The organism is Chitinophaga pinensis DSM 2588 (assembly GCF_000024005.1).
Taxonomy (GTDB): domain Bacteria; phylum Bacteroidota; class Bacteroidia; order Chitinophagales; family Chitinophagaceae; genus Chitinophaga; species Chitinophaga pinensis.
Genome location: NC_013132.1, coordinates 6,515,791 through 6,573,461, shown reverse-complemented (window position 1 = coordinate 6,573,461; position 57,671 = coordinate 6,515,791). Strand labels below are relative to the sequence as shown.

At 43.8% G+C, this 57,671-nt stretch carries 10 protein-coding genes (2 of these 10 only partly in view); 7 read left to right on the top strand and 3 right to left on the bottom strand.

The features are described from left to right. The 3 genes from CPIN_RS25765 to CPIN_RS25755 all read right to left on the bottom strand — a co-directional run. On the bottom strand, positions 1–1,572 hold the 5' portion of the coding sequence (locus CPIN_RS25765) for a TonB-dependent receptor (protein WP_012792799.1). The gene continues 885 nt to the left of window position 1, outside the view; the window shows 1,572 of its 2,457 coding nt (coding positions 1–1,572); it begins with the start codon at positions 1,570–1,572; its stop codon lies off the left edge, out of view. A gap of 104 nt (positions 1,573–1,676) precedes the next feature. Next, on the bottom strand, positions 1,677–3,110 hold the full coding sequence (locus CPIN_RS25760; protein WP_012792798.1) for a M56 family metallopeptidase: 1,434 nt from the start codon (positions 3,108–3,110) through the stop codon (positions 1,677–1,679). Between the two features lie 110 nt (positions 3,111–3,220). Then, positions 3,221–3,733: a UpxY family transcription antiterminator gene (locus tag CPIN_RS25755; protein WP_012792797.1), complete on the bottom strand. Its 513-nt coding sequence runs from the start codon at positions 3,731–3,733 to the stop codon at positions 3,221–3,223. A gap of 527 nt (positions 3,734–4,260) precedes the next feature. Here CPIN_RS25755 and CPIN_RS25750 point away from each other — a divergent pair. From CPIN_RS25750 to CPIN_RS25720, 7 genes are all read left to right on the top strand, one after another. Beyond that, positions 4,261–4,965 (top strand): response regulator transcription factor, encoded by a 705-nt coding sequence (locus CPIN_RS25750; protein ID WP_012792795.1) that lies wholly within the window; start codon positions 4,261–4,263, stop codon positions 4,963–4,965. A 232-nt stretch (positions 4,966–5,197) separates the two neighbouring features. After that, entirely contained in the window at positions 5,198–13,459 is an 8,262-nt protein-coding gene (locus CPIN_RS25745; RefSeq protein ID WP_012792794.1) for a non-ribosomal peptide synthetase, read from the top strand. A gap of 1 nt (position 13,460) precedes the next feature. Beyond that, positions 13,461–15,110, top strand: coding sequence for an ATP-binding cassette domain-containing protein (locus tag CPIN_RS25740; RefSeq protein ID WP_012792793.1), 1,650 nt, complete (start codon positions 13,461–13,463; stop codon positions 15,108–15,110). Positions 15,111–15,120: 10 nt separating this feature from the next. Beyond that, on the top strand, positions 15,121–15,849 hold the full coding sequence (locus tag CPIN_RS25735) for a thioesterase II family protein (RefSeq protein WP_012792792.1): 729 nt from the start codon (positions 15,121–15,123) through the stop codon (positions 15,847–15,849). Continuing rightward, the gene (locus CPIN_RS25730) at positions 15,839–17,464 is read left to right on the top strand and encodes an MBL fold metallo-hydrolase (protein ID WP_012792791.1); all 1,626 of its coding nucleotides are present in this window, start codon (positions 15,839–15,841) and stop codon (positions 17,462–17,464) included. Before CPIN_RS25735 ends, CPIN_RS25730 begins: the two co-directional genes overlap by 11 nt. A 57-nt stretch (positions 17,465–17,521) precedes the next feature. After that, the gene (locus tag CPIN_RS25725) at positions 17,522–45,049 is read left to right on the top strand and encodes a non-ribosomal peptide synthase/polyketide synthase (RefSeq protein ID WP_012792790.1); all 27,528 of its coding nucleotides are present in this window, start codon (positions 17,522–17,524) and stop codon (positions 45,047–45,049) included. A gap of 66 nt (positions 45,050–45,115) precedes the next feature. Then, on the top strand, positions 45,116–57,671 hold the 5' portion of the coding sequence (locus CPIN_RS25720; protein ID WP_012792789.1) for a non-ribosomal peptide synthetase. The gene runs 8,951 nt beyond the window's last position; 12,556 of the gene's 21,507 nt are visible here — the first part of the coding sequence; the start codon lies at positions 45,116–45,118; its stop codon lies off the right edge, out of view.

The following is a 57,671-nucleotide window of genomic DNA, read 5'->3' as shown; positions in this document are numbered from 1 at the left end:
TCCCTCTGATATCGTATTTTCAAGCCTTAGTCCCAACTGAAATGAAAACCGTTTAATATCGCGGTACAGGTTGATGTAACCTGCATTTATATTTTCCTTGTAGATAAATTGATTCGAGAGATCGTAATCCAGGACTCTTTGGTCATCTATAATATCAAAATAACTGGCCTGATTGTCGGTAGATACATAGCTTGTTTTTACGCCTGTTTCCGCTTTTATTTTCTTAAAAAGGTTGAAGCTATAATCCGCTTTAGCAGAATATATTTTTATACCAGTTGGGAGTTCTCCTACTGTTTTTTCTTCGCTTTTGAAGATGTGGCCATCAAGGTATAGCCGGTTTTCAAAAGAGAGGTCATTATTGATGTCATAGTGGATATAATCAAGGTCAACAGTCAGTAATTTACCTGTACTGTCAAATTGGTGACTAAAATTGAGGTTGAAATTGGATTTTGTAAACTTAGAAAATTGCGCGTTAGCTGCTTCCACTGTGGAATCCAGTTTCATTGTACTGCTGAGTAGCTGGCTATAGATACTCCGGCGGTCAACGGGCCTTGTATCCAGACCACTCCATGCTACACCAATGGTTGTTTTATCAGATACATAATAATCAAGACGGGTTTGCGCATTATAGGAGACACTTTCATTTTTGAAGCGTGTCGTTTGTTGAAATATGGATGTAAGCTTATTTTCGGCATCAAAATAGTTCCTGTTCAGATCGAGTTTACGGAAGGTATTCTGATTGTTATAGCTGGCGTTCAGCAGGATAGCTATTTTGTTGCTGCGGAAATTGATATTAAGACTTTCATCTGTCCGCCAGTAGATACCCTGACTATAGTTGGCAGCAATATTGCCATTAAAGCCTTTTATTTTCGCACGTTTGGTCAGAATATTAATGACACCGGCGTTTCCACTGGCATCATATCTGGCAGGAGGATTGGTCATAATTTCTATTTTCTCAAGGGTGCCTGCCGGTAAGGATTTGAGATAACTGGCAAGCTGGGAACCTGACAAATAGGTTGGTTTGTTATCTATATATACTACAACACCCGATTTGCCTTTCAAACTTATTTCTCCATTTTCATCCACGACGATACCAGGAGATTTTTGAAGGACTTCCAATGCATTGGTGCCGGTATTTGATACCATCGCCTCGACGTTAACGATCGTTCTGTCAATTTTTTGCTCCAGGAATGGCTTTTGTCCGATAACGGTCAGTTCCTTCAGGTTGCCTCCATCGCCTTTTTGCAGCTTAATGTTAGGCAAGGCGACATCCTGCTGTATTGTATCAATATTTATGGCCGAACTGAGATACCTTTTAAATCCGATATATGTTGCTATCAGCAGGTATCTTCCACTTTTCAGATCTTCAAAAATAAACGTTCCGTTTTCTTTTGTGATACCGGTTTTTTGCAGGGAAGAATCACTGGCATGTAGCAGTGCTAATGAAACACCTGGTAAGGGCATTCCCTGGTCATCCGTGACGGAGCCTGTGAGCCTCATAGCGTTTGCCTGCCCGAGGGCAGTGTTGATCAGAAATATGACAGTAACGATAGTAGCGGATAGTGTCTTCATATTTTGAAGGAAGGAATTTATGTGAAGGGGCATAAGTGCCCCATAGGGTTCCGGTGGCGGAAACCTATAGGGTAATATTATAAAGTGTTTATACGATGCTTATTTTACGGCACACGCTGGTAGCTGAGTACAGTTGTACCAGGTGATTTTATATATTTTTCTTTGAATTTTTCGAAAAGGGTTGTGGGTTGTTTCACATCATTAACCAGGAACTCGGTATTACTTAATTTGTAAGAGAAAAGCTGTGCTTTATCTGTTACGACTTTAGCTTTAACGATATCTGATATAATTTTATGCTGGGTTTCTTCATTCTCTCTGGACAACTTTTCTACATTTTGCCTTGCAGCAGCTGCGGATTGCTCATTCCGCTCTTTTAATTCTTCCATACTAAGTGGAGGAGCGCTTACTAGTGGTGCTGTTGTATCCATGGTTTTTATGTTTTGAGGTGTCGTCCTAATAAGCGACTGCGTGTATGAGGCTGAGGGTTGTTGTTCAGGGGTTGAAAATGCAACAGCGAAGACGCTGATAACAACGAAACAGGAGATTAATGAGATCTTTTCCATAACATTCAAAGTTGTATTGTTATTGTTGAGGATGCGTTTTACTCTTTCCAGCAGTTGATTTTTCCTTCCGGGAAAGGCCATTTCATATGTCATGGATATATTATGATCCTGAAAGGCGACGAGTGCATTGATAAACTTGCCTTTATCCTTGGTAACGGCAATGGCGATATCATCGCAGCAATGCTCCCTTTCCTGACGTATGAGGGCAGAAAGCCATAATATGGCCGGATTAAAAAAGAATATCATTTCTGCAAAGCTCTGCATAAGGTTTACCAGGTAATCCCTACGTTTTATGTGAGCCAGTTCATGTAGTAGAATCGCTTCGATCTGATCTGCCGGTAACTGGGACATCAGCCCGAAGGGAATTAATATAACTGGCTTGAGAAATCCAATTACAGCCGGTGCCTTCACAATTTCTGACTCCAGCAGGAGTACGGCTTTCGTTATCCCTAATTGCCGCCTGAAGGTGTTTATTCTTTGTTTCCAGTAGGAGTCAGGTTGATGCGTTTTACGGTATCTTATTCTTTGCAGGTAGTTCAGTGAGGAGAGCATTATTACAAACTTGCAGCTGAATATAATAAACCATATAGTAACAATCAGTGGGGCGTGTCTGTCAAAATAGGCGATAAATCTTTCACTGAACGGCCGCTGCTCGTACACCTTGTCCTTTTGTATAATAGCAGGAGGGAAAGAAGCATCCTGCTGCACAACTGTGGTTTGGGGAGCTACACCTGAGAGGGCTATGCGGTCATTTGAAAAGGTCCTGTACACTCGCTGGAAGGTAAAGCCGGATACAATTATAAATAGCAGAAAAAGTCCCGACAAGAGGTTGTATCGCAAAGTGGGGATGGTTTTTCTTGTTATAATAATAACAAGGCCGGCGAGTAGGGTTATTACAAGCCCTTCCCAAAGAGAATGTATCAGCGTCCAGCATATTGCTTTCAGCAAAGGTTCAGGAAGAAAAGATAATTGCATAGCGTGAAGTTTATACCGTTTTGAGTTCCGTAATTCTAGTGTTATCACTAAGCTGAAATGAAGGTACGATTTTTTTCGTACGAAAAAAACTATAACTTTTTTTTTGAAAGTCAGGTAAGTTTTTCTCCTAGAGAATCAGCAGTATAGGAGCAAAGGAGGCTTCTTTGTAGCAGGCTGACCCGTACCAGTATCTTCTCGCTATTCTTATAAGATACCACTTCGCAGGAAAAACCGGCGAGCGGACCACTGCTGATCAGTAGTTCTTTTCCGGGAGGAAAATAGTCCGCGGATAATTCTATCCCGGTACTTTGTTCGGAAACTATACGGATATAATGAATAATCTGCTCACTGATGCGGGATAGTTCGTTACCCGTTTTTACATAATACAGGGCGCCATTTGTATTGAGTACGTTATAATAGTGCTCGATGTTATTGAGGTAAACGAAAATGTAGGAGGGAAAGAGTGGCATTTCGACATATTTTTTCCTGTCATGCCAGGTACGGAGCATCCGGGTCATTGGTAAAAAAGATGTGACATTTAATTCAGATAGTCGGGTGTGTAATTTCTTTTCGTGTCTGGGCATGGTGTATAATGCATACCAGCCTTCAATAAGTTTATTCATGGCTATTATGGGTTAAAAAGTGAACTGGGGGGCCTGAGTTTATCGTGTGATGGGTAAATTATTCAAGATTGTCGAGGAGTTATTTAGTAATGTTACGTTTTTTCATTGCGGTTTTTACCAAAAGTATTTGTAAGTCAAGTACAGTCTTGAGTGTATTCATGATGCAGTGAAAATGTAATGTGATTTATATATTTTATTGAAATAAATTTGTTTAGGTATTTCTAATTTGGGGTTTTCTTCACTATATTTATTAATAAGTATGTTGCCCGTCATGCGCTAACACCGCGTTATGTAAAAGGTTAGCCTAGTAGTATCTGCTTTTACATCTTTGTATTTTAAAAAAATTAGTTATGAGATGCCTGGCTCTTGTTTATAGAGTGCAGAAAAAATGGGTCCGGGAGGAAAACCTTTTTCCACCTTAAGGTGGCAGATGATTTTTATGCATGTTCGTATACGAGTTGACCTATGTAACCATTGATAACACCATTAGACATTAACATTTGCGTTACTCTAAATAACTATACTCTATGCCGGCAGAGACGATCAATTTAGCAATTGTAGATGATCTCCTATTGTTTCGTAAAGTGCTTAAAAATTATCTTTTAGAACAGGATAATATTAATGTATTAATACAAACATCGGATATCTCCGAGCTTTTCCACAAATTAAAAGATTTCCCCGTTGATGTCTTACTGTTAGATGTATTTATGTCCAATCTGAATGCCCTGGATGTTTTAGCTTTTATTCGCAGAGAGTATCCTGAGATCAAGGTGCTGATCGTATCCGGTTGTACGGAATTACATCTGATAAGTGAACTGCTGGACTATGGGATACACGGATATATTTCTAAAACCGACGAGCCGGAGGAATTGCTTCAGGCAATATTAATGGCTTCCAACAATAAGCTTTATTGTAATAAATTGTTGACAGAAGCTTTGTATTGGAATCGCCAGAATAAGCTTGGTGAGCATCTTCAGACTTCGACTGTTGAACTAAATGACCGTGAAAAGAAAATTCTGCAGATGTTGTGGGATGAAAAGAACAATCGTGAGATAGCGGAAGAACTCTTTCTTAGTATCAGGTCAATAGAAAAAATAAGGCAGGATATGAAGGAGAAATTGGGTGTTCGCTCTACAGTTGGTTTGCTGAAATATGGGATATCAAAAAAGATTATTGAGAAGGAGAAAACTGATGTGCGGAAAAGTGCATCATGTTTTAACATTGTTTCGTAAAATCCGAAGTGAGAATTAGTAATAGCACTCTACTTCGCCTCAGTTGTTTCGACTAATTTGTCGATACTAATTTTTAATAGCGCTGTCGCATTTGACGGCATTGATTTTCAAATGAATAGTAAGGTTTGTTACTTACCATGGCGAGAGCTTTGTCCCAAGGTTTCCTATTGTTTGATCACCACACCTTCATTATCACCGCTTAAGGTTTCAGTATATTTTTAACAAACGAATCATGGACCTGGTTGCTGCATTAACGAACGCCGCATCGAAGGATAAAGCAGGTATTACTTTTATCCGCTCTTCAGGCGTTGAGGAAAAAATAACATACAGGGAACTGTATAGAAACGCCTTGGCTCTGCTTTCTGCGTTACGACAGAAGGGAGTAACCAGCGGTGATGAGGTGGTGATCCAATCAGATGACAGCAGGACCTTGCTGACTGTTTTCTGGGCTTGTCTCCTAGGGAAGATGATTCCCGTCCCATTATCAACAGGTGTGCAGTCTGAGCAAAAAACGAAAGTTTTCAGCGTGTGGAAGTTTCTTTCGCATCCTTATCTCTTTTGTGATCCACTTCAGGCTGAGAGGATCAGATCGGCTGCAGAAGATGATGAATGGAATGAAATGTCTGACAGAATTATACTGCAATCTGAGTTGAAGGAAGAGACAGGGGAGATCAATATTCCATCAATACAGTCCGCAGATCTTGCTTATGTACAATTTTCGTCGGGATCCACAGGTAAGCCTAAAGGAGTATGTCTGACGCATGCTAATCTTAGGGCCAACGTCTATGATATTATCAGGAGCCTTGAAATCACGGACGCCGATACCCTGCTTAGCTGGATGCCGTTGACGCACGATATGGGGATGATAGGATTTCACCTGACCGGTGTAGTCGGCAATATCGATGCCGTATCAATTGAAACGGCAGCTTTTATAAGAAGACCGTTATTATGGATGGACAAAGTGACTGCGCACAAGGCGACGGTATTGTTTACCCCAAATTTCGGATTTCATTATTTTTTGTCAGCGATAAAAGGAAGAGCTGATTTTGCCTGGGATTTATCCAGCGTCCGGATTATTGTAAATGGTGCAGAATCCATATCAAGGACATTGTGTATTGATTTTGTAGAACAACTTAGCCAATATGGTCTTCGCGGCAATAGTATTGTATCAGCTTATGGATTGGCGGAGGCCTCTGTTGAAGTAACTGCGATGCCTCCTGGTACCCCTGTAAATTACTATTATTTACAGCGGTCCAGTCTGAATGTGGGAGACCGGATAATTGAACAGGCAGAGGACGCCGATACAGGCGTTTGCTTTGTCGACGTTGGATATGTTGTGTCTTCCTGTATGTTAAGAATATGCGATGATGCCGGTAATATACTGCCGGATCAGGTTGTCGGGCATATAGAGATCAAGGGGGATAACGTTACTGCCGGTTATTATAATAATCCCGAAGAGACAAAAAAACTGTTTACTGATGATCACTGGTTGAAGACGGGAGATATTGGATTTATGGCAAGTGGCCGGCTGATCGTAACGGGGAGAAGGAAAAACCTTATCATTATAGGTGGACAAAATTATTATCCACAGGATATCGAGCGCGTTATAGCAGATGCGGGCATCGGTGGATATGGAAAGATTGCAGCTGCATCTTTTACCAGGGACGCCGATACCGGAGAAAAATTACTGGTGTTTCTATTATATAAGGGAAAACCCGGTGAGTTTGAGCCTTTAGCCGAAGCAGTTAAAAAAGCCGTTAAAGCGGGAATTGGCCTTCATGTTTACGAGGTAGTGCCCGTCACGCAATTTCCTAAGACGACGAGTGGTAAAGTGCAATATTTCAAGCTTATTACATCGTATCTCGAAAAATCTATTGACAACCCTCGGCCGCCGGACGCTGATAATACACTACTGCCGGCCGTCGTATCCGTAAACAAGGAAGATCTGGAGATAGGGTTATTGCAAAGGGCTGCAAGCTTACTTGGAATTGACCGGATCACCGCGGAGATGAATCTTTTTGAAAGTGGCATGAATAGTATCCTGGTCCTACAGTTGTGTAAAGAGATCGAGGGGTGGACAGGGTTGGAATTGTCGACGGATACAGTGTTCAGTTATAATAATATAAGGGACCTGGCGATGCATATTTCGACTGTATCACCTGGCAGGAGTATCAGAACTGTATCTTCTTACAACGATGTGCACTGTGTGGAGCTATCTGCGGAACAAAAAAGGATCTGGTCAGAATGTAAATTATATCCGGCTTCTTCTGCTTACAACGTGCCCGTAGCCTATCAGATCAGTGGCTCGTTTGATGTCCGGATTTTCGAAGCTGCTGTCAGGCAACTGATAGAAAAATATGAAATACTTCGTACTTCATTTGAGCTGGTGAAAGATAGTCCGCAGAGAATCGTTCATCCTTACAACGATGGTCTTTTCCATGTGATCAATATCAGGGATACGATGCAAAATCCTGACGACGCCCGGAAAACTATGGCCGCATTTGTGAATGAACCTTTTTTACTGGAAGAACCATCTCAGTTAAAGGCAAAAATTGTCCGTTTAAAGGAGAATGAGTATCTACTTGTTCTGGTAGTGCATCATATATTGATTGACGGCTGGTCTATGTCAAGGTTGTGGGAAACGCTCTGCACTACTTACAATCAATTGAGGAATGATTTACCAGCGCATGTTACAGATCTTCCTGTTTTGCAGTTTAGCAGTTATGTCGCATGGCAGCGGGAACTGATGTCATCTTCTTACATGGAGCAACAACGTCAGTACTGGATAAAGGAACTGGCGGGTTTTTCATCCCCTGTTGGACTTTCGGGCACTGAAAGCGGTATTGCAGCTGGTAATGTTTTACGTACCGCCGGCCACAGGCATCTATTCAATAAACAATATTTTTCACAGATCAGACAGTTGTCTGTACAATATAATACAACGCCCTTTACCATCGTAATGGCGCTGTTAAATGTGCTGTTGCACCGGTATAACAATAGTAAAGATATTGTACTTGGATTTGATGTATCGGGACGGATCTCAGCAGAAATGGACAGTATGATCGGTTATATGTTGAATACCCTGTGTTTAAGAACGCACATTGATGGCCAGCAGACTTTACCGCAAATCATTTCGCTGACCAGACAAAAGGTACTTGAGGCACTCAATAACCAATTATATCCCTTTGAGGCACTAATGAGTGATATTGGCAACAACAGATATCAGACGCCTTTTTTTAACTTGTTAGTATTATATCAGAATTTTTTAGCTGATGATTTGAAGATTGGATTTGAGGGGTGTCTGATTGAAAGGGAGCATATCAGCGTCAATAATGGCTTTACCAATGTGGTAGTACAATTCTGGGAGAAAGGGGAGCAGCTTGAGATGGTAATTGAATACAATGTCTCTCTGTATGGCATGCCTGAAATAGCCCGTTTGGCCACACATTTAGAAGGCATATTGGATGCTATCGCTATTGACGAACATGTCAGTATTGCAGCTATCGATTTTCTTACAGCGGCGGAAAAGAAGATACTCTGGCCAGCCGTACCCCGAATTTTTGATCTGCTACATCTGAAAAGACCAGTACATACAATCTTTGAACAGCAGGCAGCGCTTGCGCCTGCTGCTGTAGCCGTCAGGGCTGGTGACAGGATACTGACATATGGGGAGCTTAACAAAAGAGCAAATTGTCTTGCTCATTCTATCAGACAGCGTATTAACGTGCAGCCTGACGAGAAAGTAGGTTTTCTGGTCAGCCGGGACGAAAGTATTGTAGTCGCTATGCTGGCTATTCTTAAAACTGGTGCTGCCTATGTGGCAATCGATCCGGAACTTCCGCTAAATCGTTGTGCCTATATTGCCAGTGATAGCGGGATGAAATGTCTTCTGACAGATACTGCAAACTTTGAGCGCCTTACTGATTGTTTTCAGGAGCAGATGTTGCTGAATATTGCTGATCCTGCAATTTATAAGAACAACCGTTCAAATCTACCTTTTGAGAGTACAATGAACAGCCTGGCTTATGTCATTTACACCTCCGGGTCAACAGGTGTTCCTAAAGGTGTTATGATCGAGCATGAGACGCTGGCTAATTATGTACTTTATTTCAGTCGCTATTTTGATATCAGGTCTTCAGATATATTCATTCAGCAATCTTCCGTATCATTTGATACTTGTGTGGAAGAGATCTTTCCTGCGTTATGCGCACAGGGTGGAATTGTTATTGCTCCTGGCGGAGGCAGGGATATAGATCACCTGTTGTCGCTGATATGTAATCATGGGGCCACCATTCTGTCTTCCACGCCCCTGGTCCTTAATGAGATCAATTATAGGGCGGACAGCCGGATCGCGACGCTAAGACTTGTTATCAGTGGAGGAGATGTTCTTCATCCGGCAAATATCGACCGGCTTTTTCAAAATATGGCGATATATAATACTTACGGTCCCAGCGAATGTACAGTGTGTGCTGCCTATAAAGAAATTACCGATATACACGAAGCATCTCTGATAGGTGTGCCGCTTTTTGATTATCAGATTCATATTCTGGATGATAATCTTCAGCCTATGCCATTGGGTAAGTTAGGCGAGATGTATATAGAAGGAGGCACTGCCAGGGGATATCTTAATCAACCGGAACTGACCTCCCAGCGATTTATAGCAAGTCCCTTCGATAGTAAAAAGAGATTATTCAGGTCCGGAGATATTGGGCGTATTTTGGATTCGGGTGATATCGAATTTGTAGGCAGGAATGATTTTCAGGTAAAAGTAAGAGGATACAGGATAGAGCTGCAGGAAATAGAAAAGGTGATCACAGCATTCCATACAGTGAAAGCTGCGGCTGTCGTAATCGGTGACAAAGAGGAACTGGTCGCCTGTATTACGGTTGCGAAGGGGTATGTTGATAGCGCTCTTCGCCTGCACCTTGCTGAATACCTTCCGGTTTATATGATTCCGTACAGGTTTGACATATTGGAAAGTCTTCCACTCACACCTACCGGAAAAATTGACAGGAAGGAGTTGATAACGCAGATTTCCTCTACAGAGAGACTTTCACCATTATATATTGAGGCATCGGAAGAAACTGATATAATGCTGGCGGAAATTATAAGGACTGTGTTGGAGCTGAAGCGTATCGGTATCGACGACAACTTTTTTGAATTTGGATGCAATTCTATCAGGGCTGCATTAATAGCAGGCAATATATTTAAAGAGACAGGATTTTCAGTACAACTCAGAGACATCTTTACATGCCCGACCATAAGATTGTTATCTGCCAGAATCAATCAATTGTCAAAATCGACTTACGCGGAGATATTTCCAGTAGCGGCGTCTACGCACTATGAACTTTCACCTTCACAAAAAAGGTTATGGTTGTTGCATAGGATAGATGAACACTCTTATGCCTATAATGAAGGGTTGCTTTATGAACTGCTGGGAGGTGTGGAACCAGCGACTGTCAGTGCGGCTTTTGACCTCATCGTAAAACGACATGAGGTACTGAGAACGAATTTTGCAGCACATAACGGAGAACCTGTTCAGATCATTCATCAGCCAGGAGTCGAGCCGCTGAATTTCATATATAAGGAGTGGACAGATACCAATATTGACGTTTATGACTGGCTGAAAGGATTGGCAGAAGAACAATTTTTGCTGGAACAGGGACCATTGTACAGGATCATCCTGGTAAGGATCTCGTCAAAACGCCATCTATTGGCAGTTGTAATGCATCATATTATCACTGACGACTGGTCGTCCAGGATACTGATGGATGAATTCAAGGAGATTTATGGAGCATTAAAAAGAGGGAAGACACCACATCTTTCTGTCCCGGCTCTTCAATATAAAGACTATGTAAATTGGGTGAATAAAAGAACACATCAGGATAATGTACAGCAACAGCGATTTTACTGGAGCAGTATCTATCAGGATGAGTTACCCTTACTTACTATACCCTATGATTTCAAACGACCTGTTGTGAAAAAAACGATCGGAGCGTCGGTTGTAAGGCATTTAAATCCGGAGTCGGCAAGAAGGCTGGAACATTTTTGTATCAGGGAGAATGTGAGTCTGTACATGCTTTTGGTGTCAGCACTCAGTGTGTTGATTGCCAGGTATAGCGGCAGATACGACATGGTTATAGGGGTACCGACGTCCGGGAGGTCTCATCCTGATATTGAGCGTATGATGGGTTTTTTTGTGAATGTATTGCCATTGAGGATGAGCTTTTCAACAGAAGACCGCCTGTGTAATCTTTTAAATTTGACACGGCAGACATTGCTGGACGCATACGCAAATCAGGATTATTATTTTGAGAACTTTCTCGACGGAGTGCAGGCAGGCAGGGATCTTAGCCGTTCCTCTATGTTTGATGTTCTGCTCAACCTGAGTGAGCAGGATATGATGGGAGCCACAATTGATGATGTTCAGTTAAAACGGAAAGAAAGACTAGTTAACGGGAGTAAATATGACCTGGAGATTTATGCAGACCGGAAGGTCGATGGTTTATCCCTGACATTTCAATATGACAAGCATCTTTTTGCTGAGATGACGATAGAACGCCTCATAGGACATTATATCAATATCCTGGATGTATTTGTCAATCAACCTGATATTTCTGTTGGGAAACTGGCTTTTCTCAGTGAGTCGGAAAGAAATCAGTTATTATATGACTTTAATCCAATCCGGGAAATAAGTGCAGCTGAAACAACAGTAGATATGTTTTTACGAATGGTAAAACAGCATGCAGAGAAGCCCGCTGTGACCAGTTCGGGCAAGTCATTTACCTATGATTACATCAACGTACAATCTGATCTGATCAGTAGTTACCTGATAAGTCAGTATGAAATAAAGCGAGGAGACAGGGTCGCATTACTATTGAACAGATCGGAAAGAATAGTTGTCTCTATTCTGGCCATCTGGAAGGCTGGTGCTACTTATGTGCCGGTGGATATCCAATTGCCGACTGCCAGAGTTGTTGATATATTGGAGGATGCATGTCCGGTACTGGTTATCACTGACAGGCTGGAATTTGCCATAACGAATGATATGTTGGCCTGTGAGGTGTTTATGTATCCCTGTTCAGACAAGATGAGTTCACTTGTGCTGATGGCCGGGAATGATATAAAGCAGGTACAACCCGCAGCCGAAATAGCCTATATAATTTATACTTCTGGTTCGACTGGTAAGCCCAAAGGCGTGGAAGTATATCACGACTCGCTGGTAAACCTGCTGCTTAGTGTACAGAAGACCCCGGGAGTTACAGACAGGGATGTTGTGCTGTCAGTAAGCAATTACACATTTGATATTTCTGTTAACGAGTTTTTTGTGCCATTGGTGAGCGGTGCCCAGCTGGTATTGGCAAATAGGGAAGAAGTAGCTGATATTCGAATGCTGAAGCGGCTTTTTGAGAAGGTTAGTCCATCTTATATGCAGGCAACACCCAGTTTTTGGTCAGCGCTCATTGACAGTGGATGGAATGGCAGTGATCAGTTAAAAGCAGTTACCTGTGGAGAGTCGCTATCAGAAAACCTGAGGTCTTTGCTCGTCTGCCGTGCAGGAAGTTTGTGGAATATGTATGGTCCTACTGAAACTACCATATTCTCAATAGGAGGCGTAGTTACGGCAGATGATGGAATTGTAACTATAGGGCGTCCCTTGAGAAATACGGAAGTGTACATTCTGGATAGTCAGCATCAGTTGGCGCCTATCGGGGTATATGGAGAATTGTTTATTGGAGGAGAGGGTGTGGCGAAAGGGTATTTTAATCAGCCGGTCCTTACCGTACAGCGTTTTATAGATGGTCCTGCTGAAACCCGGGGACGTTTGTATGCGACCGGTGACATTGGGAAGTGGCTGCCTGACGGAAATATTGTGTTGCGCGGCAGGAATGATAATCAGGTGAAGGTGAGAGGTGTCAGGATAGAGCCCGAGGAAATTGAACACGTATTTATGGGCAATGTCATAGTCCGGGCAGCGGTCGTCATTAAGCATTATGGGGAGAACGGAGATGACAGACTTATAGCTTTTGTGGTTTATAAACTTCCTGTTGTCACAAACCGGGAACAGATACTTCGGGAATATTTACGTCAACATTTACCTGTCTATATGATACCGGATCGTTTTATTGAGATGGAAGAATTCCCACTGACGCCCAGTGGAAAGACAGACAGAAAGCAGTTAGACGCCAGTTTATCCCTGCTGGAACAGCCGCTTGCCAGCAGGCAACAGATATATCCTGAAACGGACACTGAAAAACTACTTTTCTATGCATGGGAGCAGTTATTGGGTCACAGCAACTTTGGCGTTATGGACAATTTTTTTGACATCGGCGGACATTCTCTCAAAGCAAATAAATTATTGAATCTCATATTCAGTGAAATTGGAATAGAGGTCAGACTGATAGATGTGTTTACACGTCCCACCATCAGGGAGCTGGCATTATTTATCGAACAACAGGAGCAAAATAACTACTACTACATAGAATTATCATAAGATGATTGATCTGTTAAAAGTATTCCGTACAAAGTCCAGACTATTTTATCTTTTTTTGATAACGCTTGGGCTGATTGGCAGTTTTACGAATATGGGCATACTGATGCTTATCAATGAGGCATTCAGTGGAAAAGCCACATTTCTGACATCGTCAGGAATTCCGGGTTACGCGGTATTCGTTTTTTTAATTCTGGTTTCATTTGTATCTACTGCTGTTTTTCAGAATTATATGGTAGCGCTCACTAATAGTGTGATGTTCTCCCTGGAACTGTCAGTCATAAAAAAAGTACGCACCGCATCCTATGAATCTTTTGAAAAAATGGGCGCGGAAAAAATATATGCAGCCATTGGTGATACGCGTATTCTGAGCAGAGTACCGGAAATATTTGTTACCCTTATCAACTCGCTTGTTACAATCGTATGTTCTTTTCTTTACTTTTTCTGGATATCACCATTGGCCTGCCTGGTTGTGCTGCTGTTAATGAGTGTATTACTGGTTGTTTATCTGTACAGGAATGGCAAAATAGAAAAAGACCTTAATAAGGTCAGGGATCTTCAGGATGTGTATTATTTTTCACTTCGTGAATTATTGGGAGGGTTCAGACAGATCAGAATATCGTGGCTGAGGAATAATAATATTTATAACAGGCATATTCTCCATAACAGGAATAAGTCCAAAGACCTGAGTACGCAGGTATCGAAGAAATATGTTTCCAATGAGCTTACAGGAGTGTATAGCTGGTATCTGGTTCTGGGCCTTGTCATTTATCTGATACCGGCGATCTTTAAAACCAATAGTGGCGAGCTGGCGGCATTTATAACAACTGTATTATTTATGATGTCTCCTGTATCCCGGCTTATCATGGTCATTCCATTTTATGCCACTTTGAGGATCGCCGTGGAGCGCATCGGAAAAATAGATGAACAGCTTGAGGTAGACGCACTTCCTGATCCGACTGCGGGAAATTTCACCCGCGAATTCAATACGCTCAGATTTGAAGATATCCATTACAGATATATGGCAGAAGATAGTAGCTCTTTCACCCTGGAGCTGGAGGATTTCACTGTCTCAAAAGGAGAAATCATATTTATTGTTGGTGGCAATGGTTGTGGTAAAACCACCTTTATCAATCTGCTGACCGCCTTGTGCAGAGCGCAGGGAGGTAAGGTGTTTATAGATGAAGAGGAAGTGGACTGGTTGACATATGCTGCATTCAGTAATAATATGGCTGTTGTATATACCAATCAGGTATTGTTTCAGGAGAATTATGATGATCATGATATGTCAGCTAGCAATCGTAGGTTACTGGAGTTAGAGCATATGTTGAATCTGAAGGGTATTTTGAAGATCAATGTTGAAGAAAATCGCGCCGATGTTAATCTCTCAAGAGGACAACAGAAAAGATTGGCGTTATTATTAGCATTGCTGGAGGATAAACCGATTGTTGTGCTTGATGAGTGGGCGGCTGAGCAGGACCCCCGGAATAAGAAATTGTTTTATACAGAATGGCTGCAGGAGATGAAACGAATCGGAAAGACGGTGATCGCCGTGACGCATGATGAAGACTTTTTTCATGTAGCAGATCGTGTGGTGAGATTTGAATATGGAAAAATCATTGCGGATACCTGTATTACAAGAGAACCCGCATAAAAATTTTTTAATGGAAAAAATCCGTCTTTACTGCCTGCCGTTTGCCGGAGGTAATAAGTACTCTTACAGGGAGTATGAGCAGAAGGCTCCCCCGTCATTGCGTGTTATTCCGCTGGAATATCCCGGCAGAGGCGCCAGGAGCCAGGAACCACTTCTGTCGGAGATTAACGCCATTGTCAATGATCTCTATCAGCAAATTGCCAGTGAGACTACTAAGGGTACATACGCCATTTATGGTCATAGTATGGGCGGAATTACCGCATTCCTGTTAACCAGAAAGCTGATCGTAAATGGTATGCCTCCGCCGGTACATCTGTTTATAACCGGTACAATGGGGCCTTCTGCAAAGTCAAGATCTGAGAAAAAAAGACATCTGATGGAAAAGCAGAAGTTTATCGAAGAGATCAAGGCATTAGATGGCCTGCCAGATGAAATCCTGGCACATGATGAACTGCTGGATTATTTTGAGCCTATACTAAGGGCTGATTTCAGGGCTACAGAGACTTACAGCTATCAACAGGCAGCACCTTTGCAACTGCCTTTTACAGTAATTACCGGCACCGAAGAACCCATGACCATAGAAGATATACACCTTTGGCAGAAGGAGACTTCTTTTACAGTGGATTTCAGACAGTTGCCGGGTAAACATTTCTTCATTTCCAAATATCCGGCAGATGTATTGGCCATCATATCAGAAAAATTATCAGTACAACCTAAATCAATAAGCAATGAAATATAATGAAGTGTATCTGAAACCCAATGTGGTATTTGAACCATTGGTCGACAGGTGGTATGCCTGGAGCCATTTAATCTCCCCCGCTACAGCCGCAATGAACATAGCTGGACGACATATGACTATTATGGAGTCTTATCTTATGGCCCCCAGTATTCACGCAGAGGCGGTGCTTAATCCCAAAATGAGAGGAGGTCCTTTCATGGATTTTAACGGTGGTCGTACTACTGAGGTAGAAGCACTGGTACAGCATACAAAAAAGGAGAGGAGGCAGATGATCGAATTTGTAGAGGCTGTAAAACAGCTTGACAAAATGTTGATCCAGGAAGCAAAGGGTTTTGGAATGGAGGAGCTGTATGTAAAGGTGCCAGATGCCCTAAAGGGATATGTGGAACTGTTTTATGACAGAAATAACAATCCAGGGTTCAGGCTTTTTGAATCTCTTTTGTATAAGAGCCGGTTTTACAATAAATCCTCACAGAGCCTTGCATTATGGCTGACGAATAATGACCATCGTCCATTTGTATTAAGCACGCCACGCCTGGAAGAGCCTAATGTGTTGCATCTGGAAATACCATTTGATCATAAAGGCATTGATCAGCTAGCCAGGATGAAAAGGATTCCTCAGCCACTGGGCCCGATTAAAGAATTGCTGGGTATTACTCCGGCACAGGAACCTTTGTTTGGAACATTATTCACTGAGACGCCGCACCCTGCTTATGATAAATATACAGGTGATAAGATCAGGATGAGGTATTTCGGTCACGCATGTATTCTTGTAGAAACGAAAGATGTATGCATATTAGCGGATCCATTGATCAGTTACTATGGATATCATTCTGATATAGAACATTTCTCGGATTCTGATCTTCCTGATGTGATCGATTATGTGCTTATAACGCACAATCATCAGGATCATATATTATTTGAGACATTGTTGCCACTCAGACATAAAATAAAGAATATCATTGTTCCAAGAACAAAAGGCGGCCGCTTGGAAGATCCGGATCTCAAATTGATGTTTAACAATATCGGATTTGAAAATGTCTATGAGATTGACGAACTGGAAACTATTCCTTTTGGAGATGCTTCCATTACAGGTATTCCTTTTACCGGAGAACATAGTGATCTGAACATTCAGGCCAAAAGCTGCCATCTGGTACAGATCGGAGGTTTCAGGCTGCTTTTTATGGCGGATTCAAGAATCATGGAACCCGCGTTATATTCACACATTCACGATGTGATAGGAGATGTCGATGTAATATTTTTGGGTATGGAATGTGATGGTGCTCCTTTAACATGGTTATATGGCCCGTTACTAACCAAAAAGGTTTCCAGGGAGCAGGATGGTACGAGAAGGCTGAATGGTTCCGATTGTGCTAGAGGTATGTCACTGGTGGATATATTTAATCCGAAAGAGGTGTATGTATATGCAATGGGTCAGGAACCATGGGTAGAGTTTATCAGTAGTATTAAATACACAGATGAGTCCAACCCAATTATTCAGTCTGACAGATTGGTAAATCTGTGTAGAGAGCGGGGTATAATTGCGGAAAGACTCTATGGCGAAAAGGAGATCTTATATAACAGAAAGTCAGAGCGTGTTTTAGATGTTTATTAGTACCCATTAACATCCCCCCCCAATTTAAGTAACCCAGTTAGCTCAAGTCCCTTCAATATGTCAAATAATGTAGTTGAAAGCATCGTCGCAAATGCTAATGAAATAGGTATAAGTTTCCTGCTGGAGAATGACAGGCTGAAATTAAAAGTTCCGCGAAATGTCACGATTGATCGCCGTTTAATGAAAGAAATTGAGGAAAATAAAGAACTCATAAGGGCGTTTCTGCGGAATCCAGGCCAGCATCGCATAAAAGGAAATGAAAATCGTCGGGTCATTCAGCGAAGTGGCGACATTACACATATTCCGCTGTCTTATTCTCAGGAGCGTCTGTGGTTCATAGATCGTTTCCAGGGAAGTGGACAATTTCACCTGCCATGGGTGTTCCGGCTTGAAGGGCAGCCGGACAACCAGGCGCTGGAAACTGCATTTCGTAATGTGGTAGAGAGACATGAAGTGCTCCGCACGGTAGTGAGAGAAGAGGATGGCGTGGGCTATCAGCATATTTTGGATGCCGCATCCTGGAAAATGACATTTTTATCAGCGGCTGAAGTCTTTGACATGGCGTATGATATACCTGCTTTTATTACGGCAGAAGTGCAGCGCCCCTTTGACCTGTCTGCGGATTTTATGTTGCGTGCGAGTTTGGTAAGTATGGCTGAAGGTTATAGCATATTGATCATAGTTTTACATCACATCGCTTTTGACGGGTGGTCTATATCGATATTATTACGTGAGCTGTCAGCTTTCTACATGGGAGCCATCGATGGAAGGCCGGCTCAACTGGAACCGTTACCGGTGCAATATGCAGATTACGCGTTATGGCAGAGGACCCAGTCCCGCGAAAGTTTAGACGCTTCGTTATCTTACTGGCACTCGAGGCTGTCAGGGGTAAATCCGCTTGAAATAATCCCAGGGTCGGTGCTGGCTGGAAAATATGAGAACAGTGGGGCCAGCATCCGGAGAAAGCTGGATAGATCACTTCCATTACGTTTACAGGAACTGTGTCAGTCAGAAGGCGTAACGCTGTTCATGCTGTTGCAATCAGTATTTAAAGTGTTATTGTTCCGTTACAGTGGCAGTGGTGATATATGCATTGGCTCTCCTGTCGCCGGTCGAGATCAGCGTGAAGTGGAAGATCTTGTCGGTTGTTTTGTAAATATGTTACCGCTTCGTAGTGACCTGAGCGATAACCCCTCGTTCAGTACGTTCTTACAGCGGGTGAAGCATACTACCCTGGAAGCATATGATCATCAGGAAACTCCATTTGAAAAGATAGTGGAGGTGTTAAAGTTACCACGGGATGTTGATAGGAATCCAGTCTTTCAGGTAGTTTTTGCTTTAGAGCATGATGTAAGCCAAAATGCAGTAGCTCTTGGTAACCTTATATTGCATCAACAGTCTGCTGAAACTGTTGCATCACAGTTTGATCTGGTGTTGTACGGATTGCAAAGCGGCACAGATCTGCATCTTGACCTCAGGTATAACCAGCAAATGTATCAACAGGATATGATGATGCAGCTACTTGTACACTTCGAACAATTGCTGTACGCGATCCTTTCCGATATTAATCAGCCTGTTAGTTTGCTTAATATGTTGACGGACCCGGAAAAACAGCTGCTCAACGATTTCAGTTTGTCTGGAATAACAGCGGATGAAAAAGAGCAACCGCACACGGTTGTTGGCTTGTTTTTGGCGCAGGTAAAGGCGCATCCGGACAAACCTGCCGTGGTTTGCGGCGAAGAAGTGCTTACTTACCAGGATCTGCATACACGCTCAGCAGTGCTGGCAGATTATCTCAGGGCACTTGGTGTATCATCGGATAGCCTGGTTGCTATCTGCCAGGAGAGAACGGCTGACCTGCTGATTGGTATGCTGGCTATTTTAAAGACAGGTGCTGCTTATGTACCCGTTGATCCCGCTTATCCTTTACCTCGCATAAGTTATTTACTGGAAGATGCTTCCGCAGAAATCGTATTGACTGACCGAAATACGTATGAGCTATTAGATAGTTTGCCAGGTGAGTACAAGTTGGTATATACGGACCGCCTACCTGATAATATTAATGGCAATTATGTAGCTGACAAACAGGACTATCTCCCGGGAGCAGTAGATACCGCATATGTTATTTATACATCCGGGACCACAGGAACTCCCAAGGGAGTAGTTGTATCTCATGGTGCATTATACAACCTCGTAAAATGGCATGAGGAAGCATATGATATACAAGCCGGAAGTCGTGCAACAAGCATCGCAGGAATAGGCTTTGATGCATTCGGCTGGGAAATATGGCCATATCTTTGCAAAGGCGCCACCGTATTTATTTTACAGGACGCGTTGCGATATGATGTCGCTTCACTGGTTCATTACAGTGCGCAGAATAATGTCACGCATTGTTTTTGTCCTACAGCGCTGGTAGATGAAGTTGTCGGTATAGCAGATGAACAATGGACATCGTTACTATTCCTGTTGACAGGAGGAGAAAGACTTTCTCCAATTTCATTGAAAGATGCCGGATATAAGCTTGTTAATAACTATGGTCCTACGGAGAACACCGTAGTAGCAACCAGTTATGTGGTTCCGGCATATGGTATGCAAGGTGCATCGATAATAGGAAGACCCATCCGGAATGTCAGCGTATACATACTGGATGATAGTCTGTCTCCTGTACCCATTGGAATCATAGGAGAATTGTATATCGGAGGGGCACAACTGGCGAACGGTTATTTAAACCAGCCGGCATTAACGAGAGAGCGTTTTATCGTTAATCCTTTCGATGTAAGCGGGCAAACATTGCTATACCGTTCAGGAGATACTGGTCGCTGGCTTTCTGACGGCAACATTGAATATATAGGTCGGAAGGATGACCAGATCAAACTACGGGGATTCCGTATTGAACCTGGTGAAATAGAATCAGTATTACGCGACACAAACGGAGTGACGCAGGCCGCAGTAGTCATTAGGGAAGAAGTGTCCGGGAATAAATATCTGCTGGCTTATGTAGTGACTGTAGAAGGAATAGACATTAGTGTAATTCGTCAGCATCTGCTGTCCCGGTTACCGGCGTATATGGTGCCACAGTTAATACTGCCTATTGAAACGATTCCGGTTACCGCCAATGGGAAAATAGACCGTAAGCGGTTGGTCTCCATGGAGCTTCCGGCATTACAGGAAGATACATATGTACAGGCTGCCAATTCTACAGAGGCTGCATTGATGGCTATCTGGCGCGATTTACTGCGTGTAGAACAGATCGGCGTCGAAGATAATTTCTTTTCTACAGGAGGTCATTCATTGCTTGCGATGAGAATGATCGCTGCGATACGTAATGCATTCAGGAAAGAGATATCAGTAAGAGATATATTCCTTTATCCTACAATAAAAAGCCTGGTAGCAAAGCTGTCGGAAACGCCGGCGAAGTCAACCATGCAACCGGTGATGGCGGGACCAAGACCTGCGTTCATCCCATTGTCTTTTGCACAGGAAAGGCTGTGGTTTATTGATAAATTACAAGGAAGCATTCAATACCACATGCCCTGGGTATTCCGTCTCGAAGGCGATTTGGACATTGCTGCGCTGGAGGCTGCTTTTCGGACGATTATAGATCGTCATGAAATATTAAGAACTGTAATTGCTGAACATAATGGTATTGGTCACCAGCAGATACGGGATGCAGTATCCTGGGCGCCTGAATATACAAGCGAGTCGACATTGATTATGCAGGGGAAGAGTATTACTGCTCATATCAGCTCACAGACGATTCATCCGTTCGATCTATCAGATGATTATATGTTAAGAGTGAATGTTACAGAAATGCTGGATGGTTCATATCTCCTTATTGTCGTACTGCATCATATCGCTTTTGACGGATGGTCAATTTCGATTGTGGTCAATGAATTGGCAGAGCTATATAGTGCAATGAAAGAAAAGCGGACACCGGTTTTAAAGAAACTGCCTATCCAATATGCAGACTATGCATTATGGCAACGTTCCTATCTTTCTGAAGCGGTGCTTGAACCATTATTATCATACTGGAAATCAAAATTGACAGGAGTATCCCTATTGGAACTCCCTACTGATTTTGTACGACCAGCGGAACAGCGCATTGAGGGAGGACGCATTACGAAAATTCTCAGTAACTCATTGTTAAACGGGCTGCGGGAATTATGTGTACAGGAAGAGGTTACATTTTTTATGTTACTCCTGGCGGTCTATGATACTTTGCTTTATCACTATAGCGGACAGACAGATATCTGTGTTGGGTCACCTATTGCAGGAAGACAACAACAGGAGCTCGAGGAGCTTACAGGTTTCTTTGTGAATACGCTTGCACTCCGCAATGATCTTAGTGGTAATCCCACGTTCCGTGAATTTCTACGGCAGATAAAGGAGAATACTTTACAGGCATATATACACCAGGATGTACCGTTTGAGAAAATTGTAGAGGTACTGGACGTAAGAAGGGATTTAAGCCGGAATGCGGTATTTCAGACCTTGTTTGCTTTGCAGAATATGCCTGAAAGTAGTGGGCTGTCCCTGGGAGATGTGAAACTGACAAACGAGGGAGTGGGACAAATTACTTCTAAGTTTGATATTAGTCTTAATGTTCAGGAATCGGTGAACGGGCTTTTATTAGAGCTGATATTCTGCAAAGATCTATATAAAGAAAGTACGGCCGCTCTTATGTTGGAGCATTACGAAGCTTTGCTGGTAGCTGTACTTGCAGATATAAATGTGCCCGTTGGGGCGTTGAATCTCTTAAGTGCCGGAGAAAAAGAAGTGTTGTTGGAGGATTGGGGGATATCTCATGTGCAATATCCCGGGCAATGTTCTGTGACGGATATATTTGATGAAGTGGTCGCCGGTAATAGGGATGGGATAGCGGTAGAATATGAGGGGAAGCAATTAAGTTACGGAGAACTTAACGAAAGATCCGATCGCCTGGCATCTCAACTTTTAAATGCCGGTGTAAAAAGAGAAGATAAAGTTATTGTTTCTATAAAACGATCTATCGAGTGTATCGTTTCCATCATGGGTACCCTTAAAGCGGGATGTGCTTTTGTTCCTGTAGATCCTGAACACCCTGCAGAACGCCTTTCCTATATATTGAAGGACACAGCTGCAACAGTCTGTATAGGGGATCAGGATCTCCTGTTGAAGGTACAAGAAACAGGCGAAAAGGTGTTTTGCATTGATCCCACAGATAATTTTGGCGAAGTTGACCATCGGAGTCTTTTCTCGAAAGCCCCGCGGGGACCAGAGCAGCTTACCTATGTTATATATACGTCAGGCTCAACAGGTAAGCCAAAAGGAGTTATGTTGGAAGACAGGGCATTGCTGAGTCATGTTTACGGCGTCATTAAAGAAGCTGGTTTGGATCGTTGTGACTCGTTTGCTATATTTTCTTCACTGGTATCCGATTTGAATCATTCAATACTATTTGCGGCTTTAGTGTTAGGTAAGAGAATCCATATTTTGTCTGATAAACTAATGGAGGGTGGAAAGGATCTGGCAAATTATCTGAATTTGCATCAGGTGGATTGCATAAAAGCAGTACCGGCCTTATGGTCTTCATATGGAGATGATGAGTTGCCGCTGCCTCGCAAAATACTTCTTTTCGGAGGTGAGCTTTTACCGGGATCTGTACCAGCCAGATTACAGCAGGCGCGATACCAGGGAGATGTATTTAATCACTATGGACCGACAGAAGCCGCGATAGGAAGATGTTTACATAAAGTGGATATTAACAGGAAGTATGAAATTGTTCCAATAGGAAAGCCATTTGCTAATTCCCGCTTATATGTTCTAAATAGTAGTATGTGTCTGTGTCCGATTGGAATTACCGGTGAGCTTTATATAGGAGGCGATGGTCTTGCTCGTGGCTATCTGAACAAGGCCGGCCTGACGACAGAGCGATTTTTGCCTGATCCTTTTAGTAACATGCAAGGAGCCCGTATGTATCGTACAGGAGATCTTGTGCGATGGTTGCCGGATGGCGACTTACAGTTTCTGGGCAGGGTGGATGATCAGGTAAAGATACGCGGCTATCGTATTGAATTGGGGGAAATTGAAAGTGTTCTGCAGCAGATGCCTGATATAAAACAGGCGGCAGTAGGTGTCATAGAGGGGAATAAGGGTATCAGACAACTTGTTGCTTATACCGTTTCTCAGAAGCCCTTAAGTAAAGAAGATGTCAAAGCATATCTTGCTATACATCTTCCGGATTATATGGTTCCATCGTTGATCGTGGAAGTGGAGAGTTTGCCGATGACGCCAAGCGGTAAATTGGATCGTAAGAAATTGGCTGCTATTGAGGTCACTGATATGCGGTATCCCGGATACGAAGCCCCCCGCAATGAAGTAGAATACAGATTGGCTGTGATATGGGAAGATTTGCTTGGGATAGAGCGTGTTGGTATACAGGATAACTTTTTTGAGTTGGGTGGCGATTCTATTGTAACGATTCAGGTGGTGAGCCGTTTGAGAAAAGCAGGGTATCATTTGACTCCTAAAGACCTGTTCACACATCAGACTATAGCGTCGCTGGGATTGCGTTTGGCTGAACTATCGAGAGAGAAACAGGGAAATAGTGCGGAACAGGGAATATTAACAGGGCGGGCCGGGTTACTGCCTGTGCAAATATGGTATTTTAATAGAGCCTTATCGGATATTTCTCATTACAACCAGGATGTTCTCTTATGTATCAATAAGGGTATCGGTAAGGAACATCTGGAGACAGCGTTGCAACGTCTTGTCAGCCGCCATGATGCACTACGTTTCCGTTATAGTAATAACAATGGTGAATGGTTACAGGAGTATGGGGATATACTGCCTGTATTGAAAACTGAAGATTTTAGTACAGCGGAAGATGTGGCGACTTTAAATACGCTTATAGCGGAAGCAGGCGCCCGCTTGCAGGGTAGCCTTGATATAGGTGCAGGCCATTTAGTGGGTGCTGCATTGATGCTGACGCCATCGTGGGATACAGATCATCGTTTATTGCTGGTGATCCATCATCTGGCCGTTGACGGCGTGTCATGGCGTATCCTATTATCGGAGCTGGACCAGCTGTTGTCAGAAGAAAACGCCGATCCTGGATATAAGAGTAATTCTTACCGGGACTGGTATGAATACCTGCGGAATTATGGGTCCGGTCCACGTTTACAGGAGCAGATACCTTTCTGGCATAAGGTTCATCAGTCTTACCGTCCTCTTCGTAAGGATAATGAGTATGAGGGAGTGGTTCGGATGGGAGACATGGGGAAACATTCAGTTCGTTTGCCGGTAGAATTAACACGTCAATTACTACAGGATGTATCACGTGCCTATCATACAGAGATCAACGATGTGTTGCTGAGTTGTCTTGGACGGACATTGTGCGGGTGGAGTGGGTCAGATAGTGTATTGGTAGGTCTGGAAGGTCATGGGAGGGAATCCCTGGGAGCAGAGATCGATCTGAGTAGTAGTATCGGCTGGTTTACAAGTTTGTACCCGGTATCGTTGGATCGCCCCGGCTTAGACAGTGCAGGAGACTGGCTTGTAAATATAAAAGAGCAATTACGGCGTGTACCCGATAAAGGACTTGGTTATGGGGTATTGAAATACCTGCAGGGAGACGCATTACTTTCTGGTGTAGATCCATGGGACGTGATGTTTAACTATCTGGGTCAGCTGGATAATGTGACGGGCAAACAGGGTCATATCCGTGCGGCATCAGAGCATCATGGCAGCGGGGTTAGCGAGCGAATCGGAGCACCTTGTGGTATGATAGTCAGTGCGATGATCTATGAGGGCGTCCTTCAGCTGGATTGGCTTTATAGCCGTCATCATTATGCTTCGGAGACGATCGTATCGTTGAGCGAACAATATTTGTCATCGCTGGAAGAAGTGATCCGCCATTGCCTGGAACAGCAGCATCGCATATATACACCGTCTGACTATGGACTGGGAGATGAGGTTAGTTATGAGGAGTTATTTAGTTTTCTGCGTTCTACAAAAAAAGGTCGGCTCAATAGTGATATAATCGAACGTATCTACCCGCTAAGTAGTCTTCAGCAGGGAATGTTATTCCACGGACTATATAATACGGAAGAAAAACCTTACACTAACCAATTTACCTGCGAAGTAAGCGGGATTGATATTGATATTTTTAAAGCATCCTGGCAATATCTTTTGTCCCGGCATACAATATTAAGGAGTGGGTTTTATCATGATATATTCCGTATTCCGGTGCAATGTGTTTACAGAGATGTGGAGATAGATATAGCAGAGAGGGATTACAGAGGTATAGAAGAGGCATTGCAGCAAGTGTTGATCAAAAAATACCTTGCAGAAGACAGGGCAAAAGGCTTTGATTTTGAAATGCCTCCACTTACCAGGGTTAGCTTACTACGTTTAAGTGAGAATAAATATTACATGTTATGGACTTCCCATCATATTATATTCGACGGATGGTCGCGTCCAATACTGATGCAGGAGTTTCTGGAAATATATGAGACATTATCCAAAGGAGGAAAGATATCAATACGAGAAGAAGATCGTTATGAAGATTATATCCTTTATACCAGGCAGCAAGACAGGTATAAAGCGGTTGCTTATTGGAAACAATACCTTGATGGTATAGATAAGGGTGTCTTATTGCCATTTATCGCCGATTCGTCAGGCAGAACAAAGGGTGTCGGCGCCTATTCCGTGATATCATTGCATCTTGATAGAGAAGATAGTCTTGCTGTCGAACATTATGCGCGTCGGCAACGACTGACTGTTAATGCTATCATGCAGGGAGTCTGGGCTTATCTGCTGCATAAGTATACCGGAAAGAAAGATGTTTTATATGGTGTGGTTGTATCCGGACGTCCGGGAGATCTGAAAAACGTGGAACAACGGGTAGGAATGTTTATCAATACACTACCATTCCGCTCAACTTTGAGTGATGATGAGGATGTCTCTACCTGGTTGCAACAACTTCAGCAACAGCAATTGGAATCCCGCGAATACCAGTATACGGCTATAAATGATATCCAGTCCTGGACCGGCATCAGTGGTGATTTGTTCGATACGATATTGGTGTTTGAAAATTACCCTATTGATAAGATTTTGATGGCCCGTAAATGGCCTTTGCTGATTGATAAGCCTGTTTCACATGAATGGGACAACTATCCGTTAGCTATAGTCATTAAGGCAGGAGCTGAAATAAGTATCCAGTTCAAATTTAAACCCATATCGATTTCCGGGGATTATCTTAATCAGATAGCAGAACAATTCAAGTATATATTATTGCAGATCACTCAGGACAGTACATTGTATGGAACTGAGTTAAGTACAGTGACAGATGTTGAGAAACATCGTTTGTTGAAAGAATTTAATAATCCTTCGCATACTTATCAGGATGACCGTTCTCTTTCAACCTTATTTTCAGCACAAGTGTCCATTCGTCCTGATGCGGTAGCCCTTGAATTCGAAGAACAGCAATTGAGTTATCGTGAACTTGACCAGCTAAGTAATCAGATCGGACATTTTCTACTGGCACAAGGAGTGAAACCTGCTGACCTTGTAGGTCTGAGCGTAGAACGAAGTGCCTTGCTGATTATTGGTATGCTGGGTATCCTGAAGGCGGGTGGCGCTTATGTGCCTGTAGATCCATCCTATCCGGAAGAACGTCGCGCCTATATGCTGTCGGATAGTAGGATGCGTATAGTCTTAACTGCCGAACTACTATCGTCTGCCCTGCAATCCGATTATGCCGTGACAGATTTGCCAGTTGTACAGCGGGCCGATTCGATCGCCTATGTAATGTACACCTCGGGTTCAACCGGCGTTCCAAAAGGAGTGAAAGTAACGCATGGAAATGTTGCAAGTCTTGTCAGAAATGTAGGTTATGTAAGCCTTTCGGAAGAAGAAACAATATTGTCAACAGGTTCTCCATCCTTTGACGCGTCGACATTCGAATACTGGGGCATGCTGCTGAATGGCGGACGATTGGTATTGTGTAGTGAAGAGGTGCTGCTGGATGTAATATTACTAAAGTCAGCGATCCGCCGTCATAGCATAACGATGATGTGGTTCACCGCCGGCTGGTTCAATCAGCTGGTGGAGGCAGACCTGGACTTATTTAAAGGTTTAAAGACGATCCTTGTAGGTGGGGATAAATTATCTATTGTACACATTGCGAAAGTGAGATCGGCTTATCCGGATCTGATCATCATCAACGGATATGGCCCAACAGAGAATACGACGTTTTCGTTGAGCTACCGGATAGGGGAGGTAGAATCGGGCCGTCCTATACCCATAGGTCGTCCGCTGGATTACCGTACAGCTTATATTCTGGATGAATATGGTAGTTTATGCGGTATAGGCGTACTAGGAGAATTATATGTAGGGGGAGCCGGTGTGAGCGATGGCTACCATCATGGTGTAGAACAGACGGCAGAGAAATTCGTAGCAGATCCGTTCAGTGGCTTACCCGGTAGTCGTCTTTATCGTACAGGAGATCTTGGGCGCTGGCTGCCAGATGGTACGATTGCTTTCCTTGGTCGTTCCGACAACCAGGTGAAAATCCGTGGTTATCGCATAGAACCGGGAGAAATAGAAGTGGTATTGTCAGCAGGTGCTGGTGTATCAGCTTGTGTGGTAGTGGTGCATGAAGATGGGGCGGGCAACAAACAGCTGATCGCATATGTGACAGGTACACCGGATAAGGTTGAACTGTTATCATATCTGCGCAGTCATTTGCCGGAGCATATGGTACCGGCTCATGTGGTCGTGCTGGAGCAATTACCGCTGACCAGGAACGGAAAGGTAGATCGGGTGCAGTTATCGTTGCTGGATGTGGCAATAACGGCTGTCGATAGTCGTATTGCCCCGCGTACAGAGTTGGAGCGTCAGCTGGCAGCAATCTGGGAAGAGCTGCTAGGTATATCTGGTATAGGCATAAATGATAACTTTTTTGAGCTGGGAGGAGACTCAATTATCACAATACAGGTGGTAAGCCGTTTAAGGAAGCAAGGATATATGTTGCAGGTAGGAGAGTTGTTTACGTATCAGACTATTGAGCAGTTAGCAGCTGTGATCAGTGCCCGAACAATTTCTCAGGATATAGCACCAAAAGAACAAGTACAGCTCAAAGGCCCTGCCGGACTGCTACCCATTCAGTTATGGTATCTCGAAGATGCGGATGTAGACATTTCTCATTTTAATCAGGATGTTCTCTTACGTATCAATAAAGATATCGGTAAGGAACATCTGGAGACAGCGTTGCAGCGTCTTGTCAGCCGCCATGATGCACTACGTTTCCGTTATAGTAATAACAATGGTGAATGGTTACAGGAATATGGGGATATACTGCCTGTATTGAAAACTGAAGATTTTAGTGCAGCGGAAGATGTGGCGACTTTAAATACGCTTATAGCGGAAGCAGGCGCCCGCTTGCAGGGTAGCCTTGACATAGGTGCAGGCCATTTAGTGGGTGCTGCATTGATGCTGACGCCATCGTGGGATACAGATCATCGTTTATTGCTGGTGATCCATCATCTGGCCGTTGACGGCGTGTCATGGCGTATCCTTTTATCGGAGCTGGACCAGCTGTTGTCAGAAGAAAACGCCGATCCTGGATATAAGAGTAATTCTTACCGGGACTGGTATGAATACCTACGGAATTATGGGTCCGGTCCGCGTTTACAGGAGCAGATACCTTTCTGGCATAAGGTCCATCAGTCTTACCGTCCTCTTCGTAAGGATAATGAGTATGAGGGAGTAGTTCGTATGGGAGACATGGGGAAACATTCAGTTCGTTTGCCGGTAGAATTAACACGTCAATTACTACAGGATGTATCACGTGCCTATCATACAGAGATCAACGATGTGTTGCTGAGTTGTCTTGGACGGACATTGTGCGGGTGGAGTGGTTCAGATAGTGTATTGGTAGGTCTGGAAGGTCATGGGAGGGAATCCCTGGGAGCAGAGATTGATCTGAGTAGTAGTATCGGCTGGTTTACAAGTTTGTACCCGGTATCGTTGGATCGCCCCGGCTTAGACAGTGCAGGTGACTGGCTTGTAAGTATAAAGGAGCAATTACGGCGAGTACCCGATAAAGGACTTGGTTACGGGGTATTGAAATACCTGCAGGGAGATGCATTACTTTTCGGTGTAGATCCATGGGACGTGATGTTTAACTATCTGGGTCAGCTGGATAATGTGACGGGCAAACAGGGTCATATCCGTGCGGCATCAGAGCATCATGGCAGCGGGGTTAGCGAGCGAATCGGAGCACCTTGTGGTATGATAGTCAGTGCGATGATCTATGAGGGCGTTCTTCAGCTGGATTGGCTTTATAGCCGTCATCATTATGCTTCGGAGACGATCGTATCGTTGAGCGAACAATATTTGTCATCGCTGGAAGAAGTGATCCGCCATTGCCTGGAACAGCAGCATCGCATATATACACCGTCTGATTATGGACTGGGAAGAGATGTTAGCTATGAAGAGCTGTTCGCTTTCCTGGGTAAAGTAAATAGGAATGATCAGGAATACGAAGAGATAAATAATATAGAACAAATATATAGACTGAGTGGTCTTCAGCAGGGTATGTTGTTTCATAGTCTGTATGAAAAGGAAACGGGAGCGTATATCGTTCAGTTTAATAGTATACTGGAACATTTACAGATCGATATTTTCAAGGTAGCCTGGACTCATTTGTTGTCGCGTCATAGCATATTAAGAACAGGGTTTCTGCATGACGTGTTTTCCATACCTGTGCAATGCATATACGCAAATGCGGAAATGGATATCGTGGAACTGGATTACACGCATATAGAAGATGAAGAACAGCAGAATCTTATAAATGCATATATTGACAGTGATCGTCTAAAAGGCTTTGACCTTGCACATCCGCCATTGATGCGTGTAAGCTTATTGCACCTCGGCAAAGACAAATATCATATGATCTGGACATTTCATCACATATTGTTGGATGGATGGTCAGTACCATTGTTGATAAAGGAATATCTGGAGATATACGAGTGTCTTGCAACGGCACAACCTGTACCATTTCAGAAAGAGGATCGTTATGAAGATTACATACACTATATCTCCCAACTCGACAGATATAAGGCAGAGGCATACTGGAGGAAATATCTTGCAGGAATACAAAACGGTACATTATTACCATTCATCGGTACAGATTTGGGAAGGAATAAGGGAGGGCGGAGCTATAAAGGACATTTGGTCGAACTGAGTAATGATATCAAATTACAGCTCGAAAATTATGTACAGCGTAACAGAATCACGTTAAATACGCTTATGCAGGGGGTATGGGCTTATTTATTACATAAGTATACAGGTCAGGAGGATGTTGTCTACGGTGTCATCGTATCAGGCCGGCCAGCGGAATTGGTTAACATAGAACACCGCGTAGGAATGTATATCAATAGTCTCCCGTTACGCTCCGTAAAGAGGGATGGTTCCGTTATCGTATCATGGTTGCAGCAGTTACAACAGGAACAATTGCATTCCAGAGAATATCAATATTCCGCATTAAGTAATATCCAGTCCTGGAGTGGTATATCCGGAGACATGTTTGATAGCATATTGGTGTTTGAGAACTATCCTGTCAGTGAGGTGATATCTTCCCGCGAATGGCAATTACAGGTAAGTAGTCAATGGTCGAAAGAACAGGATAATTATCCGCTGACATTGATCATCACAAACGGAGAAACGGTAAGCGTTCAGTTTAGGTACAATGCCGATCTTATTGATTCACGTTATGTTCAACAGATCAGCCGACACTTCGAACATGTATTATTACAAATTTGTAATGGAATAGCCACAAAAGTAGACGATCTGAAAATCCTTAGCGGAGAAGAGGAATATTATATTCAACATCACTTTAATGACACCTCGCATGCCTATCCGGATGATCAGACATTGGATAGCATATTTAGTCATCAGGCGTCTGGTTATGCAGAAGATATAGCGCTCGTAATGGGTGAAATGACGTTGAGTTATGGAGCGTTGGAGGTAAGAAGCAATCAGCTTGCACACCACCTGCGCAGTCAGGGCGTAGGGATAGGAACACTGGTGCCAATATACACAGACCGTTCATTTTCGATGATCATTGGTATACTTGGTATTTTGAAAGCAGGAGGCGCATATGTGCCAATAGACATGAGCTATCCTGAAGAGCGGATTATTTATATATTAAAAGATACCGGAGCGCAGGTAGTGGTAAGTGGAGGTTTGGAAGCAGTGAACCTTGGCTCAATATTATCGGGCCTTAATATTCATATTATAGATGCAATGGGGGAGGAACTGTTGACGGAGCCGGAAAATGTTCCGGAATCATCACAGACGTCCGCAGGTCTGGCATATGTGATTTATACATCCGGTTCTACGGGTCAACCGAAAGGAGTGTGTGTGCCTCATCGTGGAGTAGTGAACCGTATCGACTGGATGCAGCGTCATTATGGATTTACCCGTTCAGAGGTGGTTCTTCAGAAGACGCCCTATATATTTGATGTATCTGTATGGGAGATTTTTGAGACGTTGTGTTATGGAGGTCGTCTTGTGTTGTGCAGTCGTGATGTGATATACGATCCGCAATTGCTGACAGGTGAGATCAGCCGCCATGGGGTTAGCTTTATCCATTTTGTTCCAGGCGCATATCATGCCTATTTACAGAGTCTGGGCGGTTCAGATATCTCCTTACTGGGTTCACTGAAGCATGTGTTCTGTAGTGGGGAGGCCTTGTCGGTAATGCATGTGCAGTCCCACTATAGCAAACTATCCTGTCGTTTACATAACCTATACGGCCCGACAGAAGCTTCGGTAGAAGTGAGCTATTATGAGACGACTGGTGCTGAGGATGTGGTACCGATCGGACGTCCGATATCCAATATTCAGTTGTACATCTACAATGATCAAATGGCTCTTCAGCCGATTGGTGTACCAGGCGAGTTGTATATAGGAGGTGACGGTCTTGCTGCCGGTTACCTGAATAAAGCGGAATTAAGTGCTGTTAGTTTTATAGTGAAGGAGGACGTGTTGGGCGGTCGTTTATACCGAACGGGCGATCTTGCACGTATGCTGCCTGACGGGAATATTGAATTCCTTGGTCGTCGCGATGATCAGGTAAAACTTCGAGGTTATCGTATAGAGCTGGGAGAGATAGAAACCGTACTGTTATCATGCAGAGGAGTAAAAGAGGGGGCTGTGGTTATACATACGGATAGTACAGGCGGTCGTCATCTGGTGGGATATGTAGTAATAGATAATGATGATTATGTTCAGGACGATGTGTATAAAGAACTGGGTCGGTATTTGCCCTCTTATATGATCCCGGCGCAGTTGCAGGTGCTGGACTCTTTACCTGTAACGGTTAGCGGAAAGATAGACCGTAAGCGTTTATCAGCTGCTGAAGTTGAGGTGGCGAGGCAGTCGTACACGGCGCCACGTAATGCGATAGAGGTAAAGCTTTGCGGGATCTGGTCCTCGATACTGGGAGTAGAGCAGGTAGGTATTGATGACAACTTTTTTGAGTTAGGCGGCGATTCCATTGTATCCATCCAGGTGGTGAGCCGTGCCAGGAAAGCAGGCTATAACCTGAGACCCAAAGATATTTTTACACATCCTACAATTGCATCGCTATCGTTGATGTTGTCGTCAGGTAATGATAGCAATGGAGCTTTTGTGGAACAAGGTATACTAGCTGGTGTATCAGGTCTGTTACCAATTCAGCGTTGGTACCTGGAAAGAGCTTCGTCAGAGCTGTCACATTATAATCAGGATGTTTTATTAAAGCTGGATAAGGGTGTCAGTGCAGCGTTATTACAGACAGCTGTGCAGGAGTTGATGACTTATCACGATGCGTTACGTTTCCGTTATCACAACAATGCAGGTACATGGGAACAGGAATACGGTCATTATCAGGGATCACTGGAGGTCCATGATGTACAATCTTGTACTGATCGCGGGGACTTGTTATCTGCAATAGATCTTATAGGTACGTCAATGCAGCAGTGTCTTGATATAGCGTCGGGGAAACTGTTAAGTGCCTCCTTGCTTTTAACACCCGATTGGGAAGAAGAGAACCGTTTACTGCTGGTGATCCATCATCTGGCAGTGGATGGTGTATCTTGGCGTATCCTGCTGGAGGATCTGGAACAACTATTGTCAGGCAACAGTATTATGTCGACAGCGAAAGGTAGTTCGTATCGTAAATGGTATGAAGCCTTAGCTACGTATGGCGCAAGTCAGGGTTTGTTATCTCAACGTGGATGGTGGCATGGTGTTCATCATGCGTATCGTCCGCTTCGAAGGGATAAGTCTTATACTGGGACAGTTTTGACAGGGGAGATGCGTAGCCATACGATAAAATTATCATCGGGTCTTACACAACAGTTATTACAGGAAGTTCCGCGCATTTATCATACCGAGATCAATGATGTGCTGTTGGGCGCACTAACGCGCACACTATGCAGCTGGAGCGGATTGGATGCGATTGTTATTGGTCTGGAGGGACATGGTCGTGAAGAGCTGGAGGAGGGAATAGATGTAAGCCGCACTGTGGGTTGGTTTACGAATCTGTACCCTGTTCATTTAAGTCGTCCATCAGCGGATAGTTCTCGGGACTGGCTAATCAGCACCAAGGAACAGTTGCGTCGCGTTCCGGATCGCGGTCTTGGGTATGGCGTATTAAGATATCTGGCCGGAGATGAATTACTGTGTGGGAGTACGCCATGGGACATTCTGTTCAATTACCTGGGTCAGTTGGATACGAAGAAGTGGGGTCATGATCTGTTTAGTGCTGCGGAAGAGTCACATGGTTTACCTGTAAGCTCCGGACATCTCGCATCCGCTCTGATGGTATTGAACAGTATGGTGTATGAAGGTGAGCTAAATATCATTTGGAGTTATAGTAATCTTCATTATGAGGAATCGACGATAGTGTCGTTATGTGAATCTTATGTAAGGGAATTAGAAGTATTGATTGATCATTGTGTTTGTGCTGGTGTATCATCATATACACCTTCCGACTATGGAATAGGTAAAGAGGTGAGTTATGAGGAGCTGGATGCATTCCTGGAAGCATCGGAGGACGGTCGTCGTCGTCGCGACCTGATATCGGGATTGTACCGCCTGAGCGGGCTTCAACAGGGAATGCTTTTCCATGGATTATATGGAGGTCGTTCGCAGTCGTACATTGTTCAGTTTAACTATATCCTTGAAGGTTTAAATACTCATGTTTTTAAAAATGCCTGGCAACAGTTGTTAGCCCACCATAGTATATTGCGGACGGGATTTTATTACGATATGTTTGATGTTCCGGTACAATGCGTATTTAAAAATGTCCTGTTGGATGTGATCGAAGAAGATTATAGTGGAAAAAGCGAAGAGGAACAGGGACAACTTATAAGGGACTATACAACATATGACAGGCAGAAAGAGTTTGTATTTGAGCGACCTCTTTTGATGCGCGTCAGCTTGCTGCGACTTGCCGAAGATAGATACCACATGGTTTGTACTTTTCATCATATTATACTGGATGGTTGGTCTACAGCATTGCTGATGAAGGAGTTTCTTGAATCTTATGAAAAATTGTCCCTGGGAGTACCAGACAATATTATCGAAGAAGACAGCTATGAAGACTATATCATTTATATTTCTAACAGGGATAAATATGCAGCTGAGAATTATTGGCGTAGTTATTTGAATAATGTCACCGCTGGTACGCTGTTGCCATTTGTTATCAAGGGTGGTGATCGCACAAAAGGAGACGGAGAGTATCGGGAGGAATTACTATTGCTAAGTAATGGTGTTTCTTCTTTTCTGGAGATATTCTCAAAGCAGAATGGTCTGACAGTAAGCACGATTATGCAGGGGGTATGGGCTTATTTATTACATAAGTATACAGGTCAGGAGGATGTTGTATACGGTGTAGTTGTATCAGGACGACCGGCAGATCTTAAAAATGTTGAACAACGTGTAGGAATGTATATTAATACATTACCGTTACGTTCAGTTTTACATAGCGGACATCTTATTACATCGTGGTTGAGTCAGGTGCAGGAGGAACAATTGCGTTCCAGAGAATATCAATATTCCGCATTAAGTAATATCCAGTCCTGGAGTGGTATATCCGGAGATATGTTTGATAGCATACTGGTGTTTGAGAACTATCCTGTCAGTGAGGTGATATCTTCCCGCGAATGGCAATTACAGGTAAGTAGTCAATGGTCGAAAGAACAGGATAATTATCCGCTGACATTGATCATCACAAACGGAGAAAGGGTAAGCGTCCAGTTTAGGTACAATGCCGATCTTATTGATTCACGTTATGTTCAACAGATCAGCCGACACTTCGAACATGTATTATTACAAATTTGTAATGGAGTAGCCACAAAAGTAGACGATCTGAAAATCCTTAGCGGAGAAGAGGAATATTATATTCAACATCACTTTAATGACACCTCGCATGCCTATCCGGATGATCAGACGTTGGATAGCTTATTTGGTCGTCAGGCGTCTGGTTATGCAGAAGATATAGCGCTCGTGATGGGAGAAAAGACGTTGAGTTATGGGGCGTTGGAAGCAAGGAGCAATCAGCTTGCACATTACCTTCGTAGTCAGGGCGTGGAGGCAGGAACGCTTGTACCGATATACACAGAGCGTTCATTTTCGATGATCGTTGGTATACTTGGTATCCTGAAAGCAGGGGGTGCATATGTGCCGATAGACATGAGCTATCCTGAAGAGCGGATTATTTATATATTAAAAGATACGGGAGCGCAGGTAGTGGTAAGTGGAGGTTTGGAAGCAGTGAACCTTGGCTCAATACTATCGGGGCTTAATATTCATATTATAGATGCAATGGGGGAGGAACTGTCGACGGAGCCGGCAAATGTTCCGGAATCATCACAGACGTCCGCAGGTCTGGCATATGTGATTTATACATCCGGTTCTACGGGTCAACCGAAAGGAGTGTGTGTACCTCATCGTGGAGTAGTGAACCGTATCGACTGGATGCAGCGTCATTATGGATTTACCCGTTCAGAGGTGGTTCTTCAGAAGACGCCCTATATATTTGATGTATCTGTATGGGAGATTTTTGAGACGTTGTGTTATGGAGGTCGTCTTGTGTTGTGCAGTCGTGATGTGATATACGATCCGCAATTGCTGACAGGTGAGATCAGCCGCCATGGGGTTAGCTTTATCCATTTTGTTCCAGGCGCATATCATGCCTATTTACAGAGTCTGGGCGGTTCAGATATCTCCTTACTGGGTTCACTGAAGCATGTGTTCTGTAGTGGGGAGGCCTTGTCGGTAATGCATGTGCAGTCCCACTATAGCAAACTATCCTGTCGTTTACATAACCTATACGGCCCGACAGAAGCTTCGGTAGAAGTGAGCTATTATGAGACGACTGGTGCTGAGGATGTGGTACCGATCGGACGTCCGATATCCAATATTCAGTTGTACATCTACAATGATCAAATGGCTCTTCAGCCGATTGGTGTACCAGGCGAGTTGTATATAGGAGGTGACGGTCTTGCTGCCGGTTACCTGAATAAAGCGGAATTAAGTGCTGTTAGTTTTATAGTGAAGGAGGACGTGTTGGGCGGTCGTTTATACCGAACGGGCGATCTTGCACGTATGCTGCCTGACGGGAATATTGAATTCCTTGGTCGTCGCGATGATCAGGTAAAACTTCGAGGTTATCGTATAGAGCTGGGAGAGATAGAAACCGTACTGTTATCATGCAGAGGAGTAAAAGAGGGGGCTGTGGTTATACATACGGATAGTACAGGCGGTCGTCATCTGGTGGGATATGTAGTAATAGATAATGATGATTATGTTCAGGACGATGTGTATAAAGAACTGGGTCGGTATTTGCCCTCTTATATGATCCCGGCGCAGTTGCAGGTGCTGGACTCTTTACCTGTAACGGTTAGCGGAAAGATAGACCGTAAGCGTTTATCAGCTGCTGAAGTTGAGGTGGCGAGGCAGTCGTACACGGCGCCACGTAACGCGATAGAGGTAAAGCTTTGCGGGATCTGGTCCTCGATACTGGGAGTAGAGCAGGTAGGTATTGATGACAACTTTTTTGAGTTAGGCGGCGATTCCATTGTATCCATCCAGGTGGTGAGCCGTGCCAGGAAAGCAGGCTATAACCTGAGACCCAAAGATATTTTTACACATCCTACAATTGCATCGCTATCGTTGATGTTGTCGTCAGGTAATGATAGCAATGGAGCTTTTGTGGAACAAGGTATACTAGCTGGTGTATCAGGTCTGTTACCAATTCAGCGTTGGTACCTGGAAAGAGCTTCGTCAGAGCTGTCACATTATAATCAGGATGTTTTATTAAAGCTGGATAAGGGTGTCAGTGCAGCGTTATTACAGACAGCTGTGCAGGAGTTGATGACTTATCACGATGCGTTACGTTTCCGTTATCACAACAATGCAGGTACATGGGAACAGGAATACGGTCATTATCAGGGATCACTGGAGGTCCATGATGTACAATCTTGTACTGATCGCGGGGACTTGTTATCTGCAATAGATCTTATAGGTACGTCAATGCAGCAGTGTCTTGATATAGCGTCGGGGAAACTGTTAAGTGCCTCCTTGCTTTTAACACCCGATTGGGAAGAAGAGAACCGTTTACTGCTGGTGATCCATCATCTGGCAGTGGATGGTGTATCTTGGCGTATCCTGCTGGAGGATCTGGAACAACTATTGTCAGGCAACAGTATTATGTCGACAGTGAAAGGTAGTTCGTATCGTAAATGGTATGAAGCCTTAGCTACGTATGGCGCAAGTCAGGGTTTGTTATCTCAACGTGGATGGTGGCATGGTGTTCATCATGCGTATCGTCCGCTTCGAAGGGATAAGTCTTATACTGGGACAGTTTTGACAGGGGAGATGCGTAGCCATACGATAAAATTATCATCGGGTCTTACACAACAGTTATTACAGGAAGTTCCGCGCATTTATCATACCGAGATCAATGATGTGCTGTTGGGCGCGCTAACGCGCACACTATGCAGCTGGAGCGGATTGGATGCGATTGTTATTGGTCTGGAGGGACATGGTCGTGAAGAGCTGGAGGAGGGAATAGATGTAAGCCGCACTGTGGGTTGGTTTACGAATCTGTACCCTGTTCATTTAAGTCGTCCATCAGCGGATAGTTCTCGGGACTGGCTAATCAGCACCAAGGAACAGTTGCGTCGCGTTCCGGATCGCGGTCTTGGGTATGGTGTATTAAGATATCTGGCCGGAGATGAATTACTGTGTGGGAGTACGCCATGGGACATTCTGTTCAATTACCTGGGTCAGTTGGATACGAAGAAGTGGGGTCATGATCTGTTTAGTGCTGCGGAAGAGTCACATGGTTTACCTGTAAGCTCCGGACATCTCGCATCCGCTCTGATGGTATTGAACAGTATGGTGTATGAAGGTGAGCTAAATATCATTTGGAGTTATAGTAATCTTCATTATGAGGAATCGACGATAGTGTCGTTATGTGAATCTTATGTAAGGGAATTAGAAGTATTGATTGATCATTGTGTTTGTGCTGGTGTATCATCATATACACCTTCCGACTATGGAATAGGTAAAGAGGTGAGTTATGAAGAGCTGGATGCATTCCTGGAAGCATCGGAGGACGGCCGTCGTCGTCGCGACCTGATATCAGGATTATACCGGTTAAGTGGCCTTCAACAAGGGATTTTGTTTCACAGTTTATATAATACATCTTCTTCGGGAACTTATATTACTCAATTCGGTAGTTTGATACGAAATCCACATATTGATATTTTTAAACAGGCATGGCAGGAGTTATTATCACGTCACAGTATATTGCGAAGTGCTTTTTTTTATGATGTTTTTGATATTCCGGTGCAGGTTATATATAAGGATGCAGAAATGCAAATTACTGTGGTTGACTATAGGAATGAGCATGAAGAACAGCAACAAATACTAATAAAAAAATTTATTGAGAGCGAACGTTTAGCAGGATTTAAGCTTGAGCGTCCGACATTGATACGTGTTGTTTTATTACGTACATCAGCGTCTGATTATCAAATGGTCTGCTCCTTTCATCATATTATTCTGGATGGATGGTCATTGACACTGTTGATGCGGGAATATCTGGAATTATATGAAAGTCTCGCAACTGGAAAAGCCATAGCGAGAGAAGAAGAAGACAGGTATGAGAATTATATCCGATATATAGAGGCGATCAATAGGCATCAGGTGGAGGATTACTGGAAACAATATCTATCGGGTATCAGCACAGGCAGTTTATTCCCGATTATAAATGGCGTAACTGAAAGAACAAAAGGAGAAGGAAAATATGCAGTCGAGCCATTAAGGCTGGAAAAGGACATAGTAGCAGTTATTGAACGCTATGCGCATCAACACCATTTAACGATAAATACAATAATGCAGGGTGTCTGGTCTTATATTGTACATCAGTATACAGGGCGTAATGATATTTTGTATGGTGTGGTTGTTTCCGGGCGTCCATCAGATTTTAAAGATGTGGAGCAACGGGTGGGGTTATATATTAATACGTTACCCTTACGTTCAATATGGAAGGATAAACCCATAAGCCAATGGTTGCAGACATTGCAGCAAGAGCAATTGAATTCTCATGAATATCAATATACTCCTTTAAATTATATACAATCCTGGACGGGTATAAACGGTGATCTTTTCGATAGTCTCATGGTCTTTGAGAATTATCCCGTCAGTGAAGTTGCAAGGTCCCAGCATTGGCGACTGGAATTGGAAGATATGTGGTCGAAAGAAGATGATAATTATCCCTTAACTGTAGTTATTACCCAGGAAGAAACGCTTACTATACAGATAAAATATAACGCAGATCTGCTCGATCCGTTTTATGCACGTCAGATAAGAATGCATTTTGAATATGTGCTGTCCCAGATTACGAATGGGACGGTATTGAATACCTCAGCACTGCGGTTGTTGACAGCAGTGGAAGAGCGCCGTCTGCTAAAGGAATTTAATAGTCCGTTGACGGATAATCTTTCGGAAGTTACCCTGTCAGATCTATTCATGCAGCAGGTAGTAGTAGCACCGGATAGTCCGGCGTTGTTGTTTGAGTCGTCTGTGTTAACTTACCGGGAACTGGATGAACGTAGTAATCAGCTGGCGCACTATTTAATTGGTCAGGGTATTATGCCTGAGAACCGTATCGGAATTTGCTTAGAAAGAGGAATGGAGATGATAGTCAGTATACTGGGGATCCTCAAATCCGGCGGTGCTTACGTTCCGCTCGATCCATCGCATCCATCTGAGCGATTAAGATATATTACTGCTGACAGTGGATGTAGTATTATTCTGACCAATACGGCTAATATCAACCACCTGCCGTATAGTGAACATATAGCGTTGTTCCAGCTGGATAAATCCGCTGAGATATTGTCGGGAATGCCTGTAACGAAAGTAGTGCAGCACGCATCAGGTAGTAATCTGGCTTATATGATCTACACTTCGGGAACGACGGGTCAGCCGAAAGGAGTAGAGGTGCCTCATCATGCAGTGGTGCATCTGATCAGGAGTCAGATAAGCTATTTTGGAATTGACCGTACCGATCGTATACTTCAATTTTCTAACTACAGTTTTGATGCTTCAGTAGAACAGATATTTTTGGCATTATCAGCCGGCGGCACGTTGGTATTGATGAGTGATCAGACGCTGCATGACGGCGAAAGACTTTGCAGCCTGTTGGAAGAGACAGGTATTACCCATCTTCATGCAACTCCCGGCTTTTTAAGTACGCTTCGGGCTGGCCGTTATGGAGGTCTTCGCCGTGTCATAGCAGGTGGAGATGTATGTCCGTCAGATTTGGCGCGTAACTGGGGTGCTTATGTACGGTTTTACAATGAATATGGTCCGACAGAGACGACGGTAACCGCCATAGAATATGAATACCTGGAAGAAATTGATCATCCTGGCGGTCTGGTTCCAATAGGCCGGCCTTTGGCCAATACGCTGGCTTATATCCTGGACGAGCAGGGACTTATTTTGCCTCCTGGGATATGTGGAGAACTCTACATAGGAGGGTACCAGGTAGCGAGAGGGTATCATGATCAGCCTGTTTTGACGGAAGAAAAGTTTGTGCCGGATCCATTTGCCGGTGTAGCGGGTAGGCGTATGTACCGTACGGGTGATCTCGCGAGCTGGACGCAGGATGGGACGTTGTTGTTTCATGGTCGAATTGATGATCAGGTAAAAGTTCGGGGCTACCGCATAGAACCTGGGGAGATAGAGAATGTACTGAGTTCGTATGAAGGTGTAGATCAATCTGTGGTGGTAGTACATGAAGAACGTGCGGGTCAGAAACAACTGATCGGATATATCGTCAGTGACACAGTGCTGAACACGGAGTTGGTATTATCTTATCTGCGGAGCCGTTTACCCGAGTACATGTTACCGGTTCATATCATCCGTTTGGATGCGATACCATTGACGACAAATGGGAAGGTAGACCGGTCAGCGTTGTCAAACCGGGCAATCAGCATGACTTCAGCGAGTGATTATGCAGGTCCTCGTAACGAGGTGGAGCAAAATCTGAGCATAATCTGGTCAGAATTACTGGGCGTGGATGATATAGGTATCCATGACAATTTCTTCGAATTAGGCGGCGATTCTATTATTACGATCCAGGTTGTAAGTCGGGCCAGGAAGGCCGGATATAATTTAAAACCGAAAGATTTGTTTGTTACTCCTACAATAGCATCCATTGCAGGAATAATATCATTGGCTAATAACATTGTTGAAGCTGAGCAGCAGGTACTATCCGGAGCTTCAGGTCTGTTGCCAATTCAGCGCTGGTACCTGGAAAGAGCTTCGTCAGAGCTGTCACATTATAATCAGGATATTTTGTTAAAGCTGGATAAGGGTATCAGTGCAGCGTTATTACAGACGGCTGTGCAGGAGTTGATGACTTATCACGATGCGTTACGTTTCCGTTATCACAATAATGCAGGTATATGGGAACAGGAATACGGTGATTATCAGGGATCACTGGAGGTCCATGATGTACAATCTTGTACTGATCGCGGGGACTTGTTATCTGCAATAGATCTTATAGGCACGTCAATGCAGCAGTGTCTTGATGTAGCGTCGGGGAAACTGTTAAGTGCCTCCTTGCTTTTAACACCCGATTGGGAAGAAGAGAACCGTTTACTGCTGGTGATCCATCATCTGGCAGTGGATGGTGTATCTTGGCGTATCCTGCTGGAGGATCTGGAACAACTATTGTCAGGCAACAGTATTATGTCGACAGCGAAAGGTAGTTCGTATCGTAAATGGTATGAAGCCTTAGCTACGTATGGCGCAAGTCAGGGTTTGTTATCTCAACGTGGATGGTGGCATGGTGTTCATCATGCGTATCGTCCGCTTCGAAGGGATAAGTCTTATACTGGGACAGTTTTGACAGGGGAGATGCGTAGCCATACGATAAAATTATCATCGGGTCTTACACAACAGTTATTACAGGAAGTTCCGCGCATTTATCATACCGAGATCAATGATGTGTTGTTGGGCGCGCTAACGCGCACACTATGCAGCTGGAGCGGATTGGATGCGATTGTTATTGGTCTGGAGGGACATGGTCGTGAAGAGCTGGAGGAGGGAATAGATGTAAGCCGCACTGTTGGTTGGTTTACGAATCTGTACCCTGTTCATTTAAGTCGTCCATCAGCGGATAGTTCTCGGGACTGGCTAATCAGCACCAAGGAACAGTTGCGTCGCGTTCCGGATCGCGGTCTTGGGTATGGTGTATTAAGATATCTGGCCGGAGATGAATTACTGTGTGGGGGTACGCCATGGGACATTCTGTTCAATTACCTGGGTCAGTTGGATACGAAGAAGTGGGGTCATGATCTGTTTAGTGCTGCGGAAGAGTCACATGGTTTACCTGTAAGCTCCGGACATCTCGCATCCGCTTTGATGGTATTGAACAGTATGGTGTATGAAGGTGAGCTAAATATCATTTGGAGTTATAGTAATCTTCATTATGAGAAATCGACGATAGTGTCGTTATGTGAATCTTATGTAAGGGAATTAGAAGTATTGATTGATCATTGTGTTTGTGCTGGTGTATCATCATATACACCTTCCGACTATGGAATAGGTAAAGAGGTGAGTTATGAAGAGCTGGATGCATTCCTGGAAGCATCAGAGGACGGCCGTCGTCGTCGCGACCTGATATCGGGATTATACCGCTTGAGTGGGCTTCAACAGGGAATGCTTTTCCATGGATTGTATGATGCACAGTCAGGTGCATATGTAGACATGATCAGTTGTAAGTTACTACATCTTGATGTACCTGTTTTTAAGCAGGTATGGCAGGCTATATTATCCCGGTATAGTATACTAAGAAGTGGATTTTTTCATGACGAGTTCCGTATACCAGTTCAGTGTGTGTACCGTAACGTGGAGATGGATATATCCATTCTTGATTATCAAGGCATTGATAGTGCGGTACAGCAAAAATTGGTAAGACAATACATGGATCAGGAACGGGAAAAAGGGTTTAAATTCTCACATCCTCCACTAATCCGCATAGTGTTGTTACAAACCGGAGCTGAAGAATATCGGATGATATTCACTTTTTATCATATAGTGCTGGATGGCTGGTCTACAGCAGTATTGATGGCAGAATTCAGGGAACTCTATGAAAAGCTGGCAGCAGGTAGTTTCACTGGCCAGGAAGAAGAAGATTGTTATGAAGATTATATCCGCTACATCTTTGATAAAGATCAATATAAGGCGGCGTCCTATTGGGAAAAATATCTGTCAGGATTGAATAAAGGAACGCTTTTACCATTTATTGCGGATAAACCTGAAAGAACAAAAGGGACTGGAAGGTTTGAGTCGGTGTTACTACGGTTTGATCAACAGGAGACGGAGCTCATTGATATGTACGCGCGTCACAACCGAATAACAGTGAATACGATCATGCAAGGAGTATGGGCATATCAATTATATCGCTATACCGGTAATGAAGACGTAATATATGGTGTAATAGTGTCCGGACGTCCTGATGATCTCGTCAATGTAGAACAACGGGTTGGCCTGTATATAAATGTTTTGCCGCTACGTTCAGTGCTGAATATGGAGCAGCCTGTAGCTGAATGGTTGCGACATCTACAGACAGAACAAATGGAGTCAAGAGAGTATCAGTATACCGCTTTGAATGACATTCAGTTCAGGGCCAATATTCGTGGTGATCTGTTTGATAATATAATGATATTTGAAAACTATCCTGTGCAAGAAAGCGATCAGACAGATGTGCGCTTGCAACTGAGCGAGCTTGTTTCGGATGAGAGAGATAATTATCCTATAAGTATTACTATAAGTTTTAAGAATAACATAGCAATTGAGTTGAAATACAATGCTGATCTGTTAGAAGAAACTTATGCGAGAATAATAATTACACATTTCAAAGAGGTACTCCTTCGCTTGGTAAAGAGTGATGTAGTGTTGGTAAAGGACCTGGATAACACAGCATATGTGCCTTTGTCGCCTGGCCCTGATAATGATGAATTTTTTGACTTCTGAGTTTGAACCCTGCAATCATCGAATAATTATCATGTTAATATAGTAAGTGTTTTTAATAACATGTTTATGAAAAATATTTCCATTGATAAGCAATTTCTGCTTACAAGTAATACATTCATTAATAGAAAGAAATTTTGGAAAGAATATCTTCAGCAAACATCTCCTGACATCCTCAGGCCCCTTTTTGGATCCGATGATAAGGGGAATGCTCAGCTGTTTAGTTTTAAGCTGGACGGCGTTGTTTATGAAAAATTAAATGCATTGTGCAGGCAAAATGAGTTGTCTGTCTATGCATATATCATCACCGCATATTGCATATTGGTTAAGAGGTATACTGGTAGTGAAAAGATGTGTATTGCAATTCCGGTATTAAAAGACTCTTTGGATATCGATGGCACAGAAATGTATGATGAACATCTGCCTCTTTTGTGTTCAATAAAAGAAGAGCAATCATTCAAAGAGGTATTGTTAGATGTCAGGAAGGGGCTGGTTGATCTGATTAATAATCAACGTTTTCCTCTAAGTGAAGTCTATGGGGAACTCCACCTTTCCTCACTGGAGAATATTGCCGACACTGTTGTTTGGTGCGGACAGCTCAATATAAAATCTGATCGTAAAACGTCTGGTTTTGTTCGCAGCATTGGCTTGACAATACACGATGATCAACTAGTGTTTGATATCACCAGTGCCAGTGAAACAGCTAGTGAAGTGGCGCAAATGTTCAGGCACCTGGTGTCTGTTATAGGGGATTGCGTTGCAGACACAAATAAGCCAATAGCAGCAATATCTCTCCTTTCCCGGCAGGAATGGGAGATGTTAACAGAATTTAGTAAAGGAGCTCAGACTGACTACGCCTCAGACCGGACCTTAATGGAACTGTTTGATAGACAGGCATCGATAAAAACATCGTCCATAGCCCTGATATATGGTGAGCAGACATTGAGTTATGAAACACTGGAAGTGCGTAGTAATCAGCTGGCCCATAAACTAATTGCAACTGGCGTCACACCTGGTGTACAGGTAGGTTTGTTATCCTACCGTGGTTTTGATATGATCATCGGGATGTTTGGTATTTTAAAAGCGGGTGGTGTATATGTGCCGTTGAATATTGATTATCCCCCTTCACGTCTTCATTATATCAGTCAGGATGCGGGTTTGTCACATCTGGTGTATACCGAAGAGGAGTTGTTGTCTTTGTCAGGACTGACAGGGATGGAGCTGATAAAAGTAGCAGACTGCGTGGACTATCCCGTTCAGCGACCGGCGATATCGCGGTCTGTAGATGAGGGCGCTTATGTGATGTACACCTCAGGTACATCCGGTCATCCGAAAGGAATTCTTGTGAGCCAGCGTAATATCTTGAAACTGGTATATGACAAAGGTCCGATCGCTATACACGGGGAAGACTGTGTCTTACAGTGGTCTAACTATGCGTTTGACGGCTCCACATATGAGATCTATAGTAGCTTGTTACATGGCGCCCGTTTATTACTGATAGCGGAACCAGCTGCTGCCGATGCAGGTGCGCTGTCTTACCTGATCCGTAAGGAAGGAGTGAGTGTGAGTTTTCTGACGACGGCGCTGTTCAATGCCTTCGTAGATTATGATGTGTCAGGTCTGGCTTTATTACGAAAAATGCTGTTTGGGGGAGAAAAGGTATCAGTGGGTCATGTGCGGTCCGCGTTGTCTGTGTTAGGGAAAGGTAAGTTACTACATGTGTATGGTCCAACCGAGACGACAGTATATGCAAGTTGTTATGAGATAGATGAAATAGATGGAGTAGATATACCGATAGGTCACCCGCTTTGTAATACGGAGATCCGTATTTTGGATGATCATGGTCGTGCTGTTCCGGTTGGCGTGCGGGGAGAGTTATACATTGGAGGTGCGGGAGTATCGTTAGGCTATATTAATAATCCTGCCTTGACATCTGTTAAGTACGTGAGGTTCCCAGATGGAGGTGTTTGGTACCGGACAGGAGATATAGGTCGCTGGCGTTCAGACGGAGAGATAGAATTCATCGGTCGAGCCGATGAACAGGTGAAGGTCCGTGGTTATCGTATTGAACCGGGTGAGATAGAGAACGTGATGCTGATCTGTGAAGGTGTGAAACAAGCAGCTGTTGTTGTCCACGAAGATATAAACGGTCAGAAGCAATTAGTTGCTTATGTGGTAGTTAAGGCAGATGTATTTGATAAGGATGGCGTATTGAGCTACCTGCGGGAGAGACTGCCTGAGTATATGGTTCCGGTAGAAATTGTAAATCTCGATAGTTTACCACTGACGCCCAATGGTAAGGTGGACCGTAAATCTCTTTCATTGTTGGATCTTAATATGCGATCGACAGATGAATATATTGCTCCTCGTAATGAGCTGGAACTAAAGCTCGTCGATATTTGGGAAGAGTTGTTAGGGATATCTGGTATAGGAATCAATAGCAATTTTTTTGAGCTTGGGGGCCATTCTTTGCTGGCTATTCAGGTTGTTTCATTGATCCGTAAGGAGTTTGGTTTTGAGTTAGGTATCCGTGAGATCTTCGATCATCCAACAATTTCTGATCTGGCAGAACGCCTGCCGGTGTTATCTGCTGTACCCTCTCTTCCTTCAATAGCTGCTGCGTCACGTAGTGAAGCTATTCCTTTGTCTTTTGCTCAGGAGCGCTTGTGGTTCATAGACCGTTTGCAGGGGAGCGGACAATATCATATGCCCTGGGTATTCCGTCTGGAAGGCGCTGTTGATATCGCATCGTTACGGCTTGCGTTCCAAACGATCGTGGCGCGTCATGAAATATTACGTACTGTTATCACAGAGAAAGACGGGACCGGTTACCAGCAGATACGTTCTGCATCTGACTGGGATGTAATCTATCAGGACTATGCAGCAATAGCAGGCGTAGAAGATGGTCTGTCATCATTTATATCTTCATGTGTTCATCAGCCTTTTGACTTGTCCGCTGATTACATGCTTCGTGTCAACCTAGTGCGGGAAGATGTTTCTTCCCATGTGTTGATTGTTGTATTACATCATATCGCTTTTGATGGATGGTCAATAGGTTTACTGGTAAAAGAACTGTCCGCCTTATATGAGAATATTTGTGCGGGCAGGGCGGTTTCTTCTGCACCAGCGGTTCTACAGTACGCCGACTATGCAATCTGGCAGCGAAATTATTTGTCAGGTGAGGCATTGGAAAGCCGTTTAAAGTATTGGTCGGAACAATTATCCGGCGTAACTGTATTGGAGCTTCCGACAGACTATAGCCGTCCTTCGCATCAAAGTATCCGTGGCGGAGCTGTAAACAAGCATATAAATAAAGGTTTTGCCTCAGATCTGGAGGTATTTTGTGTGCGGGAAGGCGTGACAATGTTTATGTTGCTGGAATCAGTATTTAAGGTATTGTTATATCGTTACAGTGGTCAGACTGATATCTGCCTGGGTACCCCGGTAGCAGGTCGTCATCACGAGGAGACGGAAGATCTGATAGGTTTTTTTGTGAACACGCTGGCATTACGGAGTGATCTCAGTGGGAATCCGTCATTTAAAACTTTTCTTCACCGGGAGAAAGAGGTGACATTAGGGGCGTATGCCCACCAGGACGTACCTTTTGAGAAGGTGGTCGAGCATCTTGACATATCGCGGGACCTCAGCCGTACGCCGTTATTCCAGGTAATGTTATCCTTACAGAATACGCCAGGACCTGCAGCTTTAAGTCTAGGTGGAGAGACAACATTGAAACCAGTCTCTACATCTCATTTGACATCACAGTTTGATCTGACCTTATATGTCAATGAAGAAGATGGTTTGCAGCTGAGTGCCGTTTATTGCAGTGATCTGTATCGTGGTGAAACGATTGAACGTTTATTATGTCACTATGTTCAGTTACTGGAATCGGTATTATTGGATCAGACCACAGGGATCGGCTCTTTGAATATGCTGAGTGAGGGAGAAAAGGCGGCGTTGTCGATTGAATTTAATGAGACATCTATCAGCTATCCATCTTCCGAAACATTATCTTCTCTTTTTTCAATACATGCATCAGTTCATTTGGAAGATATAGCGCTTGTGATGGGCGAAAATACGCTGAGTTATGGGGCTTTGGAAGTAAGGAGCAATCAGCTTGCACATTACCTGCGTAGTCAGGGTGTGGAGTCAGGAACGCTTGTGCCGATATACACAGACCGATCATTTTCGATGATCGTGGGCATACTTGGTATCCTGAAAGCAGGAGGCGCATATGTGCCGATAGACATGAGCTATCCTGAAGAACGGATTATTTATATATTAAAAGATACGGGAGCGCAGGTAGTGGTAAGTGGAGGTTTGGAAGCAGTGAACCTTGGCTCAATATTATCGGGCCTTAATATTCATATTATAGATGCAATGGGGAAGGAACTGTTGACGGAGCCGGAAAATGTTCCGGAATCATCACAGACGTCCGCAGGTCTGGCATATGTGATTTATACATCCGGTTCCACGGGTCAACCGAAAGGAGTGTGTGTGCCTCATCGCGGAGTAGTGAACCGTATCGACTGGATGCAGCGTCATTATGGATTTACCCGTTCAGAGGTGGTTCTTCAGAAGACGCCCTATATATTTGATGTATCTGTATGGGAGATCTTTATGACTTTGTGTTATGGAGGTCGTCTTGTATTGTGCAGTCGTGATGTGATATACGATCCGCAATTGCTGACGGGTGAGATCAGCCGCCATGGAGTGAGCTTTATCCATTTTGTTCCAGGTGCTTATCATGCCTACTTACAGAGTCTGAATGGCTCAGATATTTCCTTACTGGGTTCACTGAAGCATGTGTTCTGTAGTGGGGAGGCTTTGTCAGTGATGCATGTGCAGTCCCATTATAGCAAGCTATCCTGTCGTTTACATAACCTATACGGCCCGACAGAAGCATCGGTGGATGTGAGCTATTATGAGACGACTGGTGTTGAGGATGTGGTACCGATCGGACGTCCGATATCCAATATTCAGTTGTACATCTACAATGATCAAATGGCTCTTCAGCCGATTGGTGTACCAGGCGAGTTGTATATAGGAGGTGACGGTCTTGCTGCCGGTTACCTGAATAAAGCGGAATTAAGTGCTGTTAGTTTTATAGTGAAGGAGGACGTGTTGGGCGGTCGTTTATACCGAACGGGTGATCTTGCACGTATGCTGCCTGACGGGAATATTGAATTTCTTGGTCGTCGGGATGATCAGGTAAAACTTCGAGGTTATCGTATAGAGCTGGGAGAGATAGAAACCGTACTGTTATCATGCAGAGGAGTAAAAGAGGGGGCTGTGGTTATACATACGGATAGTACAGGCGATCGTCATCTGGTGGGATATGTAGTAATAGATAAAGATGATTATGTTCAGGACGATGTGTATAAAGAACTGGATCGGTATTTACCCTCCTATATGATCCCAGCGCATTTGCAGGTGCTGGACTCTTTACCTGTAACGGTAAGCGGGAAGATAGATCGTAAGCGTTTATCAGCTGCTGAAGTTGAGGTGGCGAGGCAGTCGTACGCGGCCCCACGTAATGCGATAGAGATAAAGCTTTGCGAGATCTGGTCGTCGATACTGGGAGCATCGCAGATAGGTATTGATGATAATTTTTTTGAATCAGGCGGACACTCTTTACTGGCGATTCGCCTGCGATCCAGGATTCGTGAGGAACTTGGATATGAATTGCAGATCAGGGATATTTTTGACAGTCCGACGATAAGTGGATTGTGTAGCAAATTATCGTCAGACGTAGTAAGATCGGGTGCACCTTTATTACGTGCGCAGGTTCGTCCATCACGAGTGCCATTGTCTTATTCCCAGGAGCGTTTATGGTTCATCGATCGGTTGCAGGGCAGTGAGCAGTATCATATGCCATGGGTATTCCGCCTGGAAGGCTCACTGGACGTGGCGGCACTGGCTTCTTCTTTCCGCAGCATTGTATCCCGTCATGAGGTTTTACGTAGTGTTATCCGGGAAGAAGATGGTGTCGGTTATCAGGAACTGTTACCCGCAGAATCCTGGTCGCTGGAATATCTGCGGGCGGCGGATGGTATGGCAGTAGAAGAAGTTATCTCATCCCGTGTATCAGCCCGATTTGATCTGTCCCTGGACTATATGTTACGTGTAAGCGTGTTGGAAGAAAGTGCTGAAAGTCATTTACTGATAGTGGTTCTTCATCATATAGCGTTTGATGGATGGTCGATATCTGTGTTGGTGAGGGAACTGGCCTCATTGTACCGTAGTTATAGCCATGGTGGCTCAGACGTCTTGCTTCCTTTGTCGTTACAGTATAGTGATTATGCGATCTGGCAGCGTCAGTATCTGTCAGGATCAATATTATCCTCCCGTTTATCATACTGGTCAACGCAGCTGAGTGGCTTGTCTGTGCTGGATCTTCCGACAGACCATAAGCGTCCTGCAATACCTGATATGAGAGCTGGCAGAAAATCAGCCACAATTAATAAATCACTACTGGATCGTCTACAATTGTTATGCGTGCAGGAGGGTGTAACGTTATTTATATTATTGGAAAGTGTGCTTAAGGTGTTGTTATTTCGGTACAGTGGTCAGGAAGATATTTGTATCGGCTCTCCGGTAGCTGGTCGTTATCAGGAGGAAACAGACGAGCTGATAGGTTTCTTTATCAATACAATTGTATTACGTAGCCGTTTTGAAGGACAAGACTCCTTCCATGATTTTTTATCGAAAGAAAAAGAGACAATTCTTGCTGCCTATCAACATCAGGATGCCCCATTTGAAAAAGTAGTAGAGATATTGGAGATTCCTCGTGATTTTAGTCGTAATGCGCTGTTTCAGGTAAAGCTGGCGTTACAAAATGTCGTAGGTCCGCTGTCGCTGGATCTGAAAGGAGTTGAGGTGACAGCGCAAATACCTCAGGAGGTTACTACACAGTTAGATGTTGAATTTGATGTATGGGAGTCTGAATCTGGCTTGTTCATTAATTTGATTTACCGTCTTGACCTATATAATGAAGCAACCATTGAAAGATGGTTATTGCATTTTGAACAGTTGCTTTATGCTATTTTGGCTGATGTACACACGCCTGTTGATAGATTGAATTTGCTGTCAGTGCAAGAACGATGTCAGTTATTGGAGGCGTTTAATTTCCCTGTTGAGCTAAAAGATACAAATAAAACTATTATTGATCTTTTTGAAGCGCAGGTATCCATTATCCCTGATGAAGTGGCTCTGTTGTTTGATGGACAACAAATGACTTACCGCGAGTTAAATGAACAATCTAACCGGTTGGGACACTACCTGAGATCTAAAGGAGTTAGAGAAGATACGCTGGTGCCGATATGCGTAAGCCGTTCTTTTGAAATGATTGTTGGCATAATAGGAATATTGAAAGCTGGAGGCGCTTATGTGCCGATTGATGCTACATACCCTTCTCAAAGGATCGCTTCCATGCTCAAGCATATTAATACACCTATTGCTGTAGCAGAAACCTCAACCCAAAAATTATTTAATGTAGGAGAAGGAATTGCCGATATTATTTTATTGGATGGAAACAGGGATGACATTGCAGCGATGTCTTCGGAAAAAGTGATTACATCTCTATGTCCTGAGAATTTGGCGTACGTTATTTTTACTTCAGGATCAACTGGTGTGCCTAAGGGTGTGATGATAGAGCACAAGGGCGTAGTTAATCTTGTAAATAATCAGGTAAAACCATTGGGGCTATATCCAGGTATAACTGTCTTTCAATTTGCCTCATTTGGCTATGATGCGTCGAGCCATGAAATATTCTGTACATTAACTGCTGGAGGCCGCCTGGTCCTTGCAAAAGAGGATGTGATCCTCGATACAGAAAAGTTCTGTGCTGTATTGAATCAATATCATGTAAATCTTGTAACTATCCCACCAAGTTATCTGCCTCTTATTAAAGATGCGGCAATAGACGTTGATACGATTATATCGGCGGGAGAAAGTCTGAATGCTTCACTGGTAGCAGAAATACGTAATACGGGAATACGTTTGATAAACGCCTATGGGCCAACTGAGAATACGGTATCTTCTGTGTTGTCTACGGAACCTCTTCATGGTAGTGGTTGTATTGTAATAGGAAAGCCGCTGGAAAACGTGCAGGCACATATACTCGACAGAAATAATCAGCTAGTGCCTGTTGGTGTGGTCGGTGAACTATATCTGGGAGGAAGGCAGGTAGCCCGGGGGTATTTAAACCAACCAGAACTGACAGCTACCCGGTTCATTCCGGATCTTTTCAGTACAGATGCTAATGCTTATTTATATCGTACGGGTGATCTTGCCCGTTGGTTGCCGGATGGGAATATCGAGTTTATTGGTAGACTGGATGAGCAGATAAAGATCAGGGGATACCGTGTTGAGTTGGGCGAGATAGAAACGGTCCTTTTACAAAGGCCAGAGATAGAGCAATGTATCGTTGTTGTACATGAAGACCAGAAAGGGAACAAGCAATTAATCGCCTATGTGGTAGCTACGGCTGAACTGGATAAAACAGCGGCGATGGCATATCTCAAAGAACGGTTACCAGATTTTATGGTGCCGGCTTTACTTATAGAAATAGGTGCTGTACCATTTACACCTAATGGTAAAGCAGACCGGAAAAAACTTGCATCACTGGATGTCAGAGATGCAAGCTCCGGAAATTACGTGGCGCCCCGCAATGCTGCGGAATTAAAGCTGGCTGATATCTGGCAGCGATTGCTGGAAGTTGAACAGGTAAGCATACAGGATGATTTTTTTGAGCTTGGGGGCCATTCTTTGCTGGCTATTCAGGTTGTTTCATTGATCCGTAAGGAGTTTGGTTTTGAGTTAGGTATCCGTGAGATCTTCGATCATCCAACAATTTCTGATCTGGCAGAACGCCTGCCGGTGTTGTCCGCTGTACCCTCTCTTCCTTCAATAGCTGCTGCGTCACGTAGTGAAGCTATTCCTTTGTCTTTTGCTCAGGAACGCTTGTGGTTTATAGACCGTTTGCAGGGGAGCGGACAATATCATATGCCCTGGGTATTCCGTCTGGAAGGTGCTGTTGATATCGCATCGTTACGGCTTGCGTTCCAAACGATCGTGGCGCGTCATGAAATATTACGTACTGTTATCACAGAGAAAGACGGGACCGGTTACCAGCAGATACGTTCTGCATCTGACTGGGATGTAATCTATCAGGACTATGCAGCAATAGCAGGCGTAGAAGATGGTCTGTCATCATTTATATCTTCATGTGTTCATCAGCCTTTTGACTTGTCCGCTGATTACATGCTTCGTGTCAACCTAGTGCGGGAAGATGTTTCTTCCCATGTGTTGATTGTTGTATTACATCATATCGCTTTTGATGGATGGTCAATAGGTTTACTGGTAAAAGAACTGTCCGCCTTATATGAGAATATTTGTGCGGGCAGGGCGGTTTCTTCTGCACCAGCGGTTCTACAGTATGCCGACTATGCAATCTGGCAGCGAAATTATTTGTCAGGTGAGGCATTGGAAAGCCGTTTAAAGTATTGGTCGGAACAATTATCCGGCGTAACTGTATTGGAGCTTCCGACAGACTATAGCCGTCCTTCGCATCAAAGTATCCGTGGCGGAGCTGTAAACAAGCATATAAATAAAGGTTTTGCCTCAGATCTGGAGGCATTTTGTGTGCGGGAAGGGGTGACGATGTTTATGTTGCTGGAGTCAGTATTTAAGGTATTGTTATATCGTTACAGTGGCCAGACTGATATCTGCCTGGGTACCCCGGTAGCAGGTCGTCATCACCAGGAGACGGAAGATCTGATAGGTTTTTTTGTGAACACGCTGGCATTACGGAGTGATCTCAGTGGGAATCCTTCATTTAAAACTTTTCTTCACCGGGAGAAAGAGGTAACATTAGGGGCGTATGCCCATCAGGACGTACCTTTTGAGAAGGTGGTCGAGCATCTTGACATATCGCGGGACCTCAGCCGTACGCCGTTATTCCAGGTAATGTTATCCTTACAGAATACGCCAGGACCTGCAGCTTTAAGTCTAGGTGAGACAACATTGAAACTAGTCTCTACATCTCATTTGACATCACAGTTTGATCTGACCTTATATATCAATGAAGAAGATGGTTTGCAGCTGAGTGCCGTTTATTGCAGTGATCTGTATCGTGGAGAAACGATTGAACGTTTATTATGTCACTATGTTCAGTTACTGGAATCGGTATTATTGGATCAGACCACAGGGATCGGCTCTTTGAATATGCTGAGTGAGGGCGAAAAGGCGGCGTTGTCGATTGGATTTAATGAGACATCTATCAGCTATCCATCTTCTGAAACATTATCTTCTCTTTTTTCAATACATGCATCAGTTCATTTGGAAGATATAGCGCTTGTGATGGGCGAAAATACGCTGAGTTATGGGGCTTTGGAAGTAAGGAGCAATCAGCTTGCACATTACCTGCGTAGTCAGGGTGTGGAGTCAGGAACGCTTGTGCCGATATACACAGACCGTTCATTTTCGATGATCGTGGGCATACTTGGTATCCTGAAAGCAGGAGGCGCATATGTGCCGATAGACATGAGCTATCCTGAAGAACGGATTATTTATATATTAAAAGATACGGGAGCGCAGGTAGTGGTAAGTGGAGGTTTGGAAGCAGTGAACCTTGGCTCAATATTATCGGGCCTTAATATTCATATTATAGATGCAATGGGGAAGGAACTGTTGACGGAGCCGGAAAATGTTCCGGAATCATCACAGACGTCCGCAGGTCTGGCATATGTGATTTATACATCCGGTTCCACGGGTCAACCGAAAGGAGTGTGTGTGCCTCATCGCGGAGTAGTGAACCGTATCGACTGGATGCAGCGTCATTATGGATTTACCCGTTCAGAGGTGGTTCTTCAGAAGACGCCCTATATATTTGATGTATCTGTATGGGAGATCTTTATGACTTTGTGTTATGGAGGTCGTCTTGTATTGTGCAGTCGTGATGTGATATACGATCCGCAATTGCTGACGGGTGAGATCAGCCGCCATGGAGTGAGCTTTATCCATTTTGTTCCAGGTGCTTATCATGCCTACTTACAGAGTCTGAATGGCTCAGATATTTCCTTACTGGGTTCACTGAAGCATGTGTTCTGTAGTGGGGAGGCTTTGTCAGTGATGCATGTGCAGTCCCATTATAGCAAGCTATCCTGTCGTTTACATAACCTATACGGCCCGACAGAAGCATCGGTGGATGTGAGCTATTATGAGACGACTGGTGTTGAGGATGTGGTACCGATCGGACGTCCGATATCCAATATTCAGTTGTACATCTACAATGATCAAATGGCTCTTCAGCCGATTGGTGTACCAGGCGAGTTGTATATAGGAGGTGACGGTCTTGCTGCCGGTTACCTGAATAAAGCGGAATTAAGTGCTGTTAGTTTTATAGTGAAGGAGGACGTGTTGGGCGGTCGTTTATACCGAACGGGCGATCTTGCACGTATGCTGCCTGACGGGAATATTGAATTTCTTGGTCGTCGCGATGATCAGGTAAAACTTCGAGGTTATCGTATAGAGCTGGGAGAGATAGAAACCGTACTGTTATCATGCAGAGGAGTAAAAGAGGGGGCCGTGGTCATACATACGGATAGTACAGGCGATCGTCATCTGGTGGGATATGTAGTAATAGATAAAGATGATTATGTTCAGGACGATGTGTATAAAGAACTGGATCGGTATTTACCCTCCTATATGATCCCAGCGCATTTGCAGGTGCTGGACTCTTTACCTGTAACGGTAAGCGGGAAGATAGATCGTAAGCGTTTATCAGCTGCTGAAGTTGAGGTGGCGAGGCAGTCGTACGCGGCCCCACGTAATGCGATAGAGATAAAGCTTTGCGAGATCTGGTCGTCGATACTGGGAGCATCGCAGATAGGTATTGATGATAATTTTTTTGAATCAGGCGGACACTCTTTACTGGCGATTCGCCTGCGATCCAGGATTCGTGAGGAACTTGGATATGAATTGCAGATCAGGGATATTTTTGACAGTCCGACGATAAGTGGATTGTGTAGCAAATTATCGTCAGACGTAGTAAGATCGGGTACACCTTTATTACGTGCGCAGGTTCGTCCATCACGAGTGCCATTGTCTTATTCCCAGGAGCGTTTATGGTTCATCGATCGGTTGCAGGGCAGTGAGCAGTATCATATGCCATGGGTATTCCGCCTGGAAGGCTCACTGGACGTGGCGGCACTGGCTTCTTCTTTCCGCAGCATTGTATCCCGTCATGAGGTTTTACGTAGTGTTATCCGGGAAGAAGATGGTGTCGGTTATCAGGAACTGTTACCCGCAGAATCCTGGTCGCTGGAATATCTGCGGGCGGCGGATGGTATGGCAGTAGAAGAAGTTATCTCATCCCGTGTATCAGCCCGATTTGATCTGTCCCTGGACTATATGTTACGTGTAAGCGTGTTGGAAGAAAGTGCTGAAAGTCATTTACTGATAGTGGTTCTTCATCATATAGCGTTTGATGGATGGTCGATATCTGTGTTGGTGAGGGAACTGGTCTCATTGTACCGTAGTTATAGCCATGGTGGCTCAGACGTCTTGCTTCCTTTGTCGTTACAGTATAGTGATTATGCGATCTGGCAGCGTCAGTATCTGT

Bases quoted from the DNA above. Each gene is read 5' to 3' on its own strand.
- CPIN_RS25760 (WP_012792798.1), bottom strand. From the start codon at position 3,110: ATGCAATTATCTTTTCTTCCTGAACCTTTGCTGAAAGCAATATGCTGG.
- CPIN_RS25755 (WP_012792797.1), bottom strand. From the start codon at position 3,733: ATGAATAAACTTATTGAAGGCTGGTATGCATTATACACCATGCCCAGA.
- CPIN_RS25750 (WP_012792795.1), top strand. From the start codon at position 4,261: ATGCCGGCAGAGACGATCAATTTAGCAATTGTAGATGATCTCCTATTG.
- CPIN_RS25745 (WP_012792794.1), top strand. From the start codon at position 5,198: ATGGACCTGGTTGCTGCATTAACGAACGCCGCATCGAAGGATAAAGCA.
- CPIN_RS25740 (WP_012792793.1), top strand. From the start codon at position 13,461: ATGATTGATCTGTTAAAAGTATTCCGTACAAAGTCCAGACTATTTTAT.
- CPIN_RS25735 (WP_012792792.1), top strand. From the start codon at position 15,121: ATGGAAAAAATCCGTCTTTACTGCCTGCCGTTTGCCGGAGGTAATAAG.
- CPIN_RS25730 (WP_012792791.1), top strand. From the start codon at position 15,839: ATGAAATATAATGAAGTGTATCTGAAACCCAATGTGGTATTTGAACCA.
- CPIN_RS25725 (WP_012792790.1), top strand. From the start codon at position 17,522: ATGTCAAATAATGTAGTTGAAAGCATCGTCGCAAATGCTAATGAAATA.